This is a genomic window from Fodinicola feengrottensis, from assembly GCF_010993775.1.
Taxonomy (GTDB): domain Bacteria; phylum Actinomycetota; class Actinomycetes; order Mycobacteriales; family HKI-0501; genus Fodinicola; species Fodinicola feengrottensis.
The window spans coordinates 1-54,614 of sequence record NZ_WOTO01000022.1; the positions used below are offsets into that span (position 1 = coordinate 1).

Consider the following 54,614-nt stretch of genomic DNA (forward strand, 5'->3'; position numbering starts at 1 on the left):
CCTTGGTCGGCGACCTGATGGGGAATACGAAGTGTGGACGAGGGAACGAGCGAGCTTTTTCTGGATTCGACGTACGGCACCGCGCCGCACACTTCATGCGGTAAGGGGTGGTCAGCGCGGACGGGGAAAAGTCCAGCAATGTGACCAATGTGGAATGCACGGCCAGCACGGTTGAGCAACGACATGGGCGATCACCGAGAACTACGAGGATTTTTGCTGGATCTGCACCGCTGATCCAGGACATGCAGGCGGCTCGGCAGGGCCTGGCACAAGATCATTTTCTATCGGTCCGCCGGCGCCCGCTTTGGTGTTCTCCGCGCTCAGCTGCTGCAATGGGGATGCCATGGTGCGCTGGTTCGCAGGCAGATTCCTCTGATATATCTAACATGTGGGGAATGCGTGGAGGCCGGAGAGGAAATCGTGCTGGACGTCTAGCCGGGTCACTCGTCCGCATCACCGAGCGGACGCGTTGACACCACTGGCGAAAATCGCTGTGGTCGTAATGCGCGACTGGTAGCGCGCAACTCACACGCCTATCGACTTCAATCTGCGTACCGGTGCACCCGAGCGAACACACGTTGGACCGACGAGAACACCGAGTTCCCGACGGTGGATTGCCGCGGACGTCGGGAAGCGCAGAAGCCGGTACTCGAGTACACTGATGCATATCTCGGCCGGAGCATCGACGATGCTGTGTCCGCCGGACTTGTCAAGTAACGAACCTAGTAACCGGCTGCAAGGACGAGCGTGGTCGTTCGGGTCGCCGACGATGGGGCACCATAGGGCACCTTCACCGAGCCGCAGCCCGGACGGATCGTCGGTCCGATGACGACTCATATATCTGGTTGACTGTCGTGCAGGACGAAGGCGAAAACCCTGCTCTGCAGCTGGACATACTTCGGATGCGCGGCGACGTAGGGAGCGCCTAGCCCGGTGGCCAGACGAGTTTTTGTTGCCCCAGCGGTGCCGCTGGGATTCCAACCAGCGACCATGGGTGCGATCATCAACTTCTTTGGCTCGAACGAGGGCATCGCGCTGGTGTCCGACCCGCACGACGTGCCCGACCCGGACCATCGCGCCACCTATTTCCCTTACTACGCATCGAAAGTGCGGTGGAATAATCCGGTCGCGGCGCGTACGGCCGTGAAACTCGCCGACCCGACGACCGGCGCCGCGGTCACCGTGGCTGGGCAGCCTGGCGAGCTGCTGATCGCTGGTCCGTCGGTTTTCGCCGGCTACCTCAACGCAAAACCGGGCACCGAACTGGACCGTTCGTGCTTCGACGCGGACGGCTGGTTCCGGACCGGAGACGTGTTCGAGATCGCCGGTGAGAGCGACGAATTCCTGCGGTATGTCGATCGCGCCAAGGACCTGGTGATCCGCGGCGGCATGAACATCTCGCCAGCCGAAGTGGAGGGCCTGATCGCCGCACATCCCGCGGTGACCGAGGTCGCGGTGGTCGGCGTGCCGGACCCGGTGCTGGTGAGCGGGTCTGCGCTGTCGTCGTCCTGTCCGCCGAGCTTTCGCTGGCATCGCTGACAAACTTCCTGCGAGAGCAGCGGGTGGCGTCGTACAAACTGCCGGAGCGGCTGGAAATCGTGGACGCGCTCCCCCGCAACCCCGTCGGCAAGGTTCTCAAACGCGAGTTGCGGGGGCTAGCAGAGGTGGCGACATGACGTACGTGCTGGGTGGCGCGCAGACCGATTTCGCTCGCAACTTCGGCAAAGAAGGCAACGGCCTGCTGGAGATGCTGGCCGAGGTCGTGCCGGCCGCGCTCGCCGATGCCGAAGTTCCCCAACAGGCCGTGCAAGTCGCGCATGTCGGCAACCTGGCCGGCGAGCTTTTCACCGGCCAGGCCCAACTGGGCGGCCTGCTGGTGGCTGCGGTGCCGGGACTGGACGGCATTCCCAGCACCCGCCACGAAGCCGCGTGCGCTTCGGGCAGCACGGCGGTGCTGGCAGCCTGCGCCGATCTGGAGTCGGGGCGATACGACGTGGCGCTGGTCGTCGGACTTGAGTTGATGCGCAACACCGATGCCCAGACCGCGGCGTCCCATCTCGGCTCGGCCGCCTGGGTCGGCCATGAGGCACTGGACGCGAAATTCCCGTGGCCAGCGCTGTTCGCCGAGGTCGCCGACGCGTACGACCAGCGCTACGGCCTGGACCGCGAGCCGCTGGATGCGTTCGCGGCGAACGCTTTCGCCAACGCCCGCCGCAATCGGCTCGCGCAGACCCGCGACTGGTCATTCCCAGCGGCCGCCTTCGGACCAGACTATGAGCTCAACCCGCTGGTGGAAGGCCAACTGCGCAAGAACGACTGCGGCCGGATCACCGACGGCGCCGCCGCGGTTCTGTTGGCGTCGCCCCGATTCGCCGCCGAGTGGCGCGCGCCAGCGGGGCGTGGATCTGAAGACCGTGCCGCGGATCACCGGCTTCGGCCACCGTACGGCCACCTTGTCGCTGGCCGGAAAACTGGCTTCCGCCGGGGAATATCTGTTCCCGCACCTGCGTGGTGCGGTCACCGACGCGTACGCGCGAGCCGGCCTCGCCGGAGTGTCCGATGTGGACGTTGTCGAGCTGCACGACTGCTTCACGATCACCGGGCTGGTGGCGCTGGAGCACCTCGGCGCGGCCGAGCCGGGCAAGGGCGGTGAACTCATCCTGAGCGGCGCCACCGCGGCCGGCGGAGCACTGCCAGTCAACCCCGGCGGCGGGCTGATCGGCCTCGGCCACCCGGTCGGCGCCACCGGCGTAAGGATGCTCAGAGACGCCGCTCGCCAGGTCGCCGGCACCGCCGAAGCCACCCAGGTCGACGGCGCTCGTACGGCCCTGACCGTCAACGTCGGCGGCTCCTTCACCACCGTCGTCTCGCTGGTCGTCACCGCTGAGGCCTGACCCGACGCGCAAGCAAAGGCGCACGTTCACTCTCGTACGCCCACGATTGGATACTCTACGTTCGGTGGCGCGACCTGACCGCGCCCGCTCAGTGCACAAGAGGAATCAGACATGCCGGAGAGTTCGCCGAGGATCACGGTGGTCGTGCCGACCTACAACGAGCGCGACAACCTGCCGGTGCTGGCCGCTCTGCTGGCGGGCCTGCGGCTGCCGAACCTGCGCGTCCTGGTGGTCGACGACAACTCCCCGGACGGCACCGGCGACATCGCCGACAAGCTCGCGCTCGAGTCGCCGGAGTCGGTTGGCGTTCTGCACCGTACCGCGAAAAAAAACGGGCTGGGGAGGGCGTATGTCGCCGGCATTTCCCAGGCGCTGGACGAGGGTGCGGACATCGTCATCCAGATGGACGCCGACCTTTCCCACCCGGCCCAGGTGATCGTGACCATGGTGGAGATCCTGGCGACCACCGACGCGTCGGTCGTGCTGGGCTCCCGCTACGTCGCGGGCGGCTCGGTGGCCGGCGAATGGGCGTGGCATCGCAAGGCACTGTCCGCGTGGGCCAATTTCTACGTCAATGCGATCCTGCGGGCTGCACGTCAAGGACGCGACCGCCGGTTTTAAGGCTTGGCGCGCCGAAACGCTGCGGGCCATTGAGGTCGGGTCGATCCGCAGCAACGGCTATGCGTTCCAGGTGGAGATGAATTACCGGACCGTACGGCGTGGCATGCGGATCGCCGAGACACCGATCAAGTTCGAGGAACGTGCCGACGGCGCCTCGAAAATGACGCTGAGCGTACAAATCGAGTCGGCTCTACTGCCCTGGAAACTGCTTTTCGGCAGGTCACGCTGACATGGCGTTGGTGGAACTCAACCACGTGATTTCGGCCGGGATGCTGACTTTCCCCGGCTTGCCGGGGCCGGAGATCGGTACGCATCTCAGTTATCAGGAGTCGCACGACCACTACCCGGCCGGCACCGAATTCGTCATTCACCGGGTCTCGATGGTCGGCAACACCGGCACGTACGTGGACAGCCCTGCGCACCGCTATCGCGACGGCGTGGACCTGGAAAACCTGCCGCTGTCGTCGCTCGCGGACCTACCGACAGTGGTCGTACGCTGCCGCGAACGCGCGATCGAGCCGGCCGGGCTCGCCCCCATCAAAGACATCGAAGGCTCAGCCGTCCTGCTGCATACCGGGTGGGACCGGCATTGGGGCACCCCGGCGTACGCGCAAAAAACGCGCCACACCTGACCGCGGCGGCGGCGCGGCTGCTGGCCGATCGCGGCGCCGCGCTGGTGGGCATCGACAGCGTGAACCTCGACGGCATGGCCGGAAAGGAGCGGCCGGCGCACACAATCCTGCTGGCCGCCGGCATCCCGATCCTGGAACACCTCACCGGCCTGGACCAACTGCCGGCCACTGGCGCGCGGCTGCATGCCGCGCCGCCACGGATCCGTGGTTGTGGCTCCTTTTCGGTCCGTTCCTACGCGGTGCTGCCGGACTGAACGGCAGTCGCCATCCGGGCCACCGCCTCGGTGACGATGCCCGGGTGAGTGGCGAAATTCAGCCGTACGTGCCCAGCCCCGCCCCGGTGCCGAAAGCCGGGCCGGAGTTCAGCGCCACCCGCCCCCGCTCCAGGAAGGTGACCGCCGGATCGTCGCCGAGCCCCAGCTCGCGACAATCCAGCCAGGCAAGGAAAGTCGCCGCCGGCGGCTGGTACGCGACGGTCGGCAGTTGGTCCGCCAACTGGTCGGCGAGCAGCCGGCGATTGCTGTCCAGACCGGCCACCAGCGCGTCCAGCCAGTCGCCGCCATCGCGCAGTGCGGCGGTGTGCGCCTGTACGCCGACATGGCTGGCGCCATCGGTGACGTACGGGGAAACGCCGTTGAGCTGGGCAGCGGACTCAGCGCCCGCGATGGCTACCGCGGCTTTGAGACCGGCAAGGTTCCAGCCTTTGGACGCGGACATCAGGGAAAACGCGTTTTCCGAGCCAGGGACACTCAAAAACGGCACGAAGTCGGCGCCGGGCAACACCAACGGCGCGTGGGATCTCGTCGGCGATGACGCGTACGCGATGCTCCCGGGCTATCCGTGCGACCTCCGTCAGTTCCTCGCGACTATGTACGGTGCCAGTTGGATTTTGTGGATTACACAACAGAAAGGCGGCTCCTGGATGACGGCTGAAAGTCTCGTTGAGTCCGGCCAGGTCGAGGCGGTGATCGGCACCCAGCGGCGCCTCCACCGCCCGGCGGCCGGCGTGCTCGATGAACCAGTAAAACGGCATGTAAACCGGGCTGTTCACGATCACCGGATCGCCGGGCTGGGTGATCAAACCGAGGACCTCGACGATGCCGAGCATCACGTCCGGCACCACCAGCGTCCGGCTGACGTCGATTTCCCATCCCCAGCGTTTCTGGGCAAACCCACCGAGGGCTTCCGCGTACGCATTTCCGTACGGATAACCACAGTCACCAAGCGCCATCGCGTCGGTGACGGCCCGTACCACCGGCTCGGCGAGCGGCACGTCCAGCTCGGCCACGAAAAGCGGCAGCACGTCAGCGGGATAACTGCGCCATTTCTCGCTGGTTCGGCGACGCAGGTCAGTCAAGGACAGCTGGGTCAGTGGGTTCTCCATGTCTCCCATTCTTAGGTTCCGCGGGCCGATCCGTCCATGGTGGGGGCCCAATTCACGGCGCCGCGAATTGCCGGGTTAGCGTCTGCCCATGCCAACCAAGTTCGCTGTCTACCTGCCGCCCTTCGGCCCGCTCGCCGACCCGAACGCCCTGGTCGAGGTGGCCCGCCGGGCCGAGGCTGCCGGCTGGGACGGCGTGTTCCTGTGGGACCACGTCCTGGCCGACGGACCGGTCGAGGTGACCGATCCATGGGTCGCCCTCGGCGCGATGGCCGCCGCCACCTCCCGCGTCCTGCTCGGCACCATGGTCAGTCCGCTGCCCCGGCACCGCCCGGCCGTGGTGGCCCGCCAAGCCGGCACGCTCAGCCGGCTGTCCGGCGGCCGTTGTGTCCTCGGGGTGGGCCTCGGCGCCGACGAGTACGGCGACTTCACTCGTTTCGGTGAGCCGACAGGCCTCGCCGGCGGCCGCGCCGCAATGGCCGACGAGGCACTGTCGATTATCCAGGCGCTCTGGAGCGGTCAGCCGTACGTCCACGCCGGGACTCATTTTTGCGCTGACCTCCCGCAAACTCACCCGGAACCGCATCGCATTCCGATTTGGGTCGCCGGCACGCTCCCCGGCCTGGGCTCAGCCGCCCGCGCCGTACGCCACGACGGTGTCTTTCTTCTGGGCGAGAACCTGACAGTCACTCCCGAAGAAGTGCGGCGAGCTCTCGCTGTGCTGGCCGTGAACGACCGCCCGTTCGACGTCGTACTAGCCGGAAATGCCAGCCCTGCCTGGGAAAACCCCACTGTCCCCGACCTACGCCCGTTGGCTGACGCCGGCATGACCTGGTGGGCCGAATCGTTCGTCCACTACGACCCGCTGGACCTGACCCTCACAGTCATCGACGCCGGTCCGCCCCGTTTCTAGGCGTTGATGACTGCGACGATTGTTGTTCCCGGTTTGCATTCGCGCGCTGGGCCAGCGCGAAAATGCCGTACATCATCTTGGCTTCATAAACCCACTCAAGCCGGATCCCGTGCTGGCGCTCGAAATCGTCGATGAAACCGTCCAACTCCGCGGTGCGCTTGGCAAAGCCGCCGAAATGAAATTCCGTCTCGATGCGCCAGTTCCCGCTGTCGCCGCTCTGCAGTTCTCGCACCGCGGCGTCAAGGAACTGACCACCTTTGAGCACCGAGAAACCCAAGGCCCGCCGTCCCGGCGGCAATCCGGCCGCTATCCCGGCCAGCGTGCCGCCGGTGCCGCAGGCACAACAGATCACGTCGAAATCTTCCTCGATCTCGGCTGGCAACTCAGCACATCCGCGTACCGCCAGGGCGTTGCTTCCGCCTTCTGGGAGGAGATAAAACTGTCCAAACTCGCAGTGGAGCGCATCGATCACGGTCGCTCGCGTCTTCTCGCGGTACGTCGTCTTCCGGTCCATATATGTCAAGCGCATCCCGTGCTCCACCGGCACGTAGGTGCGGATTCAGCGGCAAATGCTCCTCGCCACGCACCACCCCGATCGTGCCGAACCCGAAATACGCACCAGCGGCCGCGGTAGCCCCGAGGTGATTGGAATACGCGCCGCCAAAAGTCAGGAGGGTGGTTGCTCCGGACGACCTGGCGAAGGCCAGGTTGTATTTCAACTTCCGCCATTTGTTGCCGGGCATCTCCGGATGGATCAGGTCGTCTCGCTTGACCAACAACCGCAGACCCGCGTCAGCCATTCGCGCATCGCTGAGCTCTTTCACAGGCGACGGCAGACTATCCACCGAGGACTCTCGCGAGAACATCCGGAAGAGCCGCGGAATCACCTTTGTCCGTACGCCAACAGATATAGCCATCTGGACGTACGAGCAGAGCCCGCCCCCGCCGGCAGACCGTAGAGTCCTTCCACGTCATGCACCGCCACTTGGCGCGCGCCAAACCATTCCTGGTTGCACAGAAGGGCAAAACCGGGCCCTACCAAGTCCAATGTAGACCGACCATCCGCTAGTTCCATGTGCGGCAGGCGACGGCCGGGCAACGCGCAAGGGCGATAGCCAGCCGCATCAAGGCCGGTTGGATCGTCGCAACCTGCGGCGAACGAGCCGTAAACCGCGCTGAGCAGCAGCTGATCGTCAATCTGATAGCCACCACGAGCTCGGGCGTTATCACTGGAGATGTCGATGACCTGGCGCGCGATCGGCCGGCGCTCTTGTTCGTACGTGTCAAGTAAACGCTCGGTGGCATCGCCATTGACGACCGCGGCTAGTTTCCACCCGAGGTTGTCCGCGTCGCCAATGCCGGTGTTCATGCCGTGGCCACCGGTCGGCGGGATGGTGTGCGCGGCATCGCCGGCCAGCAAGACCCGGCCCGACCGGTACGCGTCCGCGAGCTGCGCATCCATCCGCCACACCATGGTGTCCTGGACGGTCACCGGCAGGTCATCGATGCCCGCCGCCGTACGGACAAGCTCGGTGCAGCGTTCGGCGCTGAGGTTTTTCTCCGACGGATACTGGTAAATCCACTGGCGGTCGTTGTCGACGGCGAGAAAACCGCCGCCAGCGGCGATGAAATACGAGGCGCTGGCCCGGTCGGCGACGACCTTACCCAGCGGGGCTTCGAAACGTACGCTCAGGAAATGCCCGAGCCCGGTCGGTCCGGACATGGTGATCCCAGCACCGGCCCGCACCACACTGGCCGCGCCGTCACAACCGACCAGCCAGCTCGTCCGCACCGAATGCGTTTCTCCCGTTCGTACGTCACGCAAAACCGCGTCAATCCCGTCGCCGTCCTGGTCATACGACTCCAGCCGCACACCGAAACGTACGCGGTCGCCGGCCCGCCTCGCGAGCAGTGGCTCGAGCACATCCTGGGAGCAGATCAGTCCGGGGGTGGGTGTGACCGCAGGACCTTCAGCCGCGGCGACGCCGGTTCGAGTGAAGTCCGGGTCAACCAGACTTTTGCCGCGAAAGAAGAAAACCGACGACGCCGACAGGCCGGCATCCCGTACGTCGTCAGCTATCTCGCAGCGGCGAAATATCTCCATCGACCGAGCCGAGATGCCCCGCGCTTTGGGGTGCCGAGACGAGCCGGTGCGAGCTTCCACCAGCAGGTGATCAACGCCCTGCGCGGACAACAGAATCGACAGGGTCAAACCGACAGGTCCGCCGCCGACAACGAGCACTGGCGTGGTGGACGGCAACCGCATCTGACCCCCGTAACGTCTAACTGAGACGATTGACGTTATCATGACGGGCTGCTCGCGCTCGCCGCTTTCGCGCTGGGTCTGTGGCGGCCCACTGCGCTAAAGACGCTCGACAATAGTCGCGTTGGCGATGCCACCGGCCTCACACATCACCTGCAGGCCATAGCGACCACCGTTCTGTTCCAGCACTGACAGCAAAGTCGTCATCAGCCGGGCGCCGCTGCCACCAAGCGGGTGGCCGATCGAGGTCGCACCACCATTGATGTTGACTTCGCGAGGTCCGCGCCGGTTTCCTTCTGCCAGGCCAACACCACACTCGCGAAAGCCTCGTTCACCTCGAAAGCATCGATGTCCGACAGCGAAAGACCACCGCGAGCCAACACCTTGGCGGTGGCCGGAATGATTGCCGTCAGCATGTAAAGTGGGTCATCGCCGAGCACCGCGAAGGAATGCAGCCGAGCCCGCGGCCGCAATCCCAGCCGCCGAGCGGGTTCGCTCGACGTGATCAGCACGGCGGCCGCACCGTCATTGATCGGCGACGCATTTCCAGCCGTCACTTTCCAGCCAATGTGCGGGAAACGGGCCGCCCATGAATCCGCATAAAAGGCCGGCTTCAGTCCGGACAGCACTTCGGGAGTGGTTGTCGGACGTACGGACTCATCACGTGAGACCTCGATGAGCGAACCATCCGGACCAGGCACCTTGAGCGGCACGACCTCGCCGCGGCGAACCGGCCATCAGCCCAGGCCGCCGCCGCTTTTGCGTGGCTCTGCGCGGCAAACACGTCCAATTCCTCGCGGGAAAGGTCCCAGCGGGCCGCGATCAGCTCGGCACTGATCCCCTGTGGCACCAGTCCTTCCGGATAGCGCGCGACGACACTGGGGCCGAACGGATCCCGGCCGGCCAGCTGGCTGCCCATCGGCACCCGGCTCATCGACTCCACGCCGGACGCGATCACCATGTCGTACGCACCGCTTATCACGCCCTGGGCGGCAAAATGGATGGCCTGCTGGCTGCTGCCACATTGCCGGTCGACAGTCACGCCTGGCACCGACTCGGGCAACCCGGCCGCGAGTGCCGCCCATCGCGCCGTGTTCATGCTCTGCTCGCCGACCTGCCCGACGGCACCGCTGATCACGTCGTCGACCAGCGCCGGATCGATCCCGGTGCGCTCCACCAGCGATCGGATCGCGTGCGCGTGCAGCTCCACCGGGTGCACCCGGACAGCGCCCCGCCGGGCTTACCCTTGCCGACCGGTGTCCGGACCGCGCGTCGTCGACGATCACCGCATCTGTCATGACCGCATCCTCCTCAGCTCGTAAGTTGGATTTTACAACCCTCTTGTCGCAGCGGCCACCCATCCGGGGACTGGAAGCCGCCGATCCTCTGCTCCAGTAGTTCGGCCAGCCGCAGCGGCGTGCGATCCTCGAACATCGGGCCGATGAGCTGCACTCCCACCGGCAGGCCCGCAGGGGACCGGCCGGCCGGTATGGCGGTGGCGGGCAGGCCGGACAAGGTGGCCAGACCGGCCCAGACGAGCTGGTCGAAGTACGGGTATTCGGCGCCGTCGATGTCGATCCGGCGTTCCAGCAGCTGCGGGTTGTGGTCGTGCGGGAACGCGGGAGTCGGCGTGATCGGACACACCACGGCGTCGAACTCGGCGAAGAGCTGACGCCAGCCGTGGCGGTGCAGTTCGCGACGATTGGTCGCCTCGATCCAGTCGAGGTGACTGAGCACCATTCCGCGCAGCCGCGCCGCATCGAGACTCTGGTCATCCGGGCTCAGCCCGGCGGCACGGGTGCGCAGCTGCTCGTACGATTCGACGGGAAAACGCGCAGCCGAACTCGAAAAAAACAGCATCTGCGTGTAGAGCGTCGCAGCTTCGGTGAGATCGGGCAGCAGGTGACTGTGCCGTTCGACGCGGGCTCCGCCGTCGACCAGCGCGTCGGCCACCCGGTTCACGCCCGCCCGCACAGCGGACCCGGTCGCGATGAGCGGATGCGCGTCCAGGACCAAGACCCGGAAGTCAGCGAGCCGCTGGTGGCGCGCGGGCGGAAGCGTCAGGTCGTACGCGATGCCGTGGGTCAGCGGGTCCGGGCCGGCCATGACGTCCAGCAGGAGCGCGAGGTCGCGGGCGGTGCGCGCCATCGGGCCGGCGACGGCGAGGTCGAGGTCGACCGGCAACGCCGGCGCGGGCGGCGGGACCATTCCGCGGGGCGGGCACCAGCCCGACTGTCGGCTTGTGTGCGTAGATGCCGCAAAAGTGCGCGGGGGTACGCAGCGAACTGGCGAGGTCGGAGCCGATGGACAGCGCACCGAACCCGGCCGCAAGGGCCGCCGCCGACCCACCGGAGGATCCGCCCGACGTACGACTGTGATCCCATGGATTGTTGGTGGTGCCGTAGATTTCGTTGAAACTCTGGATATCTTGCAGGCCCAACGGCACATTGGTCTTGCCGAGCACCACCGCGCCCGCAGCCTCCAGGCGCGACACCTGAAGAGCGTCCTCGGCCGGCATATAGTTCCGGTGCATCGGCATGCCCCAGGTCGTGGGCAGCCCGGCGATGTTGTAGCACTCTTTGACCGTCACCGGTATGCCCAGGAGCGGCCGGTCCTCGCCGCGGTCGCGCGCCTGATCGGCACGCTGTGCGGCGGCCCGCGCACGGCCGAAGGTCCGCACACAGATCGCGTTGATCACCTTGTCGTCCCGCTCGATACGGGCGATCGCTTGGTCGGTCAGTTCCACAGAGGTTACGTCACCGGCACACAATGCGGCCGCGAGTTCTTCGGCTGACTGATAATTCCATTCCATGAATCCGACGCTAGCGGCCGGCCGTCGAGGCCATAAAATACTTTTTCGCGCAACGGGATGGATGTCTCAATTGCCTACTGAGCCGGTAGAAGCAACGAAGGGCCGGTTTCAGCGTGTGCCAGCAACGCTGCACCGACACTTCCGACGCTTCCGACGTGCAGATCGACGACAATCTCGTCGGCGTCCCAAAAGCCGCGCTCGGCGGCTACGGCAGGATGGAGTCGACGTAGCCGCCATCTACCCGTACGGCTCCACCGGTCGTCGCGGAAGCTTGGTGCGAGCTGAGATAGACGACCAGATTCGCGATCTCCGCGGGCTCGATCAGTCGTTGCAACAGCGATTGCGGCCGGTGTTTGCGCATGAATTCACGCTGTGCCTCATCCCATGGCAGCGATCGATCGACCAGCTCGTAGACGAAATCCTCGACGCCGCCAGTGTGGGTCGGACCGGCGATCACCGAATTCACTGTCACGCCACTGCCGGCGGCTTCCTTGGCGAAACCGCGGGTGACCGCGAGCAGCGCGGTTTTTGTTGTCCCGTAATGAATCATCTCGATCGGGATGACAACCGCCGAGTCGCTGGCGACATTCAGGATCCGGCCCCAGCCGCGCGAAACCATGTCCGGCAGGTACGTACGGATCAATCGTACCGAAGCCAACACGTTCACCTCGAAATAGCGACGCCACTCGTCATCGCTGATTTCAAGGGCCGGAACGGCACCGAAAATTCCAAGGTTGTTAACCAGAATATCAACTACAGGCACCGTGGCCGCGACCGCCGCGGCGCCCTCCGCGGTGGCTACGTCACCGGGCGCGGCGATCACCTCGGCGCCATCGACCTCGTCGCGTAAAGCCTGCGCGGACGATTCGACGGTCTCCGGTTTGCGACCGTTGATCGCGACCTTCGCTCCGGCGCGCGCGAGGCCGGCGGCGATCGCCGCGCCGATGCCCTGCGTCGAGCCGGTGACCAGGGCAGTCTTGCCAGTAAGATCCAGGTGCATATGCCGTTGCCATCCTTTCGACCGGTTTGCTCCCACAGTCTCACATGTCACATCGGTTTGATACGACAACTGACCTGGTTACGATGGCGTGCGGTGGGAGGAGGAGCCAAATGGTGGCGACCCGGCTGGACGGTTCGGTCACGATCGACCGGTCCTGGTGGTCCGCGGCCGGCGCTCACGGCGGGCTGCTGGCCAGCCTCGGCCTGCGGGCGATGGAGTCCGCGCGCCGCACGGCGGCCGCGTACGAGCAACCAGTCCGGTCACTGACTACCCATTATCTGGCCAGTGTCGACGAGCGCGCCCTGTCGATCGAGCCGGCTGTGCAGCGGGTCGGGCGTGGCAGCTCGATCGTCACTTTTCAGGCGACTCAAGGCAAAAACGACGGCGATGCTGGGGTCGGCCATGTTCGGGGCGGTACGCCGCGGGCCGAGCCACGCCGGCAGCCCGCCCCCGGACGTGCCAGGTCCCCAAGACAGTGAGCCGGTCATTTATCGGCCCGACCTCGCGCCATTCGCACAGCACGTCGAGGTCCGCGCCGCCACCCCCTCGCGACCATTCCTCGGCGGCGAGGTCGCTGAGCTGACCGGTTGGGTGCGTTTTCTCGACGACCGACCGCTGGACGCGGCGGCGATCGCCATCCTGACTGACATTTTTTGCCGCCGGCGCTGTTCGCGGTCTGGACCGAGGCCAGCCCGGTGCCGTCCGCCGAGCTGACCGTCCACTTCGGATCAGCGCTGGACGCCGGCCCAGCCGACGGATGGGCGTTGGTACGCATCGAAACCCGGGACGCCGGCGACGGATGGGCGATCGACGACAGCACGGTCTGGTCCGCGGACGGCACTGTTCTGGCGCTGGCGCGCGACAAAGCCGGCTCATTATCTCCCGCAAGAACTGGGACTAGCAGCGCGTCGCTTCTGAATTTGGCGATATTTGCTGGTGGGAATCTTCTCAAGTTTCACAGCAGTCAGTCACAGGAGCAACCGCGCCGCCATCCCAACACTCTCGCCCGCAAAGACTTGAACGCGCGCGCTCTATGTTTCGTTGGGGTTATTGTGAAAGTATCCATTTCCTGATTGCCCGTACGCCATCAAACTGTCGGTAGCAGCGGTAGAATTAGTGTCATGGCCGCCGGCGATGACCTCACTGCTCCAGAGCTCTGGAGGTGTGACCCGGACGAGTTGGGTGAGTTGCTGCAGGAGAAAGAAAAAGCGGTCCGGCTGCTGCAGGTCGAGGTGTTGGACATTGTCGCGGCGATCCACCGGGGAAACGTCGGCAAGACGCTCGGGCACCGCAACACCCTGGGCATGCTGCAAGACCTCCTTCGACTGTCCCCCACAGAGGCATCCCGACGCTACAAACGAGCCCTGAACCTGTGCCCCAGCCAAGCCCTCACCGGCGAAACACTCGCACCCACACTCAGTTTCGCCAGTGAGGCGATGCGCCGCGGGGAGCTCGCCGACTCCCAAATCGACACCATTGTTGGGGTCGTGACCAGGCTCCCGGCCAGGGTAAACATCAAAGACCGTGAGGAAGCTGAAGCGTCCCTGGTGGAGCACGCGAAACGGTACGCCGCACCCGGCCTAGCCAAAGTCGGCAGGCGCATCCACGACCACCTGGACCCCGACGGACCCGCGCCCTCCGAACACGAAAACGAGACACCACGCCGCGAACTATCCCTCCACACCGGCACAGACGGACGCCTCAACTTCACCGGCTCCTTCGACAGTGAAACCGGCACCCTGTTCAGCGAGATCCTCAGCCCACTGGCCAAACCACGGCCCGCTGAGAACGGTACCCCTGATCAGCGGTCAGTGTCTGAGCGCAACGGGGACGCGCTCGCGGAAGCGTTGAATCTGATCGCGGACTCCGGGAAACTCCCCACCCAGGGCGCCGAGCGGCCACATCTCACCATCACCATCAACTGGGACATGCTCCGAGACCGCCTCGGAGTCGCCTACCCACACAGCGGCGCACCCATCTCCCCCGAAGGCGTCCGCCGGCTCGCGTGCGACGCGGACATCATCCCGATCATGCTGGGCAGCGACAGCGTACCGCTGGACGTCGGACGCAACGAACGACTCATCACACCAGCCCTACGCAAAGCCTTGATAGCACGAGACAAAGGCTGCGCCAGATGCGGCCGACCACCCCGCTGGACACGGGGGCACCACGTGCAGCACTGGGCCGATGGTGGGCATACTTGCCTTGACAATTGCGTGCTCCTGTGCGACCGGTGCCATCGTTTGGTGCACCACGGCGGCTGGGACGTACGCATTGTTGACGGAATTGTTGAATTCCTACCGCCCGCGTACGTTGACCGCGAACGAAGACCCATCCGCGGCATTAACCAGCTCGCCGCATAAACATCTACCTGGCCGCCGGGCACCACCACGCCCGGCGGCCCACAACCCTGCAGACGAGCCATCGCCTTCACACCTTTGTTGTATGGGGCCGTTCCCTGGTGCGGCCAGACGGCTTCTGAGCGCCGGAGCCACCGTGCCAAATAGCAGACCGACCACTAGATGATCTATTCCAAGGGGTGGCGCCGTGCGGACGTGAAGCGAGGGTGTCCATGATCGTTTTGTGACGAACAACCTGGACACCGTCGCGACCACACTCTATGTCAAGGTCGATGACCTGCTCAAAGAGTCCCCTGACCTGGCGCCTTGGCGTCCTGTGGTTGGTATTGCTCCCAAGCTCAGCGATGCCGAACTGGTCACTCTGGCAGTTATCCAAGCTTTGCGTGGGTTCACCTCCGAATCCCGATGGTTGCGTTTTGCCCGAGCCCACATGAGGCATCTGTTCCGGTACCTGCCTCAGCAGTCTGGCTACAACAAGCGGCTCCGCGCGGCAGCCGAGCTGATCAGGTCGGCGATCCGCGTGTTGTCCATGGACACCACGCTGTGGACTGATGACGCGTGGGTCGTGGACTCCACCCCGGTGGAATGCGGACGCTCGAAGGAACGGTGAAGCGCTCGGACCTGGCTGGATGGGCCGAGTACGGCTACTGCGCCTCACATTCGCGCTACTTTTGGGGACTGTGCTTGCATCTGGCGTGCACCCTGGGCGGTTTACCGGTCGGATTCGCGTTGACCGGCGCGAAGGCCGACGAACGCCAACCCCTGCTGGAGATCTTCCATCTCGACCCACCTTGACCGCCGATCGCCCCAACCAGACCCTGATCGGGGACAAGAACTACTTCGGCACCGAATTTCGACATCCTGCTCAGCCAAGCAGGGCTGCGCCTGCTATGTCCCGCGCGCAAAGGCGAACCCGAACGAGCCGGTTCAGCCCCCTACGCCAAACTGTCGAATCGATCAACCAGACCCTCAAAGGCCAGCTTGACCTGGAACGACACCGCGGCCACACCCCCAACGGGGTGATCGTGCGAGTCCTACAACGCATCCTGGCCCTCACCACCGCAATCTGGCACAACGACAAGGCCGCACAACCCATCAAACGATATCTCTGATCGCATACGACCACTGAACCCTCGGAATAGGTCATCTAGAGATGCCGGCCTTGATAGACGCGCAGAGTCAACGTGGTCATTTCCAGCACTGGCACTGAAACTCCGAGCCCGCGCGCACGTTCGACAAGGTCTCCGAAAATAGCCTCGACCTCAATCGAATTGCCGTCAACCAGGTCGCGATAAAGCGATGACGTGAAGGACGAGCCGGCCTGGGTCAGCATCGTACGGGCAAAGGCGGGATCGGCCGGATAGCCGGCGACGGCCGTTATCGCGAAACATTCAGCGATGACGGCTTCGACGAAATCGATCCCGCCAGGTGCTGCCACCACGTCGCCCACAGTTCCCCGCGGCAGGCCGGTCACCGCGCCCGCAGCTGCGATGAATGCCCATTTCGCCCACATGTCGGCATTAATGGTTTTCGACAACCCGGTCGGAAAGCCAGCGCCGCTCAGTTCCTTGTGTACGTCCGCCAATCGCGCCGGTGCCGGCTCGCGCGTGCGCCGTATTCCAGGCTCTGCAGGTCTGCCAGCCGGACAATGTCACCATCCGGGCTGATGCTGGTCGCGACTTTCGCGACACCGCCCAGAACCGCATCCTCGCCAAACGCCGCGACGAGCGCATCGATATGCCTCATGCCGTTCAGAAACGGGATGATCAGCGTGTCCGGCCCAACCGCCGGGTACATGTCCGCTATCGCCGCGTCAAGCGCGGTCGCTTTCACCGAAACCAGCACCAGGTCGTACGGGCCGTCGATCTCGCCCGCCAGCACCAGCCGCGGCGTCACCACCGTGTCCTCGCCGAGGCCGGTGATCCGCAGGCCGCGGCCATGCAGAGTACGCGCGCGAGCCGCCCGTACCAGGAACGTCACGTCCCGTCCCGTCCCGCCGCGGCGAGCCGACCGCCGAAGAACCCACCGGTCGCACCGGCGCCTACCACCAGAATCCGCATACCTGTGACAAACCGCGATCAGCGCCGGATTCTTCCCGACCCGGCCGCGACCCGCAGGGCCTTGCTCTGTCGCACCATCAGGTCGATGTCGTCGGAGAAGTTGTCGAAGCTGGGCACCAGCGATGCCGCGAGGCTGTGCGCGGTCGCCGGATCGCGCTCTCCGAGGATCCGCAGAAGCTCGTAATCCTGCAGACCGTCGCGTGTGGACAGCCCGCGGACACTGCTGCGCACGGTGTTGTGCGCTGGGTCCGGATAGACGATATAGCCGTCGCCGGGGCGCGCCTCATTTCCACCGGTGCCGGTGTATCCCGTCTCCGCCCAAGCGTTGTAGCCCCAGTGAAAGAAGCCGGTCAGGCCGGCCGCGTAATTTCCCCACGAAATCTCCTTCGCCGCGTAATGCGGCATGGTCGACATTCGATCCAGCCAGCCAGCGCCCGGATCCGCACAGTAACCGCAGGTATAACTCCAAACCTGCTCGCCGAGCGCCTGCCGGTCGGCATAGAAGCCGGGGTCTGAGGTGTAGTTCTGCACGCTGGGGATCCAGATGTCGACGCTTCCCGCGTACGAACCCTCGTCCGCGTTGATCGCGTCCTGAGTAGTGGCGATGCTGCCAAAATACGATCGATAGAGGTTCACAGTGGATGCGAACGCGGCCGGGTTGGCCGGTTCGTCGCTGATCGACTGATACCACATCGCGGTCCAGCCTTTCGTGTCCAAATGACTTTTGAGCGCTGGGATGTACTGGTTCAGCCAGCGGTTCGCGGCGGTCGAGCCGACCGGCGCGAGCACGATGTGGCGGTTGGCGTCAATGATCCAGACGCTCGAGGAATTTCCGCCCGGCCCGGCATTGAGCAGCGATCCTCCGCGCAGCGACCGGATCGATCCATCGGCGAGAAACGTCTGCACGAATCTGTCGAAAACCCTCCAGTCAAAGGAATACTTCGAGCCCACCAGCCGGGTCTGTCCACCCAGGAGCGTGTCGATCGGTACGTGCACCTGGTTCTGTCGCTCCGACTTCATTTCCCGGGCAATATTGCCGATCAACGTCCACCACTGATCCGAGTAGCGGGTGTAGCCGTACTGATTGTGGATGTCGTCACCAATCACCGAGGCGTCGGCATCGCTGTAGTCGTCGAAAAAACGCGCTCCAGGTGCCGGAGGTGTACGTGCTGTCAATCGCATCCGGGACCGTCACGTCGTAGACCGTCAGCGCGATCGGGAAAGTGGTGTTCCCGCTGATTGTGTTCACCGTGACCGAGCCATTGTACGCACCGGCGGCCTGGTTCTTGGGAACATAGACCGTCACGAAGATACCCTGTGTGGTGTTCCCCGGCACCGTGACCCAAGGGTCGTTGCTCAGCGGATCAGGCACCGCCGTACCAGAACCGGTGGGATCGTAATACTGCTGGAGCCGGTAAGTGAGGTCGCCGCTCCCGATCGTCCCGGCGCCCGTAAGATCGGTGAAGGTCACCGACTGGATCGTGAACTTCGACGTTCCGCGCAGCAGAATCTGATACGACTGGAATTCGTTGCGAGCCGCATCCCAGCTAACCATGGTTGACGCCGCCCGGGGCTTTGCGCTCTGTTGCAGGACAGTCTCGTAGGGCGTAGCGGTCCACGACACCATCGCGGTCTGTGGTTGCACGCCCGAGAGGGACACCGCCGCGAGCGCAGTGGCGATCAACAGTCTCGTCATGATTTCTCCCCACTGGCGGTTCAGTCGGGGTGGATCATGCCGGTAAGCGCGACTGCGGACAAGAGCAGTTGTCAGTTTTCAGCGAGAGCGCAACACAGCCGCCACCTCGGGGATCCGGTTCCGGTAGCCGGAAAGCAGAACTTTGGCCGTGGAGACCGAATCCACCAGTGGATGAACCGCGAACGCCGTCAACGCCACCGATGCCGAACCACTGCGGGCCGCTTCGATCGTCAACTGCTCGGCCGCCTTCACCTGTTGCACCAAGCCCAACTGATCTCCGGCCAATGGGCTGGTCGCGAGCGGGTGCGGACCGTTCGCGTCGACGGTGCACGGCACCTCGACGACCGCCCTCGGGCGCCAGTCCGGGCACCGCGGATCCGTTGCGTACGTTCAGAATCATCGCGGTCCGCTCGCCGCGGGAAATGGCCGCCATCAAGGCCAGCGCGACGCCTTCGTAGCCGCCGCCAGCGATGTCTTCCTTGTCCCTGCCCGGATCGGTCTCAGCCCGACTCTCCGCCATGTAGGTGGCGTCTCTTTCTTCCCTTACGCGGCGCCATTCGGCCAGCGCCTTGGACGGTTCTTTCGCCACCGCGTTGTAAAAGTCTCGCTGCTGGCGGAGCAGGAATTCACCGCGAGTAGCCGGCGAGCCCTTGATCGAGGCGACCGCGTCCCGGGTGAAGTAGTAATAGTAGAGATATTCGTTGGGAATGCAGCCAAGCGCGGCGATCCAGTCAGCGCCGAACAGCCGGCCCTCCTCGATGGTGGCCAGCGCGTCCGCATCAGCCACCAGAGACGGCAGCACATCGGCGCCATCGAAGGAAAGCCGGCGCAGCCAGCCGAGGTGATTCAAGCCGACATAGTCCGCCGTGGTCAGGTCAGGATGGAGATCAAGCGCTCGGGCGGCCCGCCGGCTCAACCCGATCGGCGAGTCGCAGATGCCCACCACCCGATCGCCCAGGACCTGTTGCATCGCCTCGGTGATCATGCCGGCCGGGTTGGTGAAGTTGATGACCCATGCCCGCGGACAAAGGGCGGCGACCCGCTCGGCCACCTGCAGGGCGACCGGCACGGTCCGCAGCCCGTACGCGAGCCCGCCCGGCCCGGTGGTTTCCTGGCCAAGCAAGCCAAGATCCAGCGCCACCCGCTCGTCCGCGGTGCGCCCTTGGAGGCCGCCGACCCTGATGGCGGAAAACACGAAGGTCGCGTCCCGCAAACGCTTCGTCCACATCCGTGGTCGTTCGTACGACCGGCGGCTTTTCGTATTCTCGACCCATTTGGTCGAGCACCTGGCCGATCGATCGCGGTCAGCCGATCGACGCTGACATCGTACAAAGCGACTTCGGTGACTCGCCGCTCATGGGTGTCTCGCAGCAAAGCGCCGTAAACCAGCGGCACCCGGAACCCGCCGCCGCCCAGAATGCAGAGTTTCATCCGGTCACAACCTCCACGCCGGCCGCGGCACACGTCCGTAACGTGGAATCGTCGGCACCCTCATTGGTCACGATCATGTCGATGTCAGCGGCTCCACAAACCCGCAAGGCGCCGGTGCCGGGAAAATTTGTGTCGGTCCGCCAGCAGCACGTTTTTTCTTCGCCGCGGCCACGATAGCCCGCTTCACCGGCACCTCGACCAACGTGGTGTCCAGGATCTGACCGTCCGGCCGGACCCCGCTGGTGCTCAGGAACGCGATATCGGCACTCACCTGCCGCAGCGCGTCCTCGGCCAGCACCCCCACCAGCGAATGGTACGGCCGGCGGACGAGACCGCCGAGCAGGATCAGCTCGATGTTCTCCGCCTCCCGCAACACATCGAAGGCGGCGAGGTTGCCGGTGATCACGGTGATCCGGCGACACATGAGCAGCTGCGCCAAATACATCGCAGTGGTGCCCACGTCGAGCAACACCACGTCACCGTCGGCGACCAGTTCGACGGCTCGCCGGGCGACCGCCTGTTTGTCCGCGGTGTCCCTGGCGGCGACCGCCGCGAACGGCATTCGCTCGTCGACGTCGTCGGCCACGTGCGCACCGCCGTGCACCCGGATGAGCGTGCCTTCCCGGTCCAACTGGGCGAGGTCGCGCCGGACGGTGGACGAACTGACCTTGAGCGACCGGGCCAGCTCCCGCACTTCCGTGGTGCCTTCCGCACGCAGCCGGCGGACGATCTCCGCATGGCGTTCGTGCTGCAGCATGCCGGCGACCATACCAGTCACAAACGCGCACAACCAGCCGCAGTCGCGCATGTACGCTCAGCAACAGGTTGTCACATTGCACGTATCCGGTTAGTGTTGCGCAAGTTCAAGAACATGAATGGAGAGTTGCCGGCCGATGTCCGAAGGTGCGTACGATCCGCTGGGCGACAGCCGCCACCCGGACGACCCGGACATCGACGTTTTCCTGTCCGGAACGGTCTTTCTCGACATCGTCTTCACCGGTCTGCCCAAGATGCCCAGCGCCGGCACCGAAGTCTGGGCCGAGGGCATGGGGTCCTGCCCGGGCGGGATCGCGAACCTGGCGATCGCGGCGAGCCGGCTCGGCCTTCGGACCTCGCTCGCGGCAGCTTTCGGCGACGACGACTACGCCGACTTCTGCTGGCGAACGCTGGACGAACAGGAAAGCGTGGACCTGTCGCGGTCCCGCCGGTTCGAGCACTGGCATTCGCCGGTCACCGTATCGATGGCCTGTGCCGGCGACCGAAGCATGCTCACGCATGGCCACGAATCGCCGCTGCCAGCCAATCTGATGATTGGTCAGCCACCGCGTTCGCGTGCGGTCATCTGCGATCTGACCGCACCGGACACCCTGGGCAGCGCGGCGGAAAAAACTCGTGGGCGGAGTTGTCCCGCACCGACGGCGCCCTGGTTTTCGCCGACGTGGGCTGGGATCCAACCGGTATGTGGTCCAGCCAGATGCTGGATCAGCTCGGTTACTGCCACGCTTTCCTTCCCAACGCTGGCGAAGCGATGGCCTACACCCGTACGGACAGCCCCCAGGAAGCGCTTTACACGCTGGCCGACCGGGTTCCGCTCGCGGTGGTCACCAACGGCGCCGAGGGCGCGATGGCGATCGATTCCACCACCGGCGAGGAAGCGCACGTGCCGGCGCCACGAGTGACCGCGCTGGATCCGACCGGCGCCGGCGATGTTTTTCGGCGCCAGCATGGTGTTGGGCACGTTGTCGGGCTGGCCGCTGCAAAATCGGCTCGCGTTCGCGTCGGCCTGCGCGTCCCTGGCCGTCCAGCAGTTCGGCGGATCGCTGGCCGCGCCCGGCTGGGGCGACATCGCGGACTGGTGGCACAGCGTAAGAGACCACGGCAGCCGGGACGCCTATCACACGTCTTTGGTGCGCCGGTACGGATTCCTCGACGAGTTGGTGCCGACCGTGCCGGTCGGCGCGGTCCGGCGGGCCGCCGCGACCATCGCGCGCTACGCCGACGTTGCTCAGGTGCCGTAACCGCAGACGAAGGGAAACCCATGTCGCTGCAGCGAAAGATGCGACTGGCCGTGGTGGCTGGCGCCGCGATGGCGATAGCGGCGGCATGTGCTCCACCCGGCTCCGGCGGCCCCACTGGGCAGTCCTCGGACCGCCCGGCCGGCAGCATTTCCACTGACCCGGCCAAAGCCGGCCAGGTGACCCTGAACGTCTGGGACCAGGAAGTCCGCGGCGGCCAGAACGCCGAGGTCGCCCAGTTGAACAAGGAGTTCCAGGCAAAATATCCCAACGTCAAGATCGTTCGTACGTCCAAAAGCTTTTCGGACCTGAAAAACGACTCTCCGGCTCGCGCTCTCCGGCAGCAATCCACCGGACGTCGTCGAGGCGAACCAGGGCTATCCAGACATGGTGACCTTCGTCAAGGCCGGCATGCTCACCTCGATGGACGGCTACGCCGGCGTTTACGGCTGGGACAAGCGATATCCGAAAGCACTGCTTGACCTCAACCGAGTGAGCGCGGACGCGAAGCACTTTGGTACGGGCAAGCTTTACGGCATCTCGCAGCAGGGCGAATTCGTCGGTGTCTACTACAACAAGGCGCTGCTGACCAGCCTCGGCCTGAAGCCGCCAACCACCTGGGCCGAGTTCACCGCGGATCTGGCGACCATCAGGACAAAAGGCCAGCTGCCGATTCAGTTCGGCAACCTGGACAAATATCCGGCGATTCACACGTACGGCGTGATCCTCAGTCAGCTGGCTGGCAAACAGTATGTTCGCGACCTGGTTTTGGGCACCGGCAAGGCGTCCTGGACAGACCCACGAGCCATCCAGGCCGCGCAGGTGCTGCAGACCTGGGCGAAGAGCGGCTATTTGACGCCCGGCGCCAACGGCCTCGGATATGACGACGCCGCCAAACAGTTCGCCGCCGGTAAGGGCGTTTTTCCTGCTCACCGGCACGTGGGAGGCGGCCGACCTGAAAGGCCCGATGGGCGACAAGCTCGGCCTGATGCCACCACCACCGGCCAGCGCCGGCGGCCCGATCACCACCATGGGCGGCGAAAGTCTCGCGTGGGCCATCACCAGCAAGTCCAAACACCCGGACGTTTCCGCCGCATACCTGAACTTCCTGACCAACCAACACGCGTCCGACGTGATGACCCAGACCGGCAACCTGCCAGCGGTGCCCGGCCCGGCCGCCGCCGCGTTGCCCGCCGGCAGCCCTGAAGGACAGCTGGTGGCGGGTTGGCAGCAGATCAGTGCGAACGACGGGCTCACGCCCTATCTGGACTACTCCACGCCGACCTTCTACGACACTTTGACCGCCGCGCTGCAAAGCCTGATCGGTGGCCAGACGACGCCACCGCAGTTCACCCAGACGCTGCAGAAAGACTACGGCACCTTCCACCAGTCGTAAGGCGGCCATGACCGACACACCGCGATTCCGGTCGCCGACACCGCAAAACCGCCGGCCCGGCCACCAAAGCAGTGGCTGGGCGGGCGGTATCGTCGGCGTGCGCCAGGTGAGCCGCGAGCCATCGGCTACCTGTACGCGGCACCCGCTCTCGCGCTTTTCGCCGTCCTCATCCTGGTGCCGTTCGGGCAGGCCATCTGGTATTCGCTCTATAACTGGGACGGCCTGTCGGTGGCCACCTGGGCTGGCGTGAGCAACTACACCGCACTGGTCACCGATCCCAGCCTGCGCGGACCGTTCGTACACGCGCTGATTCTGTTGATTTTCTATGCTCTGCTCCCCATCCTGGTCGGACTGCTGCTGGCCGCGGCGATGTCCAGGGTGCGGATCCACGGCATGACCTTCTTTCGGACCGTGCTGTTTCTCCCGCAGGTGCTGGCGATGGTCGTTGTCGCGCTGTCCTGGCGGTGGATCTACGCACCGCAGGGCCTGCTCAACAATGTTTTGGACGCGATCGGCTGGGTGCGTTGGCGCGACCCTGGTTGGGCGACTTCCAGCTCGCCCTGCCGGCGGTGGGTCTGGTCGGTACGTGGGTCGAGTTCGGCCTCTGCATGGTGCTTTTCCTGGCCGGCTGCCAAAAGATCCCGCGGGAGCTGTACGAGGCGGCCCGACTGGACGGCGCCGGCCCGTTCCGCGAGTTCCTGGCCGTCACTTTGCCCGCGCTGCGCCCGGAAATCGCGGTGGCCGCGACCCTGACCATCGTGGCCGGGCTGCGCAACTTCGACCTTGTCTACATCACCACCGGCGGCGGCCCCGGCGACGCGACCGCGGTGCCCGCCTTCGAGGTTTACCACCGTGCTTTCGAAACCGGTCAGGTTGGCTCTGCGGCCGCCGTCGGGGTAAGCCTCGCGGCGCTGATTTTCGTGCTGACCGTGGTGGTTTCCCGGGCGATCGAGGGACGGCAGTCGTGACGGGCAGATTCGAGCGGGTGATGACGTACGCGATTCTGGCGGTCTTCAGCGCGATCGATCGCGCTCGTTCCGGTGCTCGGTGTGCTGTCCACCGCCTTTTCCGACCCCCAGTCACTGAACACCGGGGGTTCGCGCTGCCCGATGGGTTGCACTGGGCCAACTTCGCGCAGGCCTGGACGCGCGGTCACTTCAGCAGCTATCTGCAGTCGTCCATCATCGTCTCGCTGACCGTGGTGATCGCCTCCGCGGTGCTGTCCACCCTCGCCGCGTACGCCTTCGGGACCATGCGTTTTCCTGGCTCCTCGGCACTTTTCTATCTCTTCCTGATCGGGCTCACCCTTCCCGAGGAAGCACTGGTCATCCCGCTCTATTACGACCTTCGAGGCTTCGGGCTCACCGACACGTACTGGGCGCTGATCCTGCCGCAGACCGCGCAGTCGATCGCCTTCGGGACCTTCTGGATGCGGGCGTTTTTCCGCGGTTCGCACGGTTCGCTGGTGGAGGCCGCTCGCATCGACGGTGCCAACAGCTGGACAACACTGTGGCGAGTGCTGGTGCCGGCCGGTCGACCAGCCATCACCACCATGGTCGTCATCACTTTCATGTGGACCTGGAACGAGTTCCTGCTGGCCCTGGTGATGGTCACCTCGGACAGCCTACGGACCGTCCCACTCGGCCTGGTCTTCTTCCAAGGCCAGCACAGCTCCGACTTCTCGCTGCTGGCCGCGGCCGCCGTCCTGGTCGCCTTGCCGGTAGTCGTCGTCTACATAGCACTCCAGCGCCGATTCATCGAAGGCATGCTTTCCGGCGCTGTCAAGGAATAGGCACCGCAGTTTCATCCACATAGCAGCATTTCGGACGCTAGGAGTCTCGGATGCGTGTGCCCAAAAGCCTGTTGACGGCTGCCCTCACCACAGCTGTCCTCCTCACCCTCGGCTTGCCCGCGGCAACAACAGCGGCGGCCAGCCCCCACCATCCCGGCCACGTCGACGTGCTCTTCATCGGGGCACACCCCGACGACGAGGCCGGCAACCTGGCCACTTTCGGTCAATGGAAGGAAAATCAGCATGTCACGACCGGTGTCATCACCGTCACCCGCGGCGAAGGTGGCGGGAACGCGGTCGGCCCCGAAGAAGGTCCGGCGCTCGGCCTGATCCGGGAAGCAGAGGAACGCAGGGCGGTCGGGATGGCCGGCATCACCGACGTGCACAACCTCGACAAGGTCGACTTCTACTACACCGTTTCGGCGCCACTGAGCGCGACGGTGTGGAACGAGCAGCAGACCTTGGAGAAGATCGTCCGGCTGGTACGGGAAATCCAGCCAAAAGTAATCGTCACGATGAACCCGTCACCGTTCCCTGGGCAACACGGCAACCATCAGGAGGCTGGCCATCTCGCCATCGACGCCTTCTACGCAGCCGCTGACCCGACGGCGTTTTCCAGCCAGCTCAGCAAAGAGCGGCTCAACACGTGGCGGACGGCGCGGATCTTCAGCGCTGGCGGCGCTGGCAGCGGCCCAGCAGGTCCCAGCTGCGCTGCGACCTTCGTCCCGACGGATCCGACCGCACAGATTTTCGGTGTCTGGACAGGCACTCAGTCTCCGGCGCACCGGAAAAGCTGGGCGCAAATCCAGCGAGACGCTTCCCGCCAGTATCTGACCCAGGGCTTTGGCACCCAGCCACCGACCGTTTCGACCGATCCCACCCAGCTGGGCTGCGAAACCTTCACCCAGATCGACTCACGGGTGCCGTACGACCCGCACAGCACCGCGACAAGCGCGATGCTGCAGGGAGCTACCCAACCGGCGCCCGGAGGATTGCCACTGGGCACCGAGTTTTCCCTGACCACATCGACCTTCCAGGTCTCCCCCGGCAGGCCTTTCACAGTCACCGCACACTTTTCTCCGCTACCGCACGCGAAAGTGAGCCTCACCTTGCCGGCCGGTTGGACCGCGACCACCACCGGGGCGACGACTTTCACCGTTACCCGCCGGCGGCAACCGCGGCTGTGAGCACCCGGGCCACCATTGGCGGCACGCTGACTTCGGGGCGTACGAGCGGAACAACCGCCCGAGCCGTCGCGGTCACCGCGGCTGTCACGGCGACCCAACAACTGCTCCCCCAGGTCGCGGATTTCCAGGCCTGGGCCACCAAAACCGGCGTTCCGCAACTGCTCGGCTTCGTCAAGCCAGTGCTCACCCTGGCCAGCGGCGGCAGCCGGCCGGTGGCGATTTCGGTGACGAACAACAGCACCAGCGTGCAGTCCGGCACGGTGACCCCGCAACTGCCGGCCGGATTCACCGCGGACGTACCGTCCAAGCCGTACGGCAACCTCGCGCCAGGCGCCACTGGCACGGTCACTTTTGCCGTACGGAACAGCGATCCGAGCCTGCCCACCGCCAACCGGGGCGGTGTCGGTGGCGACTATGACTACCCGATCACCACGTCGTCGTCCGGTGCGAGCGACACCGCACACGCCGCGCTCGAGCTCGTACCCACCACGACAATCCCGCAAGCGAGCAGCACACCCACCGTGGATGGGAGCGCCGAACCGGGTGAATATCCAGGCGCCACACTGGATCTTTCTCGCCGCTGGGAAGGTGACGCCTGTACGTCCGCGGCCGACTGTTCCGGCAGCGCACAGGTTTCGTGGTCCAATGACGCGCTGTATTTCCTCGTCCACGTCACCGACGACACGCTCGGAAAACAAGTGGACCCCACCGACTGCAAGCGGCACTGGCGGACCGACTCGGTGGAAATCACCCTGGATCCGCGCGGCACCTCGGAAAACACGTCCACCACTTTCAAGAGCGGCATCTTCCCGGTCACCAGCGGTGGCCCGGCCTGCTTTGAGCGGGACGCCGACAACCATCAGGGGCCAGGGTCCGACACCGCGCCCGGAATGCAGGTCGCCGCGAAGATTTCCAGCCCGTACAACGGCTACACCCTGGAAGTGAAGATCCCACTGGCCGACCTGCCGGCCGCGGTGGACCCGGCGCACCTCGGGATGAACATTCTCATCTATGACTCCGACACCCAGGACCTCACTGGCCAGACCCCGGCTGGCGTGGTCACCTTTCGGTGGCGTACAAGGAGATCCATATCGCTGGGGAGTGGCCACAGTGGACGGTTACACCGCACCGCCGGGCCGCCCGATCACCCCGACCCCGCCGGTGATCCCGGCCACCGCTGCCTCCAGCCTGGACTCACCGCAGTCGATCCTTCAGTCGGCCACCATCGGCGTCCCCCTGGCCGGCGGCCCGGCCGCGGCTCGCTCGCGATCCGCCCAGACCGCCTTCCTACGAAAAGACACGGTGACGGCGCTGCTGGCCCCCACCGGCGCGGGCACCGCACACATTTTCGTCTATGACCCCACGCACGGGACTCTCGCGTCGACGACGATCGCTGTTTCCGGTGCGGGCGTACGAACCGTCCGCCTCCCGGTCACGCCGGCCAAAATCACCGCGCAAACCCGTGTCCTTGTCGCCTTCGACGCCGGCACATCCGGCACCACCAGCAGCGCCCTCAGAATTTTCAGAACCTAGGGCGTGTCTCCTCATTCCAGGTGGATGAGGGTCGAGATCCAAGCGTCGTCTGCCGGTGCCGGGCGGTCGCCTTCATACCGTTGTTGTATGGGGTGATCGCCCGGTGCCGGGTAGCGTGGGGGCATGACCGACGTGATCATTCTGCATGGAGCTTGGCATCAACCCGCTCACTTCGATGCCCTTGTCGGGCTGCTGCGCTCACGAGACCTGAGCGTGGAGGTGCCTGACCTCTACGAACTTTCGCTGGACGACAGCACTGGCCTGGTCGAGGACATCGTCGCTGCCGCCAACCGGCCGCCGCTGGTGCTCGGACATTCTTTTGGTGGCGTCACCGCCGGAACGGTCAACGGTGCGCAAAAACTGATCCTGCTGGCCGGTTGGCTTCTCGATGTCGGCGAATCGCCGGCCCAGCTCATCGCCCAGGTCGCGGCGAAACCGGCGCCCCGCCGGCGGGACTTGTCGCGACGCCCGACGAAAACGGCCGGCTCCGGCTCGATGTCGCCGATGCCAGGAAGAACCTTTACGGCGACGTCGACGAACCCACCGCTCAGCGCGCGATCGAACTGCTCCGCCCGGAGCCGCCGTCCATTTTCGGGGCTACCCCGAGCCGCGTCAGTTGGCACGACACTCCGTCGCTCTATGTGGTGGGAAGCGACGACCGTGCATTGGCCGCGCCCCTTAGCAGCCGTTTCGCGGCCCGTTGCACAATTTCCGAGACCTGGGACACGAGCCACTCGCCCTACCTGAGTCATCCGGTCGCTGTCGCCGAACTGGTTCAGCGACAGCGGCAAAGGACCTAGGCCAATGTGATTTGGCTTGCCGTGTTGGACGAAGGGCCGTAGACAAAGGCGCGTACGCGATAGGTGGCGGTCTTCTCGTTCGGGAGGATCACCACCCCGCATGAGTTGATGTTCTCCTCGAGCACCTGGACGACCCGAAAATCGGCGCTGCCAGCGGGTTTCACCTCCACCAAATAGCCGGACTCGTCGCTGGCGCGGTCCGTCCAGGTGAGCTTGATGCCGTTCGCGTTCATCACGGTGGCCTTCAGATCCGTCGGCGCGCCGCCGCCCTGGACCGACCGAGGGGCCACCGCTGGCTGCCGCACGGTCCGTGGCTCGGCCCAGATGTGGTCCTGGGCTTGGGTTTTGTCGTCGTAGTCACCCGGCGGGAGCGTACGAGTGATCGCCGCGGTGGTCGGCCCCCGTAGTACGGCACAACGCGATAGTAAAAAAACGCCGTCTGCGGGATGAGGTCCCGATGGTCGTACGACATTTGGCCGGGTGGCAGGAAACCCAGGATCGTGTACGGGCCGGCCGCCGCGTTCGCGAACTCGACAATGCGGCCGGCCGGGGTCGGACCACGGTCGCGCCAAGCCAGCTTGATGTCGACGGGCGGGACCAAAGTGGCGGTGAGCGACACTTTCGGTGCGGTGGTGGCCGTGTCGGCGCAGCCCGCCGTCACGGCCACCACCAGCACGAGGGCGACTGCCCAGAGTCGAGTCATGTCTTACTACTGGTAGGCAAAAGCCAGGTTGCTCCACACCACGGTGATGGGTCCACTGCCGCTGGAAGTGCGGTAGGCACCGACCTTGTCGTAGTAATTGCCACCATCGGGCGCCGACTCGGTGAACTTCAACGATCCGTTGATGTAAACCTGAAGTTTGCTGCCCACCGTGTGAATCGTCTGCACCGCGACTGTGGTTCCCACGGTGGCGCCAGAAGCGACCGTGGCACCACCCTCCACGGAGTAGAGTCGGCCGCCGTTTTCCACCGCCAGCAGAAAGAACGGCCCAACATCGTCGTGGAAGGTCTGTTTCAGGCTGATCCGCGAACCACCCATGCTGGTGATCCGGAAGGAGCCCTGGAACCGGCGTTGGCCGCTGGAATAGTCGACATACCGCCGCTCGGCGCGATCGTATCCGCTGGTCGACGTGCAGCTGAGGTGGAAGGTCAGGCCGCTGACCGTGCCACAGCCCTGCTGCTGGACCGTGTACGACGGCGAATAGGTCGCCAGGCAGGCAGGTGCGCCGCCGCCGCGGCGGCGGCTGGCGCGACCACCAGAACCAGACCAAAAGCCATCATGCACGCGACCACTGCGCGTTGCTTCACCGACATTCGTTCCTCCTTGAGCCCAGTAATGTTCACTTACGTGAATGGCTTCGCAGATAAGAACGTGTTCAATGGAGCATTAAGCTACTTGTGGCATATGCCTCTGTCAACGCCCAATAACCGCGTACGAGCGCTCGACCACCAGATCCCAGTCCGGCACGGTCGCTTCCGGGTCGGTGAAGGAGTCAAATCTTGTCGTCTGTTGGAAAGCCGGCAGTTGGTAGAGCTCGCGCGCGTACGCCCAAAGATGCGGATATTCCGGCAGTCCCGGGTTGATCGTACGAGCTGCGTTCGCGCCGGCGTCGTACCGAACCAGCGTCACCCACAGCCGGATGTCCGCTTCGGTGAGCTGGGATCCCAGCAGGTAGCGCGATTTCGCCAAGCGCGCGTCGAGTTCCGCGTACGCGTCAAGCAAAATCGTACGAGCGGCCGGGTCTGTGAGCGCCGCGCCAACGTTCTTGTTCACCGCTGGCCCGAGCCAGCGATCTAATTCCTCGATTTGTTCGCGAAGCGACTCCGGATAGGTTTCGACGCCATTCGACCACTGCCCGAACTGGGTGGCGAAGTCGACGCCGATCGTGGCGAAATTGTTGCTGACAAGGCGATTCGTGCGCCGGTCCCACAGCGCCGGCACTGAGACGTGCCCGTCGAAACCGGGTTCGGTCGCCTCGTACGCCTGCCGGAGCAGGGTGAATCCGTTGACTGGATCGGGGCCGTGCTTTTCCCGGAAGGCCCATCCCCGGGCGTCCCGCTCATCGTCCACATAGGACACGCTGACCACGTCCCGCAGGCCGAGCAGGGCCAACTCGATGGTGGTGCGCTGCGCCCAGGGACAAAACCAGCCGGCGTAGAGGTGATAGCGGCCCGGCTCGGCGGCGAAGCCGCTGGAGCCGTCGGCGGTGATGCGGCCGGTGAAGCGATACAACGGCCGGGCGCCACCAGGCGGCACGCGGTATTCCCCGTAAGTGGCGACATCGACCGGACTCGCGAACCCAGGCACGCCGTTCCCCTCCCAGTTGGGACCCCACCGACCACAACCCGGCCGACCAGCGCGGCTATTCCGGATCGCTACCACGATCGCGCGCCGACACCGCCGCCGCGGGTCCGACGCGCCGGCCGCTACCGAAGTCGCGGCGAGCGGGAACCACTTCACCCACCAGCGCCGGTCATCGGCAAGACTGGTGGGACCGTACGCACGCGCAGAGAAAGCGAGAACCATGGGAGACCGGCGCATCGGCCTGGTGGTGCACGAGGGCCGCGAGGCGGCGGTGGATGCCGCCCACCTGGTGCATGCGTGGGCGAAGAAGAACGCCATCGAGGTCATCGAGATCGACGTGTGGCGCCTGGACAACGGCCATCGGCCGCGCCGCAACGCGAAGGACGAGGTCGAGGCGGCAGGGCATCCGTCGCTGATCGTGACCATCGGCGGCGACGGGACGTTCCTGCGTGGCGTACGGGTGGCGGCGTCCGACGACGTGCCGGTGCTCGGCGTGAACGTCGGGCGGGTCGGGTTCCTGACCGAGGTCGAACCCGCCGAGATCGAGTCGGCGCTGGAGGCGTTCTTCTCCGGGAGCGCGCGCATGGATGAGCGCATGATGCTCACCATGCGAGCGTCGCGGCCGCTGGAGATCCCGGACGGGATTCAGGCGTTGCTGCAGTACGGGCGGGGTCCACTGCTGCCTCCGCCGCCGCGCCGGATGGTCAGCCAGGACAACGTCAGCCAGGACCAGGCCGCGGGCATGGAACTGGACGTGACCGCGCTGAACGACGTGGTCTTCGAGAAGCTCGCGAGGGACCGGCAGGCGAGCCTCGCGGTCTACCTCGGCGAGTCGGTTTTCGCGTCGTACTCGGCGGACGCGCTGATCGTGGCGAGCCCGACCGGCTCCACGGCGTACAACCTCTCTCGGCCGGCGGGCCGGTGCTGTCGCCGAGGCTGAAGGGTCTGGTGTTTACCCCGGTGGCGCCGCACATGATCTTCAACCGCAGTGTCGTGCTGGCGGCCGGCGAAGCCGCTTCGGTACGCGTGCTGGACCGCTCCGGCCAGGTCGCGGTGAGCGTCGACGGGCAGCTGCGCGGCGTGCTGGACCCGGGCGACTGGGTGACCGTCCATCCCGCCGAGCACCCGGCCCGGTTGGTACGCCTGCGCCCATCCGACTTCTACCAGCGGCTGCGCAACCGGTTCTCGCTGGCGGACGCACCGGCGGCGCTGGCCGACGGCGGCGAACCGGCCGGCTGCCCACCGCCCGCCGACATGTACTAGGCCCGACGTTTCAGGGCGAAATTGCCCCCATTTCGGACCTACAACGTCACCCTCGCGAGGGGTTTACATCGCGAAAGCGGGCCGGAAGCCGATCGTCATCGCGCCGCGGCGATGCCGGCCGGTGGTGTGTCGATGCTTGCCGGCCGGCGCGGCGATGCCGCCGGGCCGCCGGATGCGGACGAACATGGCCGCCGCGCCGATGCCGACCATCGCCGAGACACACGCTCGCCGGCGCGACCACCGGGTCGGCGACCAGCGCATGATGCGAGGCGACGCCGACCACGGCGCTGGTGTTGGCGTCCGCGACGACCGTGTGCTCGACCAGCGACTGGCTCTTGGCTGGGCCAGTGACCGGTGGCACCACGGTGGGCGCTGGCAGGTTCGGCCGGGAGTCGTGCACTCTCCAGGCGCCGGTGGAGAACGGCTCCGGCAGGCCCTTCACGCCGGTGCCGGTGCCCCACTCGGTGATCACGTACGTGACCTGGATGTGGCCCGGCCCGAAGCCGTCGACCAGGTGCGTCTCGGTGTTCCAGTGGCCGCCGGTGAGCTGCGCGTACGTCTCGCCGTCAATGTCCAGCATGATGCCGTGGTCGGACGGGAAACCGGGGCCGCGGTCACCGATCATGAAGTCGGCACACGACGCCCGTTGTAGAGCACGTATCCCTGGGTGCCCAGCGGCCAGCTCGGGCTCGCGAAGATGCCCTTGTGCATGCCCTGCCCGCCGGCGGGGTTGCCGGTGTCGCCGGAAAGGCCGGAGCCGTCGTCCCAGAAGTACGACGCCATTGTCGAGCCCTGCAGGCAGGTGCTGGGTGGTGGAGTGGTGTCAGGCACGGCGTTAACCCACTACCCGCACGTCACCATCCGGATCCGGGGTCGGTCGCACGGCGGCCAGCGACGCTGGCCGACGGACGTGTTCGGGGCATGACCAAGAGCATGGAACAGCACCACGCGGTGCTCCTCTCCTTCGGCTGCCTACCGGGTTAGCTGACGGGTTCGGGCCAGGAGACGCCCTACCGCAGCGCGCGAACGCACTGCCGATTCACCCCAAGGACCTGGGTCCCCGGCTCCCTCCGAAGAGGGATTCGGCGGTCGTCGGGCTGCCTTCCTGGTGAAGCGCAGGTAAACCGAACGAACGCTAAGGACTCTAACCGGACCCCCGACGGATCCTTCGCGGGGTCAGCATAATCACAACCGTGTCGTTACCATTCAGTGCGTACCCCGGAAAACCGGCATGCCTATCGTGCCTGGTCAGAGCCTGAAATCACGCTTCGCGCCGAGGCTGTGACAGCGACCGCATGGGGGCAATTCCAGCCGCGCATGCTCCGGCGTGCCAAGGTGGGACGTAGGACACGACCGGGGAGAGACTGGATGCTGTACGTGGCATTGGCATGCCGGCTGCTGATCGGCGTGGTTTTCGTTGCCTCGGCGGCGACCAAGCTGGTCGGAACATCGGCATTCGGGGATTTTGTCGCGTCTGTCCGGCAGATGCGGGTGTTGCCCAGGGCTTGGTCGCGACCGGTCGCCCTGGCGGTGGTGATCGCCGAAGTCCTGACCGTGGTGCTGGTCGCGATCCCGCTCGCGGCCTCGGCGATGGCTGGTTTCGGCCTGGGGGCAGCCCTGTTGGCCGCCTTCGCGTCGGTCGGCATCGTGATCAGCGTGCGAAAAGGCGAGCGCACCCCGTGCCGCTGCTTCGGGAAATCCACCACGCCGCTCGGGCCGCTTCATGTCGTACGCAACGTTTTCCTGATCTGCGTGGCGTTGCTGGGTGCCGCTGGGGCACTCTCGACCGGCAGTCTTGACCTGGGTGCCGCCGCGGTCGCCGCGGTCGCCGGCCTGGTGGTGGGCGGCCTGGTCATCGTGCTGGACGACATCGTCGACCTGTTCCGGCCGGTCAAGCCAACCCCTGCTCGTTAGGGAAAACGCACGTACTCGTAGTCGAATGGCTGGCCGTTGATGCCGTTGCGGGGTGGCGCGATCCAGGCGGCGATCTTGCCGCGCTCGTGCACCGGCCGCATCAGGGATCGTACGTGCGTCTTGTCCACCTCGGTCGGCAGCCAACTGCCCTTGCGCAGTGCCCATTCGTCGGTGGAAATCTTCTCGCCGTCCGGGGTCGCCTCGATGCCGGAGAAGGCGCCGACCTTGCGGTTGAAGGCCTGGTGCGGGAGCTTGAGTCGGTGCGAAAGCCCGGCGCTGTCCAGAATCTTGTTCCAGCGGTTGACCCCGCTTTGGCAGTCCGAGACATATTCGCGCCGCAGGTCGGCGTTTAGCCCCACCAGCGCGGAAACCTCGGCCTGCCCGATCTCGCCGTCCGGGTCGAGCGCGTCGACCATGATCGACTCCTCAGTGAGCCGGTGGTCGTCCTTGCGACGGTCCTCCATCCAGCGGCCCTTCAAACCCGCGGTGAAGTAGTTCGCCACGTTGGTGGAGGTCTCGCCGCCGAACAGGTCCAGCGAGACGCTGTAGTGGAAGTTCAGATATTTCTGGATGACTTTCAACGGAATCCCACCGAAGGACGCGATCTCCTCGGTGTCATTCTCCTTCATCAGCTGGACCGTACGCTCCACCACCCGGTCGATGCCGGTGGTGCCGACCATCATGTGGTGCGCTTCTTCCTTGAGCATGAACTCGCACGTACGGGACAATGGGTCGAAGGCGCTTTCCTTGAGCGTACCGAGCTGGTATTTGCCGTCCCGGTCAGTGAAATACGTGAACATGAAAAAGGACAGCCAGTCCGGCGTCTCCTCGTTGAAAGCGCTGAGGATGCGCGGCGCGTCCTCGCTGCCGGAGTTGCGGTGCAGCAGCTCTTCGGCCTCTTCCCGGCCTTCCCGGCCAAAATACGCGTGCAGGAGGTAGACCATCGCCCACAGGTGCCGGCCTTCCTCCACATTCACCTGGAAAAGGTTGCGCAGGTCGTAGAGGCTTGGCGCGGTGGCTCCGAGGTTTCGCTGCTGCTCCACCGAAGCTGGCTCGGTGTCGCCCTGGATGACGATCAGCCGCTGCAGCTCGGCCCGATACTCCCCCGGGACCTTCTGCCAGACCGGCTCGGTCCTGTGTTCCCCGAAGCCGATCCGCCGGTCCGCGTCGCGCTCGGCCAGGAAGATCCCCCAGCGGTAGTCCTTCATCGCCACATGACCGAAATTCGCCCAGCCCTGCCGGCCGACGTTGATCGCCGTCCGCAGGTAAACGTCGTGGGTGGGCAGGGTCGGGCCCATCGATTCCCACCAGCTGAGGAAGTTCGGCTGCCAGGACTCCAACGCGCGCTGCAGCCGACGGTCCTCATGCAGCTCGACGTTGTTGGGGATTTTCTCCGAATAATCTGCCCTGTCCGGCATGCTCAGACCCGTTTCCTGTCGAATTCCGCGCGTTGCCCGGTGCCGAACTTGCGAAGCGCCCCATACTCGCCGGACGCGTTCGGCCGTACGAAGATCCAGTTCTGCCAGGCCGTCAGCCGGCCGAAAATCTTGGTCTCCAACGTTTCCGGTCCGGTGAAACGATAGTTCGCCTCCAGGCCGGTCAGCGCGTCCGGACTGAAACTGCCCCGTTCCTCCACCGCGATCCGCACCTCGTCGTCCCAGTCGATGTCGTCCGGCGCGAAGGTCACCAACCCGAGCTCGGCGGCCGCGTCGGCCCGCAGCGGCTTGTCCATTTCCCCGCGAGCGGCTTCCAGCGCCGGCTCGTCACCGTAGAATCGCGTCTGTACGCGGGAAAGTCCGTTGCCCATCGGCAGCACGCCGAAGTTCATCTCGGTCAGGTGCAGTGCGGCCGGCTCGGCATCGGGGTCGATGTCCTCGAAAACCCCGAAAAGCTGGTATGACCGGTCGGCGGCCAGCGCGAGTTCGAGCAGGGAGCCAGCGAAACAACTGCCCGGGTCGATCAGGGCCAGCAGGCTGCGGCTGGTGACGTCCAGCCTTTTGAGCGTACGTTTCAAATAATGCAGGATCTCGTTGACCAGCCAGTCGTCCCGGTTCGCGAGCAGCAGCCGATCGTACGCCAGCACCTTGTCGCTTTCCCCGCGAGTCTTCAAAATCCACGTGCCGGCGCTGAGTTCGTTGGTCCGCAGGTCCAGAATCAGGTCGTCAACCTCGCGGGTGACCGCCAACGTCCAGAAATCCGCGCCCTGCGCTCGTACGCCAGCAACATCGGTTGGTGCGTCCGCGGTGGGGCCGGCGACGGTGATCTCGACCGTACCGGCTTCCCGGTCCAGCACCGCCGTCACGTGCTCGTACGAGATCCGGTCGTCCTCTCGCTGCTTTTCCAGCGGACTGAGCGAAATTCCGGTCGCGTCCGTCGGCCGACCAGAGCGCTCGGCCAGTTCCAGAGCGCGAGCGGCCACCGCCTGCAGCCACTTCGGCCGCGGCACGACTTCGTCGACGAGCCGCCACTGGACAGCCTTCTTGCCGCCAATTCCCTCCGAACGGGTGGAAAAGTAGTCGGCGAGGTCACGCCGCACGTGCCGCTTGTCGACGACCCTCGTCAGGCCACCGGTGCCCGGCAACACGCCCAGCAACGGCAACTCCGGCAACGAAACCGTGGACGAGCGGTCATCGATCAGCATCAGATGCTCGCAGGCCAACGCGATCTCGTACCCGCCACCGGACGCGGTGCCGTTCAAGGCCGCCACATATGTCTGTCGGATTTCGCCGTCGCGTCCTCAATGCCATTGCGGGTTTCGTTGGTGAACTTGCAGAAGTTGACCTTCCAGGGGGGGTGCGGCGAAGCGGCCAGCATCCGAATGTTGGCACCCGCGCAGAAAATCTTCTCCTTGCCGCTGGTGATCACCACCGTACGCACCTCGGGGTGCTCGAACCGGAGCCGTTGCACGGCGTCGTAAAGCTCAATGTCGACGCCCAGGTCGTACGAGTTCAGCTTCAACTCGTAGCCGGGGCGCAGGCCGCCCTGCTCGTCCACGTCCATGGTCAGCGTCGCCACCGGCCCGTCGGTGGCGATCTTCCAGTGCCGGTAGTCGACCGGCCGGACCCGGAACTCGACGCGGGCTGTTGCGGTCACGCCAGGGTGGATCGATGTCATAGTCGACTCCGCAGTGTTCACCCGGATCCTCCCAGCGACCGATGCTCTCATGTTCTACAACTCCATGTGAGCCTGTCAAGTTCTTGTAGAATATCGCAACTGGTGATGACCGACCACTCACCGTCAGGAAGAATTGGCCACTACGGCAAATCAGACGAAGGACGCGATGACCATCAGCGACCCGGCACCGGGCGAGCGGGCCCCCACGCTGTCCCGTCGGCACGCCGCCGGCGCGTCCGCGCGCGCGCGGCCTGCTGTTCACCGTGTTGGGCGAGTTCGCGCTGGTAGCCGAGCGGACCGCCTGGACTTCAGCGTTGATCGAGGTGCTGGGGCAGCTCGGGGTGGACGAGAAGGCCACCCGACAGGCGCTGATGCGAACGGCCGCGGACGGCTGGCTGCGCGCTGAGCGAATCGGCCGGCGCACCTTGTGGCATCTGACACCGAACGCGGAGCGGCTGCTCACCGATGGCGCGCAGCGGATTTACTCCTTCACCGGCCCGGCGCAGGGCTGGGACGGCACCTGGCTGCTGGTGTCCGTACGAGTGCCGGAAAGCGACCGGCGAGCCCGGCACCTTCTTCGTACCCGCCTCAGCTGGGCCGGTTTCGGGTCGCTCGGCGCCGGCCTCTGGATCAGTACGCATCCAGAGCGCGAGGCCGAGGTCGCCGAGGTGCTGCGCGAGGCCCGGATCGCCGACGACGCGCACGTTTTCATCGCGACCCGGCCGGGCATCGGGGACGTACGGGCGATGGTCCAGCAGGCCTGGGACCTGGTCGCCGTGGAAGAGCAGTACGAGGACTTCATCGCCGAGTTCTCCGACCCGGCCCGCAAGAACGCGTTGATCGACCAGATCGAGCTCGTCCACGCTTGGCGGCGGTTTCCGGCAATCGACCCTGCCCTGCCCCGCGAGCTGCTGCCCAGCCGCTGGTCCGGCGTCAAGGCCGCCACCCTGTTCGGCCAGCAACACACCGCCTGGGCGCCCGCCGCACGTACGGCCTGGGAAGCCCTCAACCCACCGCGGACCTGACGTTTCACTGCCGACAGCAGCGAGAACGTCAGGTTCGCGGAGGTTCGGTCAGCCCGCCTTGGAAGCGGTCAGGTCGAACGAGCCAGCCAGCCTGGTCGCCGACCAGGTCCGGCCGCCGTCGGAAGACTTGGCGAGCCAGTAGTCGGCCGGCAGACCCGGGCTGCCGAGCCCGGGTGCGCGATAATCATTTCCGCCCATTTGCCGCGCAGAGACGAACAGAGGTCACCGTGACATTGCCCGACACGATTCGCCGGTTGCCGATGGACGATCTGTCCTCAGTCGCCGAGCTGGTCGGCGATGCGCACCTGGTGGCAATCGGCGAGAACAACCACCACATCCGCGAGTTCGGCCTCCTGCGCGACCGCATTCTGCGCTTCCTGGTGACCGAGCTGGGCTTCGGTGTCCTCGCCTTCGAGTCAGGTTTCGCCGAGGGCCAGCTGGTCGACGACTGGATTCGCGGCGGTGCCGGCGATCTCGAGACGATCGCGCGGGAAGGGTTCACGTTTCGTTTCGGCGAGGCCACCGAAGTGCGGGACATGCTCGGCTGGCTGCGCGCGCACAACGCCGACGGCGGCGGCGGCCGGGTCCGGTACGCCGGTGTGGACGTGCCCAGCTCGGGCGGCTCGGTGGTGCCGGGCCTTGCGCTCGTACGGGACTACCTCGAAAAGTACGCGCCCACCGAAGTGTCCTATGTGGACGATGCTGTCACCGCCACCGAACCGTACGTCGCGGCGAACAACGCGGTGGCGTCCGGGCGTTATGCCGAGCTGAGCACAGCAAGCCGCGACGCTGCTGCCGCCGCACTCTCCAGGCTGGCGCTCCGGCTGGACGCACTGGAGCCGGGTTCGGACCCGTACGACCACAAAATCGCCCGCCATCACGCTCTCGGAGCGCTGCGCCTGGACGAACAGCTGCGTGAGTTCGTCGCGCTCGGCCAGCCCAACCCGCCCGCTCTGGTGGCGTCCTCGCGCGACATTTACCAGGCGGCGACGGTACGTTTGCTGCGCGAGGTGTTCGGGCCGGACGAGCGGATCGTGCTGATGGTGCACAACGGCCACGCCCAGCGAGTCCCCGATGGAACTGATGCCAGGGGTGCGAACACGTACTGCCGGCAATTATCTCGCCGCCGATTTCGGTACTGACTATGTCGTTCTCGGGATCACCGCCGGCACCGGCAGCACCACTGACCTTCGACTGGATGCGAAGGCTAACCAGGGTTTCGAGGTGTTTTCCCGGCCACTGGACGAGCCCGCCGATGGCAGTGTGGAGCAGGCCGTCCACGCCAGCGCGCCAGTCCTGCTGGATTTTCGTTCAGCGCAAGGGATCGCTGGCCCGTCGAGCATTCGACACGCGTACACGACCATGCGAGTCGACGTGCTGGCCGCCTTCGACGGCCTGATCTACCTGCCCACCATGAGCCCGAGCTCGTTCGTCGCTCCTGATCACTAGTGTGGCGAGGTCGCTTCTGGCGCTGGAGAAGGCAACGAACCTCGGACGCGGGACTCCAACGGACTTTGCTAGGAGTTTCTCGCCGCCCGGGCCCGATAAGCCGCGACCGTCGTCCGGCTCGCGCACGCGTTGGAGCAGAACCGGCGCGTCCGGTTCCGTGACTGGTCCACGAAGTAGTTTCCGCAGCCGGTCGCGGCGCACCGCCCCAGCGTCACCGCCGGATCCCCGGCCGCGACCAAAGCCAATTTGGCGGCGATCTGCTGGCCGAGCCACTGTTTGGCTGGGGCGCCGTTGCGGCTGAAGTGAATGTGCCAGCCGCCGAGGCCGTCGTGGTCGGACAGGTGCATGTCCGGCGGGTAGTCGCGCAGCAAGCGATGGACAGCGGCGGGGGCGACGCCGTCGACCAACTGCGCCAGGGCCGTGCGTACCAGGTCCGGCAGTGCGCCGAAATCGCCGTCCGGCGGCGGAGTGATCTCGTGCTCCGCGAAGAACGCGGCGACCAACTCGCCCTCCTGGTTGAGGGTGCCGGTATTGGCCAGCTCGACGGCGAGCCGCGTTACGTTGCCAGTGTAGTCATCGTAATTCATTTGACCACCTACATCGATGCTGTTTACAGTAGGTTCCATGATAACCGATGACACCTACATAGCTCGTCGCCTGCAGTTGCTCGGGGAGTGGGACGCCGCGCTCGCCGTCTTGGGCCCAGACGCCGATCTCGAGCTGCGCGCAGAAATTGCCGTCGATCGCTGGTTCTTCCAGATCCAGGGCCACGAGGAGGCCAAGAAGGCGGTCGCGGCGCTGGATCCCGCATCGTCGACCGCGCACTTGCTCACGGCGCGACTGGCCTACAGCCGCCTGTTGTTCGGCCGCGACCCCCGCGCTGACGACCGCGCCGTGGCCGAGGCCGAATACAGTGCGGCGGCTGAGAGCGGTGACGAGAAGCAGCGCGGTTGGGCCGAATACCACTGGGGTGTCCTGCTGGACAACATCGACGAGGACACGGCCGGTGCCCTCCCACGCTACGAAATAGCTCTCGAGATCGCGACGAAGTCCGGCGACGACTACTTCGAGTCCTACATCATCCGGCACCTCGCACATCTCAAGGAGCCCGCCGAGGCCACCGCGCTGCTGCGCCGCTCACTCCACCTGCGCGGCGCACTCGGCGCCCGGCCGCAGACAATCGCCGCCCAGGCCGCCCTCGCCGAGGACCTGCCCGAAGACGACCCCGAACGCGCCGAGCTCGTCCAGATTTCCCGCGCGGGTGCGCGAGAACTGCGCATCGGCTGGCTCCTGTCCGACAGCTAGGGTGGGTGTTTCCGGACAATCAGATCAAGTGAGCAGACGCAGGACACTAGAGGCGACCGCAAAGGCCGCGGACGGCCCGCGCGCTGGACTGCTGGAGAGCCCGTTGGGCAAGTGCGGTCGCGGCGGCCATGTCGACCCGACGGACCGCCTGTTTCACCAGTGGAATAGCCGCTGCGGCCACACTCAGCTCACGGACACCGAGGCCGACCAGCAAGGGGACCGCGAGCTCGTCCGCGGCCAGCTCGCCGCAGACCGCCACGTCAATCCGGTCGCCGGCGGCGCGGGTCACGCAGTCGATCAACCGCAGGACGGCCGGATCGGATCGTACGGGTCGGCGAGGCCCGCCACCGCGGCGTTGCCGCGCTCGGCGGCCAGCGTGTACTGGGTGAGATCATTGGTGCCGATGCTGAAAAAGTCCACGTGTGGGGCGAGCGCCCGGGCATTCAGGGCAGCCGACGGGACCTCGACCATCACCCCCACCCGCAGCCCCTGGGCGCGAGTCACCGCTGCCAGCGCGGTGGTCAGCTCGTCCACTGTGGACACCATCGGGAACATCAGGTCGACCGGGTGGTCGCTGGCCACCCGGGCGATCGCGTCGAGCTGGTCGTGCAGGAGTTTGGGCCGGGCCAGCGCGAGCCGGATGCCACGCAGGCCAAGGAAAGGGTTCGCCTCGGCGGCGGTGGCCACATAGGACAGTGGTTTGTCCGCGCCGATGTCGAGCGTACGGAAGGTGATGCGGCGGCCCTGGAAGGTCTCCGCGATGGACCTGTACGCGGCCTCCTGCTCGTCAACGGTCGGCGGCTCCATCCGACCCAGGACAGGAACTCGGTGCGGATCAGGCCGGCCGCGTCGGCACCGACCTGGCGGGCGGTCACCGCGTCCGCCACCGAGCTGAGGTTCGCGGCCACCACGATATGGGTGCCGTCGGTCGTACGCGCCGGCTCGTCCGCCACCGCGATCGCGTCGGTCTGAGCGGCGTCAAATTTTCCGGCCCGCCAAACGAAACCAGCCAGGGTCTGGGCCCGCGGGTCAATCACCAACTCGCCCGTCGCACCATCCATCGCGACGATTTTCCCATCCGCGCGGGCCATTGTGTCCAGGCCAGCAGCGACCACCATCGGAATGCCACGAGCCCGGGCCAGGATCGCGTTGTGCCCGGTCGGACTGCCGGCGGCGAGCACGATGCCGGTGACCAGCTCAGGATCCAGGCCGCTCACGTCCGCCGGAGTGAGGTCCTCGGCGAGCAGAATGCCTGCCCTGGAAGCAAAACCAGTCGGAGTGCCGGCGAGCTGGCGCAGGACCTGGTCGCCCACTGCCCGTACGTCCGCGGCCCTGGCCCGCTGGTAACCGTCCGGCAACGCGGCGAGCTGGTCGCTCATCACCTGCACCGCGCGGTCCCACCCAACCTGCGCCGAACGGCCACCGTCCAGCTGCCGGCGAGCCTGGGCGAGCAACTCGATGTCCTCGAGAAAGAGCAGGTGAGCGGCGAAAATATCGGCCTGGCCGGGGCCTAGCTCGCGCTCGACCTGGTCCCGCCGGCGAATGGTGTCGGCGCGTACGGCCGCGACCGCGTCGGTCAGTCGCAGCCACTCAGCAGTCGGATCACCGGTTGGCTGCGCCGAGACCTGGGGCACCGGGTGGGGGGCGTCCAGGCCGGGCCGATCGCGATGCCCGGCGCGGCAGCCAACGGTCCGGCCCGCTTCGTCCCAGCCCCGCCCCGACCGTCGGTTTCGTCGAAGTTTCGTTCCGCCAGCGCGACAACCGCCATCACTGCGTCGGCGGCCTGCGGTCCGGTGCCGGTGACCTCCAGCAAATCCCCCCTGCGCGGCCCCGATCCCGGTCACCTGGCTGAGGCTGGCCGCCGGGGCCGGCGCGGACTCGGTGGTGAGATCACGGATCCGCAGGTCCGCCTCGAAACTGAGCACCAGCGCGACCAGCTTGGACGCCGGACGCAAGTGCAGGCCGTGCTGATTACGCAGCGCGAAAGTCCCGCGGGCCACTGGTTGCGTGTGCTCGGCGACAGGTTGTTTCGCCGCCAGTGCTCCCAACGCCTGGACCTCGACGGCGTCCAACGACAGCCCTGCGCCGGCCGCGGCGACCGCCACCACCAGCCCTTCCACCAGCGGCGCCGGACACAGCCTCACCCGTACGCGCGTGTCGTGTTCCAACAGCTCCAAGGCCACCTTCGCGGCGATCACGGCGCTGCCCAGATCCGTCAGGACCAGCACGCCTTCCGGGTTGTCCGCCTTCTCGATGGCGGCCGCGATCGACGAAGCGTCGGTGCCATAGGTGTTGTTGTCGAGGCCGGCGGCGATGGCGATCGTCGTGACCGCCTGGCCGTTCGGCATCTCCCGGGCGAACGCCACCGCGGCCTCGGCCAGTGCCCGGCTGTGCGTGACAACGACGATGCTGATCATCACGATCAGCCTACCCAGCGCTACGGCGTCAGACGCGGCTGCCAATGACACGGGTTCGCGGCCCAGCCACCGACCGGTTCTGGGTCGCGGTACCGTCCAGGAAGCTTGAATCTAGTTCGCAAGACCTGACTGGTAGGCGAAAACCACTAGTTGGGCGCGGTCGCGGGCGCCCAGTTTGGTCATCGCTCGACTCACGTGAGTACGGGCAGTGGCCGGGCTGACGACCAACCGCTCGGCGATTTCCTGGTTGCTCAGGCCTTCCGCGACCAGGCTGACCACCTCACGTTCCCGGTCGGTGAGGGTGTGCAGGTACGGGTGCGGCTTGACTGGCCGGGAGGTGTGCGAGACAAACTCGCTGACGACTTTGCGAGTCACCGAAGGCGAAAGCAGCGCGTCGCCGGCGGCCACCAGCCGGATCGCCCGGAGCAGCTCGGCGGGTTTGGTGTCCTTCAACAGAAAACCGCTGGCGCCATGCCGGAGGGCCTCGAAAACGTACTCATCCACTTCGAAAGTGGTGAGGACGATGACCCGAGTGTGTTCCAGTGCCGGGTCGGTCGGCGCTGATCCGGCGGGTCGCCTCCAGGCCGTCGACGCCGGGCATCCGGATGTCCATCAGGACAATGTCCGGCCGGCTTTCCTTGGCGGCGCCGACCGCGGCCAGACCGTCGGCCGCCTCGCCAGCGCAGCTCATGTCGTCCTCACTGTCAATCAGCGCAGCGCGCGCAGGCCGATCCGGACCAGTTCCTGGTCGTCGACGATCAGTACGGTGATCACTCTTCTCCTCCGGTCGGCAGGCTGGCGTGCACCTCGAAGCGGCCGTCATCGGTGGGCCCGGCGGCAAAACTGCCGCCAAGCGCGATGGCGCGCTGACGCATTCCCGGAATGCCCAGCCCGCCGCCCTTGCCCGGCGACCCGTTGACCGCGTTCGTGACGTCGATCACCAGTTCTTCGGTCTGGTAGGCAATCTTGACCGTGGCCTGCCCCGCGCCACTGTGCCGCAGCACGTTTGTCAACGATTCCTGGACAATCCGGTAGGCGGTCAGGTCGACGATGGCCGGCACCGGGCGCTCCGGACCGACGAGATCGACTTCCACGTCGATGCCCGCCTCGGCCATTCGCCGTCGCAAATCCGGCAACCGGGCCAAAGTCGGGGGGCCGGCGCGCGGGCCGCCTCGGCGTCGGTACGCCGTACGACTGCCAGCGTCGCGCGCAGTTCCTCCAGCGCCTCGCTGCTGGTCCGGCTGATCGCCTCCAACGCCAGCTGCGCCTGCTCGGGTTTCTTGGCCATCAAATGCAAAGCCACATCGGCCTGCATCTTGATGGCGGCGAGGCCGTGCCCGACAATGTCGTGCACCTCCTGGGCGACCACACAGGCGCTCCTCGTCGACGTGCTGTCGCAGCGCCTCGGCTCGGTCCCGTGCCACCGACTCGCGCCACTGCCGTACGACGAACCCGCCGGCGTACGGGACAACCACCCACGCCGACACCGGCATCAACCCGAGCAGGTTCTCAATAGCGCCCTGGCGTACGAAAATGTCCAACATCAGCAGCACGATCGCGGCCAGCGCGGCCGGCAGCGAGCGGACCAACGGCAAATGCCGGGCCACCGTGTAGACCACGACAAAAAATGACAACAGGATCGGCCCCAGCACGAAACCGAGCATCAGGTACGCGGAGGTCAGCACGGTGACCGCGGCGAACGTGATCAACGGCCACCGCCGCCGGACCACCAGCACCAACGCGGTGACGATCACCAAGGCGAGGCCGAGATGCCCGGCTGGTGCACCGATGGACGACCATGGGTCGGGGCCGGTGTGCGGCCACGGACCGGAGCCGCCCGGCCGGTGCGCCCCGCTGAGGATAGCCGTGACGGGGACCCCGACCAGGGTCAACGCAAGAAGAGCCAGCGCAAGATCGCCGACCAGCGATCTCGTCACTCTCATGCCCACCCCGATCTCACCGCTACAGCCTGCCTGACGCGGTCGTCGCCGGCATCCTCTCGTGGGCGGCCACGCCCGTACGACACTGGGCGTAGTCGTAAGGTCGAGTGATCATCCAGAGAGAGGCAGCGCCGTGTCCGAGGAACCGACCGCGTACGACCGGCTGCTCGCACTGCTCGACGAGGGCGGCGCGCAGTATCGCGTGCTCGAGCACGCGCCGGAGGGGCGTACGGACGTGGTCAGTGGCTATCGTGGCAACCCCGTCGAGCAGGCCGCCAAATGCCTCGTCGTGATGGTCAAAATCGGTAAGAAGACCAGCCGCTACTTCCTCGCGGTGGTGCCCGGCGACGCTCGGGTGGACCTCGCGGGCCTGAAGGAAAGGGCCGGCGGCACGTACGTCTCCTTCGCTTCCACCGATCGCGCCGAGGCGCTCGCCGGCAGCGTCAGCGGGACCATCCTGCCGTTCGCCTTTCATCCTGATCTCGAGCTCCTGGTCGATCCGGCTTTGCTGGAGCATCAGGAAATCTTCTTCAACGCGGCCCGACTGGACCGGTCCCTGGCGCTGAACACAAAAGACTACATGCGGCTCGCCCAGCCGCGAGTCCAGACGATCACCGCGGCCTGACTCCAACTTAATTTGCCCACAACACAGTTGTGGCCGGTTACCGAGAGCACCCTTAGCGTGATCGACCGTGCCGCTTCACTCGTCATACCGGGTGGTGGCCGCGGTTGTGCTGCTGGTCGCGGTCGGGTTGTTCCCGCAGGCCGGCGTCAGCAGCACAACAGCGGTCATCGGTGACACCGCGCCAAAAACCAGCCAGCCGGCGGTCTGCGAAGGCGGCTTCTACGTGGTCCGCGGCCGGCAGCTGATCCGCTTCGGCTCGGACGGGGTGCAGCACCGGACGATCAGCCAGCTGCCACTGGAAGTCAACGCGCTCGCGTACGCACGAGACCAACACCTCTTCTATGCGATCGGCACCGATCGGCGCGGTGCCCGGGTCATCACCATTGACGAGGCCGGTCACGCCCGGGACCGGGGGCCGGCGCCGCGCGGCACCCGGGACGCGTACGCCGGCGCCATCAGCGGCAGTCATTGGTACGTCCGTGGCGGTGGCGACATGGCCGTGGTCAACATCCAACCGGGACACGGGTTTCTCACTGTCAGCAGGAAAGTACGCCTCTCGGCGCACCCCTATCTGGGCGACTGGGAGATCAATCCCGCGGACGGCGACCTCTATGGGATCGACACGGCCGGCTTTGGCGCCGGCCGGCTCGTCAAGGTGAGTACGAGCAGCGGCCGGGTCACCGTGGTGGCCAAGCCCCAAGGCCTGCTCGGCAACGGATACGGCGCGGTCGCGATCTACGGTGGAGTGCTGCACGCGTTGCACAACGCGACCGGTCGAATGGTCCATATTCCGTTGGGCAGCCCGCAAAAACTGACCTGGTCGACGGTCGGGCTGGCCGGCCTGAACGCGGACGCGGCGAGCTGCCCGCGACCGGCTGTGCCACCACCGCCGCCCGTACCACCGCCGGCCTCGCCCGCACCGTCACCGCACCCCAGCCCTTCCCCCAAGCCAAAACCGCGGCCCCCCCCGACGCCCCAACCGAGACCGAATCCCGCGCAGACCTACTACCAGCCCGACCCGACCGAGCCGCCGGCCACCAGCCCGGCGCCGCCCAGCCCGAGTCCGAGCCACCGTTTTCTGGTACGGGTCACCAAACCGTTCCCCCAGCCGCGTTCCCAGCTGCCGCTGACCTTCGCGGTCTTCCTGGGCCTGTTGGTGCCGGCGCTGATCGTGGCGGCCCGCGGCGCGGCGCACGTGGCGTCCGCCCCCGGCACCGCCGGTGACCTCGCACCCCACCGACCCGAAAGGACGGCAGCCATGATCGTTCTGTTCACCGGCATCGGCGTCGTAGTTCTCGCCGCGGGCATCTCCGTCGTGGGTTTTCTGTTGATTTCCAAGTACGTTCCCGAGCGTTGGCTGGTCGCCGACGCGGACGCGGCCGGTGCGCTTTACGCCAGCATCGGCATGGTTTACGCGATCCTCATCGCGATCGCGGCGATCGCGGTCTGGGAGCCGCACACCGACGCGCGCGAGGCGACCAGTCAGGAAGCGGCTGACCTCATCGAAATCCAGCAGTTGTCGTCGCAACTGCCGGCCGCGAGCCGGCCGGCGATCCACCGGCTGACCGTCACTTACACCGAATCGGTAGTGGCCAGCGAATGGCCGGCACTGCACGACACGCATGCGCAGAGCCCGGAATCCGCCGCGCTTTTCCAGCAGCTACGGACAGCCATCGAGCAGGTCAACCCGTCCAGCAACCAGGAGCAGAGCGCGTACGACGCGGTGCTCGGCCGGATTTCGGACGCCGCCGACGCGCGTCGTACCAGGATTTCCGCGGCGGACAAGTCAATGCCGCCACTGCTGTGGCCGGTGCTGATTATCAGCAGCCTGGTCAGCGTCGGTTTCCTCTATCTTTTCGGGCTGGACCGGACTTTCCCGAATGGCATCATGATGGCCACGGTGGGTGGCATGATCGCGCTAGTGCTGTTCGTGATCTTCCAGATCGAGTATCCGTTCAGCCGGGCGCTGGCCATCGACCCGGCGCCATTCATCCTCGCCCTCCAGCAGATTGGCGGATCGTAGGACCATCCGATGATTACCCACTGGTATCGAACAAGTACCACAAGTGATGATTGATTACTACCGGCTATTTGGCGGATACGCCGTGGTACACCCAGCTCCTACAGTCGGTGGCGTCAATCGCCCACGACGTCCGAAACACAGCAAAGGGCGTGTATTGGGATATTTGCCGAAAATAGCCCCAGGGGTGAGAAGATGGTCTCCGATCTCGACGTGCCACTGGGGAAACGGATCGAGCTGGCACGCCGCCGGCGCGGCCTGTCCCGGGCCGTGCTGGCCGGGCTGGTCGGCCGCAGCGCGGAGTGGATTCGGCAGGTCGAGCGGGACGAGCGGGCAGTGGACCGACTGTCCATCCTGCTTCGGCTGGCCGAGGTACTGAAAATCTCCGACGTGTCCGGTTTTCTGGGCAGCGCGGTGCCACTGGCGCCCCGCCGGAACCTCCCGCGAGTGCCGGTGAACGAGCTGCGCGAGCTGCTTTTCCAGCCGGAACTGACCCACCAACCACACCATGCCGTGGACAACGGCCAGCTGGAAAGGCTGCGCCGGGACGTGATCGACACGTGGACCGGGTGGCAGGATTCGCCACATCGCTACACGATGACGCTGCAGCGGCTCCCGGGTTTGCTGCGTACGCTGGCAGAACTCGGCGAGGCACCGGCCACCGACGGGCTGGCCGCCTGCACGTACCGGCTGGTGTCGGCGGTGCTACGACGGATCGGCGACCAGCCGCTGGCGCTGCTGGCCATTGAGCGCTCGGTGCAGGCGGCCCGCCGGACCGGCGATCCGCTGGCCGAGATCGCCTGCGCCGGCGGCTTCGCGAGCACCCTGCTCAGCCTCGGTTTTCCAGACCGCGCAAGGCAACTCTGTCTGGAGCTGCTGGAAGAGTTGCGTACGAGGGTGTCGTCCGAGACCGTCGAGGAGATTTCGGTGTACGGCGCGATGCAGCTCACCGCCGCCGAGGCCACCGCGGCCGACGACGACCAGGTGGCCGCCGAGCGGCTGCTCGACCAGGCCAGGGCCACCGCCGGCCGGCTGACCGAGGACCGCAACGACCTGCGGACCGGTTTCGGGCCCACTGACGTGGAAATCCATGCCGTCCGGATCGCGCTCACCTTCGGCCGGGCCCGACATGCCTTACGGATAGCCGAAACCGTGGACACCGGGAAGATCCACGCCCGCGAGCGCCGGGCCCGGCACTACATCACCGTGGCGCAGGCGCACGGTCGGGAAAGCAACACGTTCGGCGCGATCTTCAGCCTGCTGAAGGCCGAAGAGGCGTGCCCGGAGGAGATCCGGTTCAGCGCCGAGGCCCGCGATGTGGTGCAGGACCTGCTGGCCCGCGACAATGCGCTCGTACGCACCGACCTGTGGGCTTTGGCGGAGCGTTCCGGCCTCGCCTGAGTTCCCACCGAAGTCGGACGACATGGCAGTCCATAGTGGACATTCATGGCAAGCCGACGATGTTAATGCCGTTTACCGACCGGTGCCGCAACTAAATTTGGAACCCAGCTCGCGCGCCAGCCGATCGGCAAACCGGCTTGTCTACGTACAGCTCCGCCCTCAATACGCTCCGTTTCGTCGTTGTTCCTGAATGGAGTCAGGGCGGCGGCGTCGATTTCGACTTCCGATCGCGATGGGTGGTGTCGGCAGTGACCGTGACGGACCCCGATCTGGGGACTGACCAGGATAAACCGCAGCTGAGTCTGGGGACCGCGGCAGCCCGGAATCTGGCTACCACGACCAAGTCCACGCCGCAGATGCAGGCGATCACCTCGCGGTGGCTGCTGAAAATGCTGCCGTGGGTGCAGGCGGCCGGTGGTGTCTACCGGGTCAACCGGAGGCTGAGCTACACGGTCGGGGACGGCCGGGTCACGTTTGTCAGCACCGGCGCGGACGTACGGGTGATCCCGCAGGAACTGCGCGAGCTGCCGGTGCTGCGGGCCTTCGACGACGAGGCCGCGCTGACCGCGCTGGCCGGGCGTTTCACCCAGCGGGAATTCGCGCCCGGCGAGGTGCTCGCCGAGTTCGGCCACCACGCCGACCAGGTTTTCCTGATCGCGCATGGCAAGATCAACAAACTCGGCACCGGCAAGTACGGCGACCAAACCGTGCTGGGCGCGCTTGCCGACGGCGACTACTTCGGCGACCAGGTGCTGACCGACGAGCAGAGCATCTGGGAGTTCACCGCCAAAGCGGTCACCACCTGCACGGTCCTCGCGCTGTCCCGGCAGGCGGTTTCCGAGCTGCTGGGCCAGATCCAGCCGTTGCGCGAGCATATCGAGCAGGCCAGCACGGTTACCGAGCGAGCACAGAACCCGCAGGGCGAGGCGGAAATCGAGTTGGCGTCCGGGCACGAAGGCGAGCCCGACCTGCCCGGCACCTTCGTCGACTACGAAACATCTCCGCGGGAATACGAGCTGAGTGTCGCGCAGACCGTGCTGCGCATTCACAGCCGGGTCGCCGATCTCTACAACGAGCCGATGAACCAGGTGGAACAGCAACTCCGGCTGACCATCGAAGCATTGCGTGAACGCCAGGAACACGAGCTCGTCAACAACCGTGATTTCGGCTTGCTGCACAACGCCGACCTCCAGCAGCGCATCCAGACCCGGACCGGCCCACCCACCCCCGACGACTTCGACGACCTTATTTCCACCGTGTGGAAGGAACCCACGTTCTTCCTCGCGCACCCACGGGCGATCGCCGCCTTCGGCCGGGAATGCAGCCGTCGTGGCGTCTACCCGTCCAGTGTGGACATGGGCGGGCAGCTGGTCCCGTCCTGGCGCGGCATCCCGGTGCTTCCCTGCAACAAGCTGGAAGTCAGCTCCACCCGGACCACCTCTATCATGCTGATGCGGGTTGGCCAGGAGCAGCAGGGCGTCATCGGCCTGCACCAGATCGGCCTGCCGGACGAATATCGCCCCGGACTTTCGGTACGGTTCATGGGCATCAGCGAGAAGGCGATCCTCTCCTATCTGGTGAGCGCGTATTATTCGGCGGCCGTGCTGGTGCCGGACGCGCTTGGCATTCTGGAGAACGTGGAAACCGGCCGGGAGGACTGACCCGTGTCGGTTTCCGAGTCCGACCTTGAGGTGGACGAAAAACCCAGACTCAGCCTCGGTACGGCTGGCGCCCGGGCCCTGTCCACGACCACCAAGTCCGTTCCGCAGATGCAGGGCATCACCCCGCGGTGGCTGCTGAAGAAGCTGCCGTGGGTGCAGGTCTCCGGCGGTGCGTACCGCGTCAACCGACGGCTCACCTACACCGTCGGCGACGGCCGGGTGACCTTTGTGAGCACCGGCGACCAGGTCCGCGTGATTCCGCAGGAACTGCGCGAATTGCCGCTGCTGCGTGATTTCACCGATGACGGCGTGCTCGGCGCACTGGCCAGCCGGTTCGAACAGCGCGCGTACGCGGCCGGTGACATCATCGCCGAGGCCGGCCAGCCGGCCGACCGGGTTTACCTGATCGCGTACGGCAAAGTCAGCAAGCTCGGGACCGGCCAGTACGGTGACGAGATGCTGCTGGGCGGGCTCGCCGACGGCGACTACTTCGGCGACCAGGCCCTCGCCGGCCCGGCGATCTGGGAGTTCACCGTGAAAGCGGTGACACCGTGCATCCTGCTGGAGCTGCCTTTCCAGTCCTTCCAACAGATGAACGGCCAGTCCGAACCACTGCGGGCGCACATCCAGGACGTGCTGTCCCAACCGCGACCGGCCCAGAATCCCCGCGGCGAGGCGGAGATCTCGCTCAGCTCTGGGCATTCCGGCGAGCCGGACCTGTCCGGCACGTTCGTGGACTACGAAACCTCGCCTCGGGAATACGAGCTGGCGGTCGCGCAGACCGTGCTGCGCATCCACACCCGGGTCGCCGATCTCTACAACCAGCCGATGAACCAGGTCGACCAGCAGCTGCGGCTGACTGTTGAGGCACTGCGGGAAAGGCAAGAATACGACCTCATCAACAACCGCGATTTCGGCCTGCTCTACAACGCGGATCTCAGCCAGCGCATCCAAACCCGCAATGGTCCACCGACCCCGGACGATCTCGACGATCTGGTGTCCCGGCGGCGCAAGACGCGGTTCTTCCTGGCTCATCCACGAACCATCGCCGCCTTCGGCCGGGAATGCACCAGTCGCGGCCTTTACCCCGACCCGGTGGAAGTGGATGGCCGGATGATGATGGCTTGGCGGGGTGTGCCGATCTTCCCGTGCGACAAGATTCCGATCACCGAACAAAACACCAGCTCGATTCTGGCGATGCGGACCGGCGAGAGAGAGAGCCAGGGCGTGATCGGGCTGCACCACGCCGGCCTGCCGGACGAGCGCGAGCCCGGGTTGAACGTACGTTTCATGGATATCAGCGAGAAAGCCATCCTCTCGTACCTGGTCAGCGCGTACTATTCGGTTGCCGTGCTGGTCCCGGATGCCTTGGGGGTCCTCGAAAACGTCGAGTTGGGCCGATGACGATCGTCGAGGTCACGGCGGCCGGGCGGTCCGCGCACGAGATGCTGGACGCCGCCCGGCACACCGTCGAGCCGACCCTGCGGGCGGCGGTGGGGACGCTGCCCGCGTCGATGGCCCGAATGGCCGGCTATCACTTCGGGTGGTGGGACGAATACGGCACCGCGGTCCGGGCCGGTGGCGGGAAAGCGTTGCGGCCCGCACTCGTACTGGCCGCCGCCAAAACCGTCGTCGGCTGCACCGGCCCGGACGCGGTGCCAGCGGCCGCCGCGGTGGAACTCGTCCATAACTTCTCGCTGGTTCACGACGACGTCATCGACGGCGACGAGACGCGTCGGCACCGAGAGACGGTGTGGAAGTTTTTTCGGTGCCAGCCCAGCGATCCTCGCCGGTGACGCGCTGCTGATGCTGGCCCTGGACGTGTTGGCCCACTGCGAGCATCCGGCTACCCCGCAGGCGATGCGGACACTCGGCGCGACCGTCATGGAGCTGTTGGACGGGCAGAGTGCCGATCTCGCGTTCGAGTCACTGTCCAATGTGGACCTCAGCGAATGCCTGACGATGGCGGAGCTGAAAAACGGGGCGCTGCTCGGTTCTGCCTGTGCCCTCGGCGGTCTTTACGGCGGGGCAACGGCACCACAGCTCGGTCACCTCACCGCTTTCGGGCGGCAGTTGGGCCTGGCTTTCCAGCACGTCGACGACCTGCTCGGCATCTGGGGAGATCCGACGGTCACCGGCAAACCGGTCTTCTCGGATCTGCGCAACCGCAAGAAAAGCCTGCCGGTGGTCGCGGCGCTGACCTCCGGCACCCCGGCCGGCGACGAACTTTCCCAGCTCTACCACCGGGAGCGGCGGCCACTGACCGAGGCCGAGCTGAACCGAGCCGCGCAGCTCGTGGACCTGGCCGGTGGCCGGGACTGGAGTCAGGACCAGGCGGACGACCTGCTCGTCCGAGCCCTGCACGACTTACACGCGTGTGCCGCCCAAAACCGGGCGGACGCGGACCTGACCGCGCTCGCCCAGCTGGTTGTCCAACGCGATCGCTGAAGAATATCGCTGAAATCCGGAAGAGGAGGGCCCATGCCCACGCTCGTCGACGTGGAAAGCCCGGCCTGGCAGGCCGTCGCTGGGCCGCGGACCGTGCTGCTGGCCGCACCGCGGTCCTTCTGCGCCGGCGTCGAGCGGGCCATCGAGATCGTGGAATGCGCGCTGGCGCAACGAAAAGCCCGGTCTACGTGCGCAAGCAAATCGTCCACAACGCGCACGTGGTGGCCGATCTGCGGGAGCGCGGCGCGATCTTCGTCGACGAGCTCGACGCCGTACCAGACGGCGCCACGGTCGTCTTTTCCGCCCATGGCGTGTCCCCCGGCCGTACGCGCCGAGGCCGAGCGGCGGGCCATGACAGTGATTGACGCGACCTGCCCGTTGGTCACCAAGGTGCACGCGGAGGCTCGCCGGTTCGCCGCCCGCGGCGACACCGTGGTCCTCATTGGACACGCCGGCCACGAGGAAGTCGAGGGCACCGTTGGCGAGGCACCGGACCGTACCGTACTGGTGCCCGAGGTGTCCGATGTGGACAGTCTGGAGGTCGAGGACCCGAGCCGCGTGTCGTATCTGACCCAGACCACCTTGGCGGTGGACGAAACCACCGAAGTGGTGTGGAGGCGCTGAAAAAAACGGTTCCCGCAGCTGCGTGGCCCCGCCTCCGACGACATCTGTTATGCCACCACGAACAGGCAGGAAGCGCTGAAAGCGATCGCCGACGAGGCCGACCTGGTGCTGGTGGTGGGCTCGCTGAACTCCTCCAACTCACGCCGGCTGGTGGAGCTCTCGCTGCGCCGTGGCACCCGTGCCCACCTCATCGACGACGTGGGCGGCCTCAGCCCGGACTGGCTCGCCGGCGTACGGGTGGTCGGCCTGACCGCCGGCGCCTCGGCTCCCCATCACCTCGTCGACCAGGTCATCGACACTTTGTCAGCACTCGGCCC

Annotated in this window: 64 protein-coding genes, 12 pseudogenes and 1 riboswitch (1 of these 77 running past the window's edge); of the genes and pseudogenes, 42 read left to right on the forward strand and 34 right to left on the reverse strand. The window is 66.0% G+C overall.

Features of this window, described 5'->3' with window-relative positions:
- Positions 1–1,389 precede the first annotated feature (1,389 nt).
- From GNX96_RS64265 to GNX96_RS53625, 6 genes and pseudogenes are all read left to right on the forward strand, one after another.
- Positions 1,390–1,676, forward strand: a pseudogene (locus tag GNX96_RS64265) (AMP-binding enzyme).
- A pseudogene (locus GNX96_RS64270) lies at positions 1,673–2,170 on the forward strand (thiolase family protein); the annotation flags it as partial. The pseudogenes GNX96_RS64265 and GNX96_RS64270, both read left to right, overlap by 4 nt.
- Positions 2,171–2,273: 103 nt before the next feature.
- Positions 2,274–2,894 carry a thiolase C-terminal domain-containing protein gene (locus GNX96_RS64275; RefSeq protein ID WP_390624086.1) on the forward strand — a complete coding sequence of 207 codons (621 nt, stop codon included), beginning with the start codon at positions 2,274–2,276 and terminating at the stop codon, positions 2,892–2,894.
- Positions 2,895–3,005: 111 nt separating this feature from the next.
- A pseudogene (locus tag GNX96_RS20680) lies at positions 3,006–3,744 on the forward strand (polyprenol monophosphomannose synthase).
- Between the two features lies 1 nt (position 3,745).
- Positions 3,746–4,147, forward strand: a complete 402-nt coding sequence (locus GNX96_RS53620) for a cyclase family protein (protein WP_279580970.1) — start codon at positions 3,746–3,748, stop codon at positions 4,145–4,147.
- Entirely contained in the window at positions 4,105–4,401 is a 297-nt protein-coding gene (locus GNX96_RS53625; protein WP_279580971.1) for a cyclase family protein, read from the forward strand. The genes GNX96_RS53620 and GNX96_RS53625 overlap by 43 nt, the downstream gene beginning before the upstream one ends.
- On the opposite strand, the pseudogene GNX96_RS20690 reads toward GNX96_RS53625, so the two are convergent.
- Positions 4,380–5,540: pseudogene (locus GNX96_RS20690) on the reverse strand (MalY/PatB family protein). The gene GNX96_RS53625 and the pseudogene GNX96_RS20690 overlap by 22 nt on opposite strands.
- Positions 5,541–5,619: 79 nt before the next feature.
- Between GNX96_RS20690 and GNX96_RS20695 the strand changes: the two are divergent.
- The gene (locus GNX96_RS20695) at positions 5,620–6,441 is read left to right on the forward strand and encodes an LLM class flavin-dependent oxidoreductase (protein WP_163569348.1); all 822 of its coding nucleotides are present in this window, start codon (positions 5,620–5,622) and stop codon (positions 6,439–6,441) included.
- Here GNX96_RS20695 and GNX96_RS53630 read toward each other — a convergent pair.
- From GNX96_RS53630 to GNX96_RS20720, 8 genes and pseudogenes are all read right to left on the reverse strand, one after another.
- On the reverse strand, positions 6,413–6,823 hold the full coding sequence (locus GNX96_RS53630) for a hypothetical protein (RefSeq protein ID WP_279580972.1): 411 nt from the start codon (positions 6,821–6,823) through the stop codon (positions 6,413–6,415). The two genes, GNX96_RS20695 and GNX96_RS53630, sit on opposite strands and share 29 nt — an antisense overlap.
- Position 6,824: 1 nt before the next feature.
- Entirely contained in the window at positions 6,825–7,241 is a 417-nt protein-coding gene (locus tag GNX96_RS53635) for a hypothetical protein (protein ID WP_279580973.1), read from the reverse strand.
- A 37-nt stretch (positions 7,242–7,278) separates the two neighbouring features.
- Positions 7,279–7,350, reverse strand: a complete 72-nt coding sequence (locus GNX96_RS64280; protein WP_390624097.1) for a hypothetical protein — start codon at positions 7,348–7,350, stop codon at positions 7,279–7,281.
- Entirely contained in the window at positions 7,325–8,707 is a 1,383-nt protein-coding gene (locus tag GNX96_RS20705) for an FAD-dependent monooxygenase (protein ID WP_163569349.1), read from the reverse strand. The genes GNX96_RS64280 and GNX96_RS20705 overlap by 26 nt, the downstream gene beginning before the upstream one ends.
- 96 nt (positions 8,708–8,803) lie before the next feature.
- A pseudogene (locus GNX96_RS20710) lies at positions 8,804–9,931 on the reverse strand (thiolase family protein).
- Between the two features lie 84 nt (positions 9,932–10,015).
- Positions 10,016–10,912: an amidase family protein gene (locus GNX96_RS53640; protein ID WP_313885727.1), complete on the reverse strand. Its 897-nt coding sequence runs from the start codon at positions 10,910–10,912 to the stop codon at positions 10,016–10,018.
- A gap of 67 nt (positions 10,913–10,979) precedes the next feature.
- Positions 10,980–11,516 (reverse strand): annotated as a pseudogene (locus GNX96_RS53645) (amidase family protein); the annotation flags it as partial.
- A 205-nt stretch (positions 11,517–11,721) separates the two neighbouring features.
- Positions 11,722–12,516, reverse strand: coding sequence for an SDR family NAD(P)-dependent oxidoreductase (locus GNX96_RS20720; protein WP_163569350.1), 795 nt, complete (start codon positions 12,514–12,516; stop codon positions 11,722–11,724).
- Between the two features lie 110 nt (positions 12,517–12,626).
- On the opposite strand from GNX96_RS20720, the gene GNX96_RS53650 reads away from it, so the two are divergent.
- The 7 genes from GNX96_RS53650 (at position 12,627) to GNX96_RS64300 (ending at position 15,988) form a co-directional block, all read left to right on the forward strand.
- On the forward strand, positions 12,627–12,995 hold the full coding sequence (locus GNX96_RS53650; RefSeq protein WP_279580975.1) for an acyl-CoA thioesterase domain-containing protein: 369 nt from the start codon (positions 12,627–12,629) through the stop codon (positions 12,993–12,995).
- Positions 12,919–13,230 carry a hypothetical protein gene (locus GNX96_RS64285; RefSeq protein WP_390624087.1) on the forward strand — a complete coding sequence of 104 codons (312 nt, stop codon included), beginning with the start codon at positions 12,919–12,921 and terminating at the stop codon, positions 13,228–13,230. Before GNX96_RS53650 ends, GNX96_RS64285 begins: the two co-directional genes overlap by 77 nt.
- On the forward strand, positions 13,170–13,589 hold the full coding sequence (locus GNX96_RS53655) for a thioesterase family protein (protein WP_279580976.1): 420 nt from the start codon (positions 13,170–13,172) through the stop codon (positions 13,587–13,589). Before GNX96_RS64285 ends, GNX96_RS53655 begins: the two co-directional genes overlap by 61 nt.
- 48 nt (positions 13,590–13,637) lie before the next feature.
- The gene (locus tag GNX96_RS20730) at positions 13,638–14,879 is read left to right on the forward strand and encodes an HNH endonuclease (protein ID WP_163569351.1); all 1,242 of its coding nucleotides are present in this window, start codon (positions 13,638–13,640) and stop codon (positions 14,877–14,879) included.
- A gap of 220 nt (positions 14,880–15,099) precedes the next feature.
- Entirely contained in the window at positions 15,100–15,486 is a 387-nt protein-coding gene (locus GNX96_RS64290) for a hypothetical protein (protein WP_390624088.1), read from the forward strand.
- Positions 15,483–15,671 (forward strand): hypothetical protein, encoded by a 189-nt coding sequence (locus tag GNX96_RS64295; protein ID WP_390624089.1) that lies wholly within the window; start codon positions 15,483–15,485, stop codon positions 15,669–15,671. The genes GNX96_RS64290 and GNX96_RS64295 overlap by 4 nt, the downstream gene beginning before the upstream one ends.
- On the forward strand, positions 15,668–15,988 hold the full coding sequence (locus tag GNX96_RS64300) for a transposase (RefSeq protein ID WP_390624090.1): 321 nt from the start codon (positions 15,668–15,670) through the stop codon (positions 15,986–15,988). The genes GNX96_RS64295 and GNX96_RS64300 overlap by 4 nt, the downstream gene beginning before the upstream one ends.
- 35 nt (positions 15,989–16,023) lie before the next feature.
- On the opposite strand, the gene GNX96_RS53660 is transcribed toward GNX96_RS64300, so the two are convergent.
- The 8 genes and pseudogenes from GNX96_RS53660 to GNX96_RS53680 form a co-directional block, all read right to left on the reverse strand.
- On the reverse strand, positions 16,024–16,461 hold the full coding sequence (locus GNX96_RS53660) for a ketopantoate reductase C-terminal domain-containing protein (RefSeq protein WP_279580977.1): 438 nt from the start codon (positions 16,459–16,461) through the stop codon (positions 16,024–16,026).
- Positions 16,437–16,856: a 2-dehydropantoate 2-reductase N-terminal domain-containing protein gene (locus GNX96_RS53665; protein WP_279580978.1), complete on the reverse strand. Its 420-nt coding sequence runs from the start codon at positions 16,854–16,856 to the stop codon at positions 16,437–16,439. Before GNX96_RS53665 ends, GNX96_RS53660 begins: the two co-directional genes overlap by 25 nt.
- A gap of 98 nt (positions 16,857–16,954) precedes the next feature.
- Positions 16,955–18,043 (reverse strand): DUF4091 domain-containing protein, encoded by a 1,089-nt coding sequence (locus tag GNX96_RS20745; RefSeq protein WP_279580979.1) that lies wholly within the window; start codon positions 18,041–18,043, stop codon positions 16,955–16,957.
- Positions 18,033–18,632 carry a glycoside hydrolase domain-containing protein gene (locus tag GNX96_RS20750; RefSeq protein ID WP_163569353.1) on the reverse strand — a complete coding sequence of 200 codons (600 nt, stop codon included), beginning with the start codon at positions 18,630–18,632 and terminating at the stop codon, positions 18,033–18,035. The genes GNX96_RS20745 and GNX96_RS20750 overlap by 11 nt, the downstream gene beginning before the upstream one ends.
- A gap of 34 nt (positions 18,633–18,666) precedes the next feature.
- Entirely contained in the window at positions 18,667–19,602 is a 936-nt protein-coding gene (locus tag GNX96_RS67285) for a family 4 glycosyl hydrolase (protein ID WP_452124487.1), read from the reverse strand.
- Positions 19,579–19,872: pseudogene (locus tag GNX96_RS67290) on the reverse strand (family 4 glycosyl hydrolase); the annotation flags it as partial. The gene GNX96_RS67285 and the pseudogene GNX96_RS67290, both read right to left, overlap by 24 nt.
- Positions 19,873–20,136: 264 nt before the next feature.
- Positions 20,137–20,820 (reverse strand): DeoR/GlpR family DNA-binding transcription regulator, encoded by a 684-nt coding sequence (locus GNX96_RS20760; RefSeq protein WP_279580981.1) that lies wholly within the window; start codon positions 20,818–20,820, stop codon positions 20,137–20,139.
- A gap of 106 nt (positions 20,821–20,926) precedes the next feature.
- Positions 20,927–21,286, reverse strand: a complete 360-nt coding sequence (locus GNX96_RS53680) for a hypothetical protein (protein WP_279580982.1) — start codon at positions 21,284–21,286, stop codon at positions 20,927–20,929.
- Positions 21,287–21,537: 251 nt separating this feature from the next.
- Here GNX96_RS53680 and GNX96_RS53685 point away from each other — a divergent pair.
- The 11 genes and pseudogenes from GNX96_RS53685 to GNX96_RS64305 form a co-directional block, all read left to right on the forward strand.
- Positions 21,538–21,717, forward strand: a pseudogene (locus GNX96_RS53685) (hypothetical protein); the annotation flags it as partial.
- 52 nt (positions 21,718–21,769) lie between these two features.
- Positions 21,770–22,081, forward strand: coding sequence for a hypothetical protein (locus tag GNX96_RS53690; RefSeq protein WP_279581047.1), 312 nt, complete (start codon positions 21,770–21,772; stop codon positions 22,079–22,081).
- Positions 22,082–22,101: 20 nt separating this feature from the next.
- Complete coding sequence (locus GNX96_RS53695) at positions 22,102–22,560, forward strand: hypothetical protein (RefSeq protein WP_279581048.1); 459 nt, start codon at positions 22,102–22,104, stop codon at positions 22,558–22,560.
- A pseudogene (locus GNX96_RS53700) lies at positions 22,457–23,284 on the forward strand (ABC transporter substrate-binding protein); the annotation flags it as partial. The gene GNX96_RS53695 and the pseudogene GNX96_RS53700, both read left to right, overlap by 104 nt.
- Positions 23,241–23,474, forward strand: coding sequence for a hypothetical protein (locus GNX96_RS53705; RefSeq protein ID WP_279580983.1), 234 nt, complete (start codon positions 23,241–23,243; stop codon positions 23,472–23,474). The pseudogene GNX96_RS53700 and the gene GNX96_RS53705, both read left to right, overlap by 44 nt.
- 569 nt (positions 23,475–24,043) lie before the next feature.
- Positions 24,044–24,442 (forward strand): carbohydrate ABC transporter permease, encoded by a 399-nt coding sequence (locus GNX96_RS53710; RefSeq protein WP_279581042.1) that lies wholly within the window; start codon positions 24,044–24,046, stop codon positions 24,440–24,442.
- Complete coding sequence (locus GNX96_RS20780; protein WP_279580984.1) at positions 24,439–25,266, forward strand: carbohydrate ABC transporter permease; 828 nt, start codon at positions 24,439–24,441, stop codon at positions 25,264–25,266. Before GNX96_RS53710 ends, GNX96_RS20780 begins: the two co-directional genes overlap by 4 nt.
- A 50-nt stretch (positions 25,267–25,316) precedes the next feature.
- Entirely contained in the window at positions 25,317–26,453 is a 1,137-nt protein-coding gene (locus tag GNX96_RS20785; protein ID WP_163569354.1) for a PIG-L family deacetylase, read from the forward strand.
- Positions 26,450–27,811 carry a sugar-binding protein gene (locus GNX96_RS20790; protein WP_279580985.1) on the forward strand — a complete coding sequence of 454 codons (1,362 nt, stop codon included), beginning with the start codon at positions 26,450–26,452 and terminating at the stop codon, positions 27,809–27,811. The genes GNX96_RS20785 and GNX96_RS20790 overlap by 4 nt, the downstream gene beginning before the upstream one ends.
- A complete protein-coding gene (locus tag GNX96_RS20795) occupies positions 27,756–27,986 on the forward strand; it encodes a hypothetical protein (protein ID WP_163569356.1) in 231 nt (76 codons plus the stop codon). Before GNX96_RS20790 ends, GNX96_RS20795 begins: the two co-directional genes overlap by 56 nt.
- A gap of 123 nt (positions 27,987–28,109) precedes the next feature.
- Positions 28,110–28,733: an alpha/beta fold hydrolase gene (locus GNX96_RS64305; RefSeq protein ID WP_163569357.1), complete on the forward strand. Its 624-nt coding sequence runs from the start codon at positions 28,110–28,112 to the stop codon at positions 28,731–28,733.
- A 49-nt stretch (positions 28,734–28,782) separates the two neighbouring features.
- On the opposite strand, the gene GNX96_RS20805 is transcribed toward GNX96_RS64305, so the two are convergent.
- The 4 genes from GNX96_RS20805 to GNX96_RS20820 all read right to left on the reverse strand — a co-directional run bounded on the left by GNX96_RS20805 (position 28,783) and on the right by GNX96_RS20820 (position 31,094).
- Entirely contained in the window at positions 28,783–29,019 is a 237-nt protein-coding gene (locus GNX96_RS20805) for a fibronectin type III domain-containing protein (protein ID WP_163569358.1), read from the reverse strand.
- Positions 29,020–29,030: 11 nt separating this feature from the next.
- Entirely contained in the window at positions 29,031–29,453 is a 423-nt protein-coding gene (locus GNX96_RS20810) for a hypothetical protein (protein ID WP_279580987.1), read from the reverse strand.
- Positions 29,454–29,495: 42 nt separating this feature from the next.
- Positions 29,496–30,071 carry a hypothetical protein gene (locus GNX96_RS20815; protein ID WP_279580988.1) on the reverse strand — a complete coding sequence of 192 codons (576 nt, stop codon included), beginning with the start codon at positions 30,069–30,071 and terminating at the stop codon, positions 29,496–29,498.
- A gap of 129 nt (positions 30,072–30,200) precedes the next feature.
- Entirely contained in the window at positions 30,201–31,094 is an 894-nt protein-coding gene (locus tag GNX96_RS20820; RefSeq protein WP_279580989.1) for a glutathione S-transferase C-terminal domain-containing protein, read from the reverse strand.
- Between the two features lie 217 nt (positions 31,095–31,311).
- On the opposite strand from GNX96_RS20820, the gene GNX96_RS20825 reads away from it, so the two are divergent.
- Both GNX96_RS20825 and GNX96_RS53720 read left to right on the forward strand, forming a co-directional pair.
- On the forward strand, positions 31,312–32,031 hold the full coding sequence (locus tag GNX96_RS20825) for an NAD(+)/NADH kinase (RefSeq protein ID WP_279580990.1): 720 nt from the start codon (positions 31,312–31,314) through the stop codon (positions 32,029–32,031).
- Complete coding sequence (locus GNX96_RS53720) at positions 32,013–32,354, forward strand: NAD(+)/NADH kinase (protein WP_279580991.1); 342 nt, start codon at positions 32,013–32,015, stop codon at positions 32,352–32,354. Before GNX96_RS20825 ends, GNX96_RS53720 begins: the two co-directional genes overlap by 19 nt.
- A 46-nt stretch (positions 32,355–32,400) precedes the next feature.
- Here the strand turns inward: GNX96_RS53720 and GNX96_RS20830 are convergent, their stop codons facing one another.
- The gene (locus tag GNX96_RS20830; RefSeq protein WP_163569361.1) at positions 32,401–32,979 is read right to left on the reverse strand and encodes a hypothetical protein; all 579 of its coding nucleotides are present in this window, start codon (positions 32,977–32,979) and stop codon (positions 32,401–32,403) included.
- Entirely contained in the window at positions 32,976–33,185 is a 210-nt protein-coding gene (locus GNX96_RS20835; RefSeq protein ID WP_163569362.1) for a hypothetical protein, read from the reverse strand. Before GNX96_RS20835 ends, GNX96_RS20830 begins: the two co-directional genes overlap by 4 nt.
- A gap of 123 nt (positions 33,186–33,308) precedes the next feature.
- Positions 33,309–33,452, reverse strand: a riboswitch (cyclic di-AMP (ydaO/yuaA leader).
- Between the two features lie 270 nt (positions 33,453–33,722).
- Here GNX96_RS20835 and GNX96_RS20840 point away from each other — a divergent pair.
- Positions 33,723–34,268 carry a MauE/DoxX family redox-associated membrane protein gene (locus GNX96_RS20840; RefSeq protein WP_163569363.1) on the forward strand — a complete coding sequence of 182 codons (546 nt, stop codon included), beginning with the start codon at positions 33,723–33,725 and terminating at the stop codon, positions 34,266–34,268.
- On the opposite strand, the gene boxB is transcribed toward GNX96_RS20840, so the two are convergent.
- From boxB to GNX96_RS53725, 3 genes are read right to left on the reverse strand one after another with little or no spacing between them, the layout of a single operon-like run.
- A complete protein-coding gene (gene boxB, locus GNX96_RS20845) occupies positions 34,265–35,686 on the reverse strand; it encodes a benzoyl-CoA 2,3-epoxidase subunit BoxB (RefSeq protein WP_163569364.1) in 1,422 nt (473 codons plus the stop codon). The two genes, GNX96_RS20840 and boxB, sit on opposite strands and share 4 nt — an antisense overlap.
- Positions 35,687–35,688: 2 nt before the next feature.
- Entirely contained in the window at positions 35,689–36,966 is a 1,278-nt protein-coding gene (locus GNX96_RS20850; RefSeq protein ID WP_279580992.1) for an enoyl-CoA hydratase-related protein, read from the reverse strand.
- A complete protein-coding gene (locus GNX96_RS53725) occupies positions 36,963–37,403 on the reverse strand; it encodes an enoyl-CoA hydratase/isomerase family protein (protein ID WP_279580993.1) in 441 nt (146 codons plus the stop codon). Before GNX96_RS53725 ends, GNX96_RS20850 begins: the two co-directional genes overlap by 4 nt.
- A 230-nt stretch (positions 37,404–37,633) precedes the next feature.
- Between GNX96_RS53725 and GNX96_RS20855 the strand changes: the two genes are divergently transcribed.
- Positions 37,634–38,407, forward strand: a complete 774-nt coding sequence (locus GNX96_RS20855; protein ID WP_163569408.1) for a PaaX family transcriptional regulator C-terminal domain-containing protein — start codon at positions 37,634–37,636, stop codon at positions 38,405–38,407.
- A gap of 48 nt (positions 38,408–38,455) precedes the next feature.
- Here the strand turns inward: GNX96_RS20855 and GNX96_RS20860 are convergent, their stop codons facing one another.
- On the reverse strand, positions 38,456–38,605 hold the full coding sequence (locus GNX96_RS20860) for a hypothetical protein (RefSeq protein ID WP_163569365.1): 150 nt from the start codon (positions 38,603–38,605) through the stop codon (positions 38,456–38,458).
- Between the two features lie 29 nt (positions 38,606–38,634).
- Here GNX96_RS20860 and GNX96_RS20865 point away from each other — a divergent pair, with 29 nt between their 5' ends.
- Together GNX96_RS20865 and GNX96_RS53730 are read left to right on the forward strand one after the other, a co-directional pair.
- Positions 38,635–39,549, forward strand: a complete 915-nt coding sequence (locus GNX96_RS20865; protein WP_279580994.1) for an erythromycin esterase family protein — start codon at positions 38,635–38,637, stop codon at positions 39,547–39,549.
- Positions 39,500–39,856, forward strand: coding sequence for an erythromycin esterase family protein (locus GNX96_RS53730; RefSeq protein WP_279580995.1), 357 nt, complete (start codon positions 39,500–39,502; stop codon positions 39,854–39,856). Before GNX96_RS20865 ends, GNX96_RS53730 begins: the two co-directional genes overlap by 50 nt.
- A gap of 68 nt (positions 39,857–39,924) precedes the next feature.
- Here the strand turns inward: GNX96_RS53730 and GNX96_RS20870 are convergent, their stop codons facing one another.
- On the reverse strand, positions 39,925–40,443 hold the full coding sequence (locus GNX96_RS20870) for a CGNR zinc finger domain-containing protein (protein ID WP_163569366.1): 519 nt from the start codon (positions 40,441–40,443) through the stop codon (positions 39,925–39,927).
- Positions 40,444–40,552: 109 nt separating this feature from the next.
- On the opposite strand from GNX96_RS20870, the gene GNX96_RS20875 reads away from it, so the two are divergent.
- Positions 40,553–41,161 carry a hypothetical protein gene (locus GNX96_RS20875; RefSeq protein WP_279580996.1) on the forward strand — a complete coding sequence of 203 codons (609 nt, stop codon included), beginning with the start codon at positions 40,553–40,555 and terminating at the stop codon, positions 41,159–41,161.
- Positions 41,162–41,207: 46 nt separating this feature from the next.
- On the opposite strand, the gene GNX96_RS53735 is transcribed toward GNX96_RS20875, so the two are convergent.
- From GNX96_RS53735 to GNX96_RS64315, 6 genes and pseudogenes are all read right to left on the reverse strand, one after another.
- Positions 41,208–41,462 (reverse strand): putative PEP-binding protein, encoded by a 255-nt coding sequence (locus tag GNX96_RS53735; protein ID WP_279580997.1) that lies wholly within the window; start codon positions 41,460–41,462, stop codon positions 41,208–41,210.
- A complete protein-coding gene (locus GNX96_RS53740; RefSeq protein ID WP_279580998.1) occupies positions 41,459–41,968 on the reverse strand; it encodes a putative PEP-binding protein in 510 nt (169 codons plus the stop codon). The genes GNX96_RS53735 and GNX96_RS53740 overlap by 4 nt, the downstream gene beginning before the upstream one ends.
- Before the next feature lie 71 nt (positions 41,969–42,039).
- A pseudogene (gene dhaM, locus GNX96_RS53745) lies at positions 42,040–43,578 on the reverse strand (dihydroxyacetone kinase phosphoryl donor subunit DhaM); the annotation flags it as partial.
- A gap of 111 nt (positions 43,579–43,689) precedes the next feature.
- A pseudogene (locus GNX96_RS20885) lies at positions 43,690–44,352 on the reverse strand (response regulator transcription factor).
- Positions 44,349–44,639, reverse strand: a complete 291-nt coding sequence (locus tag GNX96_RS64310; protein ID WP_390624091.1) for a sensor histidine kinase — start codon at positions 44,637–44,639, stop codon at positions 44,349–44,351. The pseudogene GNX96_RS20885 and the gene GNX96_RS64310 overlap by 4 nt, the downstream one beginning before the upstream one ends.
- Positions 44,618–44,893 carry a histidine kinase dimerization/phosphoacceptor domain-containing protein gene (locus tag GNX96_RS64315; RefSeq protein ID WP_390624098.1) on the reverse strand — a complete coding sequence of 92 codons (276 nt, stop codon included), beginning with the start codon at positions 44,891–44,893 and terminating at the stop codon, positions 44,618–44,620. The genes GNX96_RS64310 and GNX96_RS64315 overlap by 22 nt, the downstream gene beginning before the upstream one ends.
- Before the next feature lie 73 nt (positions 44,894–44,966).
- Here GNX96_RS64315 and GNX96_RS64320 point away from each other — a divergent pair, with 73 nt between their 5' ends.
- The 10 genes and pseudogenes from GNX96_RS64320 to GNX96_RS20925 all read left to right on the forward strand — a co-directional run.
- Positions 44,967–45,209 (forward strand): hypothetical protein, encoded by a 243-nt coding sequence (locus GNX96_RS64320; protein ID WP_390624092.1) that lies wholly within the window; start codon positions 44,967–44,969, stop codon positions 45,207–45,209.
- Between the two features lie 55 nt (positions 45,210–45,264).
- The gene (locus GNX96_RS64325; RefSeq protein ID WP_390624093.1) at positions 45,265–45,555 is read left to right on the forward strand and encodes a hypothetical protein; all 291 of its coding nucleotides are present in this window, start codon (positions 45,265–45,267) and stop codon (positions 45,553–45,555) included.
- A 96-nt stretch (positions 45,556–45,651) separates the two neighbouring features.
- On the forward strand, positions 45,652–46,143 hold the full coding sequence (locus tag GNX96_RS20895; protein ID WP_163569368.1) for a YbaK/EbsC family protein: 492 nt from the start codon (positions 45,652–45,654) through the stop codon (positions 46,141–46,143).
- A gap of 67 nt (positions 46,144–46,210) precedes the next feature.
- Positions 46,211–48,166, forward strand: a complete 1,956-nt coding sequence (locus GNX96_RS20900; protein WP_279581000.1) for a bestrophin-like domain — start codon at positions 46,211–46,213, stop codon at positions 48,164–48,166.
- Positions 48,167–48,358: 192 nt separating this feature from the next.
- Positions 48,359–49,564, forward strand: a complete 1,206-nt coding sequence (locus GNX96_RS20905; protein ID WP_163569370.1) for a helix-turn-helix domain-containing protein — start codon at positions 48,359–48,361, stop codon at positions 49,562–49,564.
- A gap of 248 nt (positions 49,565–49,812) precedes the next feature.
- Complete coding sequence (locus GNX96_RS20910; RefSeq protein ID WP_163569371.1) at positions 49,813–51,225, forward strand: family 2B encapsulin nanocompartment shell protein; 1,413 nt, start codon at positions 49,813–49,815, stop codon at positions 51,223–51,225.
- A 3-nt stretch (positions 51,226–51,228) separates the two neighbouring features.
- Positions 51,229–52,629 carry a family 2B encapsulin nanocompartment shell protein gene (locus tag GNX96_RS20915; protein ID WP_279581001.1) on the forward strand — a complete coding sequence of 467 codons (1,401 nt, stop codon included), beginning with the start codon at positions 51,229–51,231 and terminating at the stop codon, positions 52,627–52,629.
- Positions 52,626–53,021 (forward strand): polyprenyl synthetase family protein, encoded by a 396-nt coding sequence (locus GNX96_RS53750; protein WP_279581002.1) that lies wholly within the window; start codon positions 52,626–52,628, stop codon positions 53,019–53,021. Before GNX96_RS20915 ends, GNX96_RS53750 begins: the two co-directional genes overlap by 4 nt.
- A 10-nt stretch (positions 53,022–53,031) precedes the next feature.
- A complete protein-coding gene (locus GNX96_RS53755) occupies positions 53,032–53,673 on the forward strand; it encodes a polyprenyl synthetase family protein (RefSeq protein WP_279581003.1) in 642 nt (213 codons plus the stop codon).
- A gap of 33 nt (positions 53,674–53,706) precedes the next feature.
- A pseudogene (locus tag GNX96_RS20925) lies at positions 53,707–54,614 on the forward strand (4-hydroxy-3-methylbut-2-enyl diphosphate reductase) (it continues 79 nt past the right edge of the window).

Coding starts and splice junctions, on each gene's coding strand:
- GNX96_RS53620 (WP_279580970.1), top strand. CDS start 3,746: ATGGCGTTGGTGGAACTCAACCACGTGATTTCGGCCGGGATGCTGACT.
- GNX96_RS53740 (WP_279580998.1), bottom strand. CDS start 41,968: ATGGAGCCGCCGACCGTTGACGAGCAGGAGGCCGCGTACAGGTCCATC.
- GNX96_RS53650 (WP_279580975.1), top strand. CDS start 12,627: ATGGTGGCGACCCGGCTGGACGGTTCGGTCACGATCGACCGGTCCTGG.
- GNX96_RS20695 (WP_163569348.1), top strand. CDS start 5,620: ATGCCAACCAAGTTCGCTGTCTACCTGCCGCCCTTCGGCCCGCTCGCC.
- GNX96_RS64315 (WP_390624098.1), bottom strand. CDS start 44,893: ATGCAGGCCGATGTGGCTTTGCATTTGATGGCCAAGAAACCCGAGCAG.
- GNX96_RS20870 (WP_163569366.1), bottom strand. CDS start 40,443: ATGAATTACGATGACTACACTGGCAACGTAACGCGGCTCGCCGTCGAG.
- GNX96_RS20860 (WP_163569365.1), bottom strand. CDS start 38,605: ATGGGCGGAAATGATTATCGCGCACCCGGGCTCGGCAGCCCGGGTCTG.
- GNX96_RS20705 (WP_163569349.1), bottom strand. CDS start 8,707: ATGCGGTTGCCGTCCACCACGCCAGTGCTCGTTGTCGGCGGCGGACCT.
- GNX96_RS20760 (WP_279580981.1), bottom strand. CDS start 20,820: ATGCTGCAGCACGAACGCCATGCGGAGATCGTCCGCCGGCTGCGTGCG.
- GNX96_RS20730 (WP_163569351.1), top strand. CDS start 13,638: ATGGCCGCCGGCGATGACCTCACTGCTCCAGAGCTCTGGAGGTGTGAC.
- GNX96_RS53690 (WP_279581047.1), top strand. CDS start 21,770: ATGTTTTTCGGCGCCAGCATGGTGTTGGGCACGTTGTCGGGCTGGCCG.
- GNX96_RS20750 (WP_163569353.1), bottom strand. CDS start 18,632: ATGACGAGACTGTTGATCGCCACTGCGCTCGCGGCGGTGTCCCTCTCG.
- GNX96_RS53640 (WP_313885727.1), bottom strand. CDS start 10,912: ATGGTCCCGCCGCCCGCGCCGGCGTTGCCGGTCGACCTCGACCTCGCC.
- GNX96_RS20840 (WP_163569363.1), top strand. CDS start 33,723: ATGCTGTACGTGGCATTGGCATGCCGGCTGCTGATCGGCGTGGTTTTC.
- GNX96_RS53680 (WP_279580982.1), bottom strand. CDS start 21,286: ATGCCAGTGCTCGAACCGGCGGGACCGCGACAGGTCCACGCTTTCCTG.
- GNX96_RS20830 (WP_163569361.1), bottom strand. CDS start 32,979: ATGATCGGTGACCGCGGCCCCGGTTTCCCGTCCGACCACGGCATCATG.
- GNX96_RS53755 (WP_279581003.1), top strand. CDS start 53,032: ATGCTGGCCCTGGACGTGTTGGCCCACTGCGAGCATCCGGCTACCCCG.
- boxB (WP_163569364.1), bottom strand. CDS start 35,686: ATGCCGGACAGGGCAGATTATTCGGAGAAAATCCCCAACAACGTCGAG.
- GNX96_RS64305 (WP_163569357.1), top strand. CDS start 28,110: ATGACCGACGTGATCATTCTGCATGGAGCTTGGCATCAACCCGCTCAC.
- GNX96_RS20720 (WP_163569350.1), bottom strand. CDS start 12,516: ATGCACCTGGATCTTACTGGCAAGACTGCCCTGGTCACCGGCTCGACG.
- GNX96_RS53750 (WP_279581002.1), top strand. CDS start 52,626: ATGACGATCGTCGAGGTCACGGCGGCCGGGCGGTCCGCGCACGAGATG.
- GNX96_RS20905 (WP_163569370.1), top strand. CDS start 48,359: ATGGTCTCCGATCTCGACGTGCCACTGGGGAAACGGATCGAGCTGGCA.
- GNX96_RS20825 (WP_279580990.1), top strand. CDS start 31,312: ATGGGAGACCGGCGCATCGGCCTGGTGGTGCACGAGGGCCGCGAGGCG.
- GNX96_RS53695 (WP_279581048.1), top strand. CDS start 22,102: ATGTCGCTGCAGCGAAAGATGCGACTGGCCGTGGTGGCTGGCGCCGCG.
- GNX96_RS53635 (WP_279580973.1), bottom strand. CDS start 7,241: ATGGCTGACGCGGGTCTGCGGTTGTTGGTCAAGCGAGACGACCTGATC.
- GNX96_RS64285 (WP_390624087.1), top strand. CDS start 12,919: ATGTTCGGGGCGGTACGCCGCGGGCCGAGCCACGCCGGCAGCCCGCCC.
- GNX96_RS67285 (WP_452124487.1), bottom strand. CDS start 19,602: ATGCAACAGGTCCTGGGCGATCGGGTGGTGGGCATCTGCGACTCGCCG.
- GNX96_RS20785 (WP_163569354.1), top strand. CDS start 25,317: ATGCGTGTGCCCAAAAGCCTGTTGACGGCTGCCCTCACCACAGCTGTC.
- GNX96_RS20805 (WP_163569358.1), bottom strand. CDS start 29,019: ATGAACGCGAACGGCATCAAGCTCACCTGGACGGACCGCGCCAGCGAC.
- GNX96_RS64275 (WP_390624086.1), top strand. CDS start 2,274: ATGAGCTCAACCCGCTGGTGGAAGGCCAACTGCGCAAGAACGACTGCG.